Source organism: Streptomyces cirratus (assembly GCF_014650775.1).
Classification (GTDB): domain Bacteria; phylum Actinomycetota; class Actinomycetes; order Streptomycetales; family Streptomycetaceae; genus Streptomyces; species Streptomyces cirratus.
In genome coordinates this window covers 1-55086 of the sequence record NZ_BMVP01000015.1, presented here as the reverse complement: position 1 = coordinate 55086, position 55086 = coordinate 1, and the positions used below count along the sequence as shown (strand labels likewise).

Here is a 55086-nt window from a genome sequence, read left to right as displayed (position 1 = left end):
CACCGGCGGCCGCGGGCGGGCGCAGCAGCACGCGGGCCGCTCTGCGTCCGCTCGCGTCCACCACGTCCAGCCGCCAGCCGTCCAGCTCCAGGCCGTCCCCGACCTGCGGGATACGGCCCAGCTCGGTGGCTATCAGCCCGGCCAGCGTCTCGTACGGGCCGTCCGGCACCCGCAGCCCGATCCGGCGCAGCTGATCGGTGCGCGCGGCGCCGTCGGCCGAGTAGAGCGGCCGGCCGGAATCGTCCGAACCGGCGGGGGCCAGGTCCGGCGTCTCGTGCGGGTCGTGCTCGTCACGGACCTCACCGACGACCTCCTCGACGATGTCCTCGAGCGTGGCCACGCCGGCCGTACCGCCGTATTCGTCGATCACCACGGCCATCGTCTGCTTGCCGGAGAGCCGGTCCAGCAGCCGGTCCACGGTGAGCGACTCGGGTACGAGCAGGGGGGCGCGCAGCAGCTGCGACACCGGGTAGCCGTGCCGCTCCTCGGCGGGCAGGGCCAGTACGTCCTTGATGTGGACCGTGCCCACCACGGTGTCGAGGCTGCCCCGGTACACGGGGAAACGGGACAGGCCCGTCGCCAGCGTCGCGTTCGCCACGTCCTCGGCGGTGGTCTGCACGTCGAGGGCGGTGACCTGGACCCGCGGCGTCATCACGTTCTCGGCGGTCAGATCGGCCAGGTTCAGCGTCCGCACGAACAGCTCGGCGGTGTCCTTCTCCAGGGCTCCCAGCTTCGCGGAGTGCCGGGCGAGGGCGACGAGCTCCTGCGGACTGCGCGCCGAGGCGAGTTCCTCGGCCGGCTCCATGCCGAACCGGCGGACCATGTGGTTCGCCGTCCTGTTCAGCTGGCTGATCAAGGGCCGGAACGCCCGGCTGAACGCCCGTTGGGGGGTGGCGACGCGCTTCGCGACGGCCAGGGGGGAGGAGATCGCCCAGTTCTTCGGCACCAGCTCGCCCACCACCATCAGGACCACCGTGGACAGCACGGTGGCGAGCACCAGCGCTGTGGAGGAGGCGGCGCCGGCCGACATGCCCATGGCGTGGAAGGGGCCTTCGAGCAGGGCGGCGATCGAGGGCTTGGAGATCATGCCGATGACCAGGCCCGTCACGGTGATGCCGAGCTGCGCGCCCGACAGCTGGAACGTCAGGCTGCGGACGGCGGCCAGGGCGCTCTCGGCCCCCCGCTCACCGCGCTCGACGGCCTCCTCGAGCTCACCGCGCTCGATGGTCGTCAGGGAGAACTCGGCCGCGACGAAGACCCCGCAGGCGAGGCAGAGCAGCAGCGCCAGGAGGAGCAGGAGCACTTCGGTCATCGGTCGGTCACCTCCGTTCCATGATCGGTCAGGAGGCGGGGCATCGCGCGACGTCGTGCCACCGGAGGTCTGCTGCGGGTACTGGGAGGCTCGCCCATGGGCGGACGTTCACACCTTTCGCTCGTGAGGACTGGTTCTGACATGGTAAAGGACGGGCAAAGGGAAGGCCCCCTGCTTCAGGCGGGTCCCACCGGATGGTGGGATCACCGCATGAATGATCTTCATATCTCCGCTGCGACGGCCGCCGACCTCACCGCCGTGCTGGACTTCTGGAAGACCGCCGCCGAGGGCACGAGCATCAGTGACGACCTCGCGGGCGTCGAACGGCTCCACGCCCGCGATCCGCACGCCGTGCTCCTCGCCCGCCGCGACGGGGAGCTGGTCGGCAGCGTGATCGCCGGGTTCGACGGCTGGCGCTGCCACCTCTACCGGCTGGCCGTACACCCCGAGCACCGCAGGCAGGGCATCGGCGCAGCGCTCCTGGCCGCCGCGGAGGAGCGTTTCCGCGCCCTCGGCGGCCGGCGGGCCGACGCGATGGTGCTCGACCGCAACGAGAGGGCGCAGGCGGCGTGGAAGGCGGGCGGGTACCACCCGGAGGAGCACTGGACCCGCTGGGTCAAGCCGCTGAACGGCTGACACCGGCGCCCGGCCGCCGGGACCGCTCAGTCCACGCCCCGCCGGGCCGTACCCAGCACGCAGTACGAGGTCGGCAGCGCGGGTCCGCGTTCGGGCAGCCGGAACACCCGCTGCGAGACGATCCGGAACCCGGCTGCCTCGATCGAGGCCAGCGGGTCGCGCGCGGTGTGGCAGTTGCCGAACAGGCGGGGCCACCCGGTCCGGTCCAGCGTGCGCTGGACAGCGGCCATGCCCGGTCCCGGCGCCAGGCCGTGCTCGAAGAAGCGCAGCTCGCCGTCGGGGCGCAGGACCCGGTACAGCTCGGAGAGGGCCCGCGGCAGGCTCCGTACGGTGCACAGCACGAGGGAGGCGACCGCGGCGTCGAAGGCCTCGCTCTTGACCGGGAGGGCCTCGGCGACGCCGGGCACCAGATCCACCGGTACCTCGGCGCGCAGCGCGGCGGCAGCGGCCCGCCGGCGCAGGACGCGCTCCGGTTCGACGGCGACGACTTCGGAGACGGCGCGGGGGTAGTGGGCGAAGTTCAGCCCGTTGCCGGCCCCGATCTCGATGACGCGGCCGGACACCCCGTGCAGGAGCTCGTTGCGGATGGCGGCGATGCCGCCCCGCACGTCGGCGGTGGGACTGACGCGGGCGTAGAACCGGGCGAAGAGGGGGTGGTGGACGGGATCCGAACTGAGACGTGAAGTGGGCATGACGAGCCTCCGGGCGGGTGCGACGGGTGCGGTTGCCCTGCCGGGCTGTTCCCCGTCCAGGCGGCCCGCGAAACCGGTGGAGCGTGCCAGCCGACCACCACGCTGGGGGAGTTGAGGCCGCGTGAGGTGAGTACGCGTACTCATGAACCCCGGCCGGACCGCACGGATAATCGGATCATCCGGCCCTTGTCGCGGGGCCGCCTCAGGACGTGGAGACGCCGTGAAGTTCCGTACCGGACCGGCCCGCACCGTGCTGCTCGCGGCGGGACTGCTCGCGTTGACCGCCTGTGGGACCACAGTAGCCCCGGGCGCCGGGCCGGCGGCCGGATCCGCCACCCCTTCCGCGGCGCCGAGCGTCGACTACGCGGCGCAGGCCGCCGCCGCGGTGCAGCGCCACGACAAGCTCTTCCCCGAGGTGGCCGCGCGGTGCGCGGGCCGGCCCGAGACGATGCCTTCCGAGACCGGGACGCCGGCCGGCCTGCCGACGGACCCTGAGGCGCGCAAGTACGCCGAGAACCACGGGTACAAGACCCAGGCCCGGCTCACCCCGGCGGCCCGGTGCCGGGGCGACGCGCACGCCGCGCGGATCAAGGCGGCGCTGGACGGCCCCGACGGCAAGGGCGTGCCGCGCACCACGGAGGAACTCCGCGTACTGCTGACGGGGCTGGGCTACCGGGTCGAGAGCCAGGACGTGTACGGCTCGGCGCCGGACAACCTGATGTTCGTACTGTCGGTCCCGGAGAGCGGGCCGTGCGTGACGGGATACCTGGGCAGCCCGGTGAAGATCGAGGCGCACGGGATGTACATGGAGGGCGGCTGCCACGAGCCCCGCGGCGGCCACTGAGGCCTGGAGGCAGGAGGCGGCGGGGCGGGGAGCGCCGTCGCGCGAACGCCCCCCGCCCCGGCCGGGCCGGTCCTCAGGCCGGCCAGGCGGCCGTGAACGAGTGCGCCGACCAGCCGCCGTGCAGGGACGGGGCGAGCCAGGTGGGGGCCCCGGCCCGGAACGCGGCGGGCGCCAGCGCGCCGGCGCCCTGCGGAACGGCGCCGAGCAGCGGCAGGCCCGACACCATCGGGAGGTCCGCCAGGTTGCAGCGCGAGGCCAGGTCCGGCATGGCCGGCCAGCTGCCGATCACCACGCCCGGCGCGGTGAGCCCGCGCGCCTCCAGCGCTTCCACCGTCAGCGTCACGGAGTTGAGCGTGCCGAGAGCCGCCGGCGCGACGATCAGGACCGGCGCGTCGAGCAGCCGCGCCGCGTCGGCCAGCGTGTGCCCCGCCTCGTCGAAGCGCACCAGGAGACCGCCCGCGCCCTCCACCAGGACCAGGTCGTGCGAGGCCGCCAGCTTCTCCGCCGCATCCGCGACCACGGCGGGGGACAGCGTCGGCAATCCCGAGCGGCGGGCCGCCGTGTCCGGTGCCAACGGCTCCGGATAGCGGGCCAGTTCCCGGGCCGTGACGGACGACCCGGCCAGCCGGGCGACCTCCGCCGCGTCACCCGGCTCGTCCGGGCCCACGCCCGTCTGCGCGGGTTTGAGCACCGCCACCGACCGGCCGGCGGCCACCGCGGCGGCGGCGACCGCCGAGGTCACCACCGTCTTGCCGATCTCGGTGCCGGTGCCGGATACGAAGAGGATCGTCATGTCAGCCCTCCTGTGCGGCCGCGCGGACGGCACGGCAGATGCGGGCCACATCCGCGTCGCCCGTCACGAACGGCGGCATCGTGTAGATCAGGTCGCGGAACGGGCGCAGCCAGACGCCCTCGCGCACGGCCGCCCGCGTGGCCGCCGCCATGTCGACCTCGTGGTCGAGCTGGACCACGCCGATCGCGCCCAGCACCCGTACGTCCCGCACTCCGGGCAGGGCGGCGGCCGGGGCCAGGCCCTCCAGCAGACCGGCCTCGATCCGCTTGACCTCCACCGCCCAGTCCTGGCTCAGCAGCAGCTCGACCGAGGCCAGCGCGACCGCCGTGGCGAGCGGATTGCCCATGAAGGTCGGCCCGTGCGCCAGGACCGGTACCTCGCCGCGCGAGATCCCCTCGGCCACCCTTGCCGTGCACAGCGTCGCCGACAGGGTGAGGTAGCCGCCGGTCAGGGCCTTGCCCAGGCACATGACGTCCGGGGTGATGCCCGCGTGGCCGGCGGCGAACAGGGCGCCGGTGCGGCCGAAACCCGTCGCGATCTCGTCCAGGACCAGGAGGACGTCGTACTCGTCGCACAGCTCCCGCAGCACCCGCAGGTAGCCGGGGTTGTGGAAGCGCATCCCGCCCGCGCCCTGCACCACCGGTTCCACGATCACGGCCGCCAGCTCGTGCGCGTGCGCGGCGATCAGGGAGCGCAGGTGCGCGGTGTACGCCGGATCCACCGGGCTGTCGAACCCGCCGGGCGGGGCGTCGGCGAACACCTGCCGGGGAAGCTGCCCCGACCACAGCTCGTGCATCCCGCCTTCGGGGTCGCAGACCGCCATCGGCTGCCAGGTGTCCCCGTGGTAGCCGCCGCGCCAGGTCAGCAGCCGGGTCTTGCCGGACCGTCCGGCGGAGCGCCAGTACTGCAGGCACATCTTCACCGCGACCTCGACCGAGACCGAGCCCGAGTCGGCGAGGAAGACGTGCTCCAGACCGTCCGGGGTGATCTCGACCAGCTTCGCGGCCAGCCGGACGGCGGGCTCGTGGGTGAGCCCGCCGAACATCACGTGCGACATCCGGCCCAGCTGGGCGGTGACGGCGTCGTTCAGCACCGGATGGTTGTAGCCGTGGATGGCCGACCACCAGGAGGACATGCCGTCGACCAGTTCCTCCCGCCCGTGCGCCGGGGCGCCGAGCCGCAGCCGGACACCCGCGGCGGAGGCGACGACCAGCGGTTCCTGCCGCCCGGGCATCGGACCGTACGGGTGCCAGACGTGCTGCCGGTCCAGCGCGAGCAGTCCGGCGGTGGAAAGGGAGTGCTGGTCAGGCATTCGGGGCGAGATCCGTTCCCGCGCCACGGCGGCGTACCGCCACCAGGTCCGAGCGCACCTCGCCGGCTTCCGCCTGGACGGGGGCCGGGGCCTCGTGTTCCGAGTGCCCCGAGCAGCCGCCGCACGCCGAACCGCACCCCGGCGCGTCCGTGGAGGCCGCCGAGCCGCAGAGCGAGCCGCCCGCGGCGCCCGAGCCGCAGCCGCGGGCCGCCTCCTGCTCCGAGCGGTGCGCCGGGAGGGTCGTCGTACCGGCGCCCTCCACCTCGAAACCGGCGTCCGCGATCATGTCGAGGTCGGCCTGACCGGCCTGGCCCTCACTCGTCAGGTAGTCGCCGAGGAAGATGGAGTTCACCAGGTGCAGGGCCAGCGGCTGCATGCTGCGCAGGTGCACCTCGCGTCCGCCCGCGAGGCGGACCTCGACGTCGGGGCAGACGAACCGCACCATCGCCAGGATCCGCAGGCAGCGCTGCGGGGTGAGGTTCCACTCCTTGGCCAGCGGGGTGCCCTCGAAGGGGATCAGGAAGTTGACGGGCACCGAGTCCGGGTCGAGTTCGCGCAGCGAGTACACGACGTCGACCAGGTCCTCGTCGCTCTCGCCCATGCCCGCGATCAGGCCGGAGCAGGCGGACAGGCCCGCCGCGTGCGCCTTTTGTACGGTGTCGACCCGGTCCGCGTAGGTGTGCGTCTTGGTGATCTGACCGTACGTCGCCTCGGAGGTGTTGAGGTTGTGGTTGTAGGCGTCGGCGCCCGCGTCCTTGAGGCGTTCCGCCTGGCCGTCGGAGAGCAGGCCGAGGCAGGCGCAGACCTCGACGCCCTCGTTCTGCTCCTTGATCGCCTCGATCGTCTTGCCGACCCGCTCGACGTCCCGGTCCGTCGGGCCGCGCCCGCTGGCCACGAGGCACACGCGCTTCGCGCCGCCCGCGACACCGGCCGCGGCGGCCTGGGAGGCCTCTTCGGGCTTGAGCCAGGTGTACTTGAGGATCTCCGCCTTCGATCCCAGGCGCTGGGAACAGTACGAACAGTCCTCCGGGCACAGGCCCGACTTCAGGTTGACCAGGTAGTTCAGCTTCACCCGCCGTCCGAACCACTGGCGGCGTACCTTGCCGGCCGCGGCCACCACGTCGAGCAGTTGGTCGTCGGAAGTCGCCAGTACGGCGAGTGCCTCTTCGCGGGTCGGCAGCTCGCGCCGCAGCCCCTTTTCCACCAGGGTGTTCAGCAGGTCCATGACGCCGATCCTGGACCACACGACCGCTCACGGCCAAGGAGAGATCGCACAACATCGCCCGGAGCGAGTGTGTGTATCGCCACACCGGGTGCTCACGCCCCGGCGGGCTAAGGTCTAGCAGCCCTGTGGACAGCCGACAAAACGCGAGGACCCCGCCGATGCTCCAGCACCTCCCCGAGCCCGTGGACGTCTTCGCCTGGATCGACGAAGCGGAAGGGGCCCGCGAGCGGGCCGGGCTCGTGCGGACGCTGCGTCCGCGACCGGCGTCCTCGCCGCTGCTGGACCTCGCGAGCAACGACTACCTGGGCCTGTCCCGGCACCCCGAGGTCGTCGCCGGTGCCGTGCGGGCCGCCGAGCGCTGGGGCGGCGGGGCCACCGGCTCCCGCCTGGTCACCGGCACCACCGAGCTCCACGCCACGCTGGAGCGCGAACTCGCGGCGTTCTGCGGCTTCGAGGCGGCTCTGGTGCTTTCGTCCGGTTACGCGGCCAATCTCGCCGCCGTCACCGCGCTGAGCGGCCGCGGCACGCTCGTGGTCTCCGACGCGGGGAACCACGCCTCGATCGTCGACGGCTGCCGGCTGTCGCGCGCCGACGTGGGCGTCATCGCGCACGGCGACGTGGACGCCGCACGCAAGACGCTGGCCGGGCACGAGGGCCGTGCCCTGCTGGTCAGCGACTCGGTGTTCTCCGTCGACGGGGACGCCGCCCCGCTCGCCGGCTACGCCGCGGCCTGCCGCGACGAGGGGGCCGCTCTGGTCGTGGACGATGCCCACGGGCTCGGCGTCCTGGGCGAGGGCGGCCGGGGCGCGCTGCACGCGACCGGTCTCGCGGGCGCGCCCGGCGTGGTTGCGACGATGACCCTCTCGAAGTCACTCGGCAGCCAGGGCGGCGCCGTGCTCGGGCCGGCGAAGGTCATCCGGCACCTCGTCAACACGGCCCGGACCTTCATCTTCGACACCGGCCTCGCTCCGGCCGCCACGGGCGCCGCGCTCGCCGGTCTGCGCCTGCTCGCACGGGAACCGGAACGCGCCGCGCGGGCACGGGAGGTGGCCGCCCTGCTGTACGGACGACTCACCGCGTCCGGCCTGACCGCGGCCCGGCCGGACGCGGCCGTGGTGTCGGTACGGGCCCCGTCGGCTTCGGCGGCACTGCGCTGGGCCGCCGACTGCCGCGAGGCAGGACTGTCCGTGGGGTGCTTCCGGCCGCCCTCGGTTCCGGACGGCATCTCCCGGCTGCGGCTGACCGCCCGGGCCGATCTCACGGGGGACGAGATCAGTCGGGCCGTCGCGGTGATCCTGCGTACCGCACCCGCGGGAGCCACGGACCACTGAGCATCACGCCGGGGCGTCCGCCCGAACCGAGGCGAGGAAGCCGGCCCAGGCGGGCCCGGTGAAGAGTACGGCCGGGCCCTCCGTCCGCTTGGAGTCGCGGACGGCCAGTAGACCGCCACTGAGGGCGGCCGCTTCCACGCAGTTGTTCATTCCGGTGCTGCGGCTGCTCCGCCGCCACCGAGCGTCGATCAGAAGTCCGCCGGTGGATAAGGGGGTTGCGGACACGAGGGTGCCTCCTTACGCGTCGTCAGCAATGGAGCTGATCAGATCCGACGAGTCCTGGGGCGGGAGGGCGTGCGCCTGGATTGTGCGGAACGCGGCGCTGTACGCCTCTAGGTCTTCCTTCCGCTCCAGGTAGAGGCTACTCGTCAAATGGTCGAGTACCACCACATCCAGATCGGCGATGTTCGGAAATGAGAAAATTACGAACGGTCCGGTCAGGCCGAGATGGCCCCCTACGCTGAACGGCAGTACCTGTAGGCGCACTTGGGGCAGCCGCGCTACCTCCGCCAGGTGCCGCAACTGCTCCCGCATCACTCCTGCCCCGCCGATCTGCCGGCGCAGCACCGCCTCGTCCAGTACCGCGCTCAGTTCGAGCGGAGGGTCGGCCCGCAGCACCGACTGGCGTGCCAGGCGTACGTCGACCAGCGCGTCCACCTTCGGCTCCGGCAGCCCGCCCAGCGCGGCCCGGGTCACGGCGCGCGCGTATTCCGGCGTCTGCAACAGGCCCGGAACCACCGAGAGTTCGACGGTGCGGGCGGAGCGGGCCCCCGCCTCCAGGCTGATGAAGTCCCGGTACTCCTGGGGCAGCAGCCCCCGGTAGTCGTGCCACCACTGGCGTCCCGGGGTGCGGTCGCCGCCGGTCCCGGGGCCCGCCGCCGAGGCCCCCAGTGCCTCCAGCAGGGCCCTCTGCTGGGTGCTCACCACATCCCCGTAGGCGTCGAGGAGGAGGCGGATGTCTTCCGCTTTCACGCCACTTCGACCCGTTTCGATACGGCTGACTTTCGACTGGTGCCACCCCACCAACCGGGCGGCCTCACCACTGGTGAGACCGCTGCGGTCACGGAGCGCACGCAATTCCTCGCCCAGCTTGCGGCGGCGTACCGCGGGACCGTGCTGCATGGCCGCTCTCCTTCCCACCGGCACACCTCGCACCAGTCTGCCGTCCAAATACGCTCTTCCGTAGCAGAGTTCACCGCATCGAGCGACAGATATATGCATATCTTGGGAGAACGGAGGAAACGACGGCACGATGGGTGCACTCTGACGCTCAGCGTAGATCCGGGGCGGCTGCGCCCCGGTGGGAAAGGGACGTCGCCATGGCAGACCACCAGGAAGCATCCGTCACTCTGCCGAGCGACCCGGCCGCGGTCGCCGCTGCCCGCCGGTACGTCGCGGAGGTGCTGGGTGAATGGGGACTGCCCGAGGAATCGGAGATGGCCGACACCGTCCGGCTGATCGTCTCGGAGCTCGCGACCAACGCGGTGCAGCACACCTTCGGCCAGTCGCCCACCTTCACCGTGGACGTCCGGCTGGAGCGCGGCGAGTGGCTGCGGGTCGGGGTGACGGACAGTCACCCGCGGCGCCCCCGGCGGCTGCCGGCCGCCGTCCAGCAGGACAACGGCCGGGGGATGGTCATCATCCGCTGGCTCGCCGCGGAGGCGGGCGGCCGGCTCTCGGTCACGCCGACCGAGGACGGCGGCAAGACGGTGTGGATCGCCCTGCCTTGGGCGGTGGGGGCCCCGGCGAGGACCGCGACCGGCTGTTGAGGGCGACGGTGCCGGGCCCGGCGCGGACGCTGCCGAACCCCGCGCAGACGATGCCGGGTCCCGCTCAGGCGATTCCGCGTTCCGCGGCGCTGCGTTCGATGCACAGCTCGTTGCCCTCGGGGTCGGCCAGTACGACCCAGCCCGCGACTCCGTCCTCGTCCCGCCGGTCGTCCACGACCCGCGCCCCGAGACCGACGAGCCGCTCGACCGTCTCGTCGCGGGTGCCCGTGGGCGGCTGGATGTCCAGGTGCACCCGGTTCTTCACCTTCTTGCCGTCGGGTACCCGGATGAACAGCAAGCCCGGCGCACCGGGTTGCCCCGGCTCCAGCTGGATCTCCTCGTCGCCCTCCACGCCGTCCTCGGCGATCGCGTAGCCGGTCACCTCGGACCAGAACCGCGCGACCTTCCAGGGGTCGAGGGCGTCGAAGGTGATGTTGCGGACGGGGTTCAGCATGTTGACCTCCATGCGGTACCGGTGTGCGCAAACCCGCGGAACTCGGTGCCCGGGCCGAACCGGGAGCCTCCCGGAAACGTGGGTTAACTCGGCGGAAAAATGCGGGTCCTACTCTGGCGCCCGCGTGCTTCCGCCAATGATCACCCATGAGCCGGTAAAGCAGTGGTGATCGGGACGGAAAGTCTCTTCCCGTGTTGGGCAAGACATGCTTGGCACGGATATGCACAGGTCAACAAAGTGTTGAAGAGGATTAGGGTCTTCTTGGCGCGAAGTTGATCTTGTCCTGGAAACTTGGTGATACGTGTGCAACTGACACCGCACGAGCAGGAAAGACTGCTCATCCACGTCGCGGCAGATGTGGCCGAAAAGCGCAGGGCGCGCGGGGTGCGCCTCAACCACCCCGAGGCGGTCGCCCTGATCACCTCGCACATCCTCGAAGGCGCCCGCGACGGACGGACCGTGGCCGAGCTCATGGCCTCGGGCCGCACCGTGCTGCGCCGCGACGAGGTCATGGAGGGGATCCCCGAGATGATCCACGACGTCCAGGTCGAGGCGACCTTCCCGGACGGCACCAAGCTCGTCACTGTCCACGACCCCATCGTCTGAACGGGAGCACCCGCATGATCCCCGGCGAAATCGTCTTCGGGGACGGTCCGGTGCGCCTGAACGAAGGCCGCGCCGTCACCCGTCTCACCGTGCTCAACGCCGCCGACCGCCCCGTGCAGGTCGGCTCCCACTACCACTTCGCCGAAGTCAACCCCGGCCTCGACTTCGACCGCGCCGCCGCCCACGGGCAGCGGCTCAACATCGCCGCCGGTACCGCGGTCCGCTTCGAGCCGGGCATCCCCGTCTCCGTCGAACTCGTGCCGCTGGGGGGCCTGCGCACCGTGCCGGGCCTGCGCGGGGAAACCGGAGGGCCGCTCGATGGCTGAGATCTCGCGCCAGACGTACGCGGACCTCTTCGGACCGACCACGGGCGACCGCATCCGGCTGGCCGACACCGACCTCTTCGTGGAGATCGAACAGGACCTCAGCGGCGGCCCCGGACGCTCGGGTGACGAAGCCGTCTTCGGTGGCGGCAAGGTCATCCGCGAATCCATGGGACAGGCCCGGACCACCCGCGCCGAAGGCGCCCCCGACACGGTGATCACCGGCGTCGTGATCCTCGACCACTGGGGCATCGTCAAGGCGGACCTCGGCATACGCGACGGCCGGATCTGCGGCATCGGCAAGGCCGGCAACCCCGACACCATGGACGGGGTCGACCCCGCCCTGGTCATCGGCCCCGAAACCGAGATCATCGCCGGCAACGGGAAGATCGTCACCGCCGGCGCCATCGACGCCCACGTGCACTTCATCGCCCCCACCGTGATCGACGAGGCCCTCGCCTCCGGCATCACCACCCTCGTCGGCGGCGGCACCGGACCCGCGGAGGGCTCCAAGGCCACCACCGTCACGCCCGGACCCTGGCACCTGGCCAGGATGTTCGCGGCGCTGGAGGCCTACCCCGTCAACATCGGCCTGCTCGGCAAGGGCAACACCATGTCCCGCGAGGGCATGTACTCCCAGCTGCGCGGCGGCGCCCTCGGCTTCAAGATCCACGAGGACTGGGGGGCCACCCCGGCCGCCATCGACGCCTGCCTGACCGTCGCGGAGGAGACCGGCGCCCAAGTCGCCATCCACACCGACACCCTCAACGAGGCCGGGTTCGTCGCGGACACCCTCGCGGCCATCGCCGGGCGGACCATCCACTCGTACCACACCGAAGGCGCGGGCGGCGGCCACGCACCCGACATCATCACCGTGGTCTCCGAGCCGAACATCCTGCCCAGTTCCACCAACCCCACCCGGCCGCACACCGTCAACACCATCGAGGAACACCTCGACATGCTGATGGTCTGCCACCACCTCAACCCGGCCGTCCCCGAGGACCTCGCCTTCGCCGAGTCCCGGATCCGGCCGTCCACCATCGCCGCCGAGGACGTCCTGCACGACCTCGGGGCCATTTCCATCATCTCCTCCGACTCCCAGGCCATGGGCCGGGTCGGTGAGGTCGTGCTGCGCACCTGGCAGACCGCCCACGTGATGAAGAAGCGGCGCGGCTTCCTGCCCGGCGACGGCCCGGCCGACAACCACCGGGCCCGGCGATACGTCGCCAAGTACACGATCAACCCCGCGGTCGCCCAGGGCCTCGCCCGCGAGATCGGCTCCGTCGAGGTCGGCAAGCTCGCCGACCTGGTCCTGTGGTCCCCCGCCTTCTTCGGGGTCAAGCCCGAGGTCGTCGTCAAGGGCGGCCAGATCGCCTATGCGCAGATGGGCGACGCCAACGCCTCCATCCCCACCCCGCAGCCCATCCTGCCCCGGCCCATGTACGGGGCCCACGGGCGCGCTCCGGCCCTGAACTCGATCAACTTCACCGCGCAGGCGGCCCTCGACGACGGGCTGCCCGAACGGCTCGGTCTCGACAAGCAGTTCGTGGCCATCGAAAGCACCCGCAAGGTGAGCAAGACGGACATGCGCAACAACGAGGCCATGCCCAGGGTCGAGGTGGACGCCGACACCTTCACCGTCACCATCGACGGCGAGGTCGTGGAGCCGGCCCCGGCGGCGGAACTGCCCATGGCACAGAGATACTTCCTGTTCTGATGGGCGTCTCCCGATGAGCCTCGCCGCGCTGCTCGTCCTCGCGGACGGCCGCTTCCCCGCCGGAGGGCACGCCCACTCCGGCGGGGCGGAGGCCGCCTGCAAGGCGGGCCGGATCCACGACGCAGCCACCCTCGCCGAGTTCTGCCGGGGCCGGCTGCACACCTCCGGCCTGGTCGCCGCCGGACTCGCGGCCGCCGCAGCCCACGGCCTCGACCCGGCGGAACTCGACACCGCCGCCGACGCCCGCACCCCCCCGCCCGCGCTGCGGCTGGCCGCGCGACGGCTCGGCCGGCAGTTGCTGCGCGCCGCCCGGGCCACCTGGCCGGCCGCCGAACTCGACGCCCTCGCCGCAGCCTTCCCGCGCGGGGCCCACCAGCCCGTGGTGCTCGGCGTCACCGCCCGGGCCGCCGGGCTCGGGCCGCTGGACGCCGCGCACGTGGCCGCCTACGAGAGCGTCAGCGGCCCCGCCACCGCGACCGTGCGGCTGCTGGGCCTGGACCCCTTCGAGGCGAGCGCCGTGCTGGCCGGCCTGGCCCCCGAACTCGACGCCGTGTCCGGACGGGCCGCGAGCGCCGCCCTGCTGGCCCGGCACGAGGGACTGGAGGCGCTGCCCGCCTCCTCCTCCCCGCTGCTGGACATCGCGGCGCAGGCCCACGCCGAGTGGCCGGTCCGGCTGTTCGCCTCCTGACCGCCGCCCCACCCAAGGAGAAACCATGCACCTCGACCACGGGGACAGCTACCCCCACCGCCACACCCACAGCGCCGAGCCCGTACGGGCCGACGGCACGCGCCGGGCCCTGCGCGTAGGCCTCGGCGGACCGGTCGGCTCCGGCAAGACCGCCACCGTCGCCGCACTGTGCCGGGCCCTGCGCGCCGAACTGTCCATGGCCGTCGTCACCAACGACATCTACACCCGCGAGGACGCCGAGTTCCTGCTCCGCGAGGCGGTCCTGCCGCCCGAACGGATCGCCGCCGTCGAAACCGGGGCCTGCCCCCACACCGCCATCCGTGACGACATCTCCGCCAACTTGGAGGCGGTCGAGGAACTGGAGGAAAACGTCGGTCCCCTGGACCTGATCCTCGTCGAGTCCGGCGGGGACAACCTGACCGCGACCTTCTCCCGGGGTCTGGTCGACGCCCAGATCTTCGTCATCGACGTGGCCGGCGGCGACGACATCCCGCGCAAGGGCGGCCCCGGCGTCACCACCGCCGACCTGCTCATCGTCAACAAGACCGACCTCGCCCCCCACGTCGGCTCCGACCTGGACCGGATGGCCCGCGACGCCGCCGAGCAGCGCGGCGACCTGCCCGTGGCGTTCCAGTCCCTGCGCGGGCCCGAGGGAGTGGCCCCGGTGGCCGACTGGGTGCGCGCGCGGATCGCAGCCTGGGCCGTACGGTGACCAGCGCACCCCCCGTCGCCCCGGAAGCCCCCGCAGCACCCGCTGCCCGCGCTGCGGCCGGGCTGCGGGCCACCGCCCGGATCGCCGCCGCAGCCGACGGCCGGGGCGGCACCGCCCTGCCGCTGCTCGCCGGGGAAGGCCCGCTCGCCCTGCGCCGCACCCGCGGCGAGGGCGCCGAGGCCGGTGTGATGCTGGTCGGCGCGATGTCCGCACCGCTCGGCGGAGACCATCTGAGCGTCGAGGCCGACGCCGGACCCGGGGCCCGGCTCGGGCTCCGCTCGGCGGCGGCCACCCTGGCGCTGCCCGGCCGGGACGGCGCGCCCGCGCGGTACGACGTACGGCTGACGCTGGCCGAGGAGGCGGCGGTGCGGTGGCTGCCGGAGCCGCTGGTCTCCGTACAGGGCAGTGACCTGCGGGTGCGCACCCGAGTCGAACTCGCCCCCACCGCCCGGCTGCTGCTGCGCGAGGAGCAGGTGCTCGGCCGCACGGGGGAGTCCCCGGGCCTGCTCCGCAGCCGTCTGACCGTCCTGCGCGGCGGCCGCCCGCTGCTGGACCAGGAACTGGCCTGCGGGCCGGGGGCCCCCGGCGGCTGGGACGGCCCGGCGGGGCTCGCGGGCCACCGGGCGCTCGGCCAGCTCCTGGTGGTGGACCCGCAGTTCGCCGAGGCCCCGCCGGAGCCCGCGGTGCTGGGCGAGTTCGCGGCGGTGACCCCGCTGGCCGGGCCGGCCGTCCTGGTGACGGCCCTCGCTCCGGACGCGCTACGGCTGAGGGAACTGCTCGACGCGGCCTGCTCGACGTACGGCTGGTAACGGCAGGGCGGACCCGGGGCGAACCGGACACCGCTCAGCGGTACACCCCCGTCCGGATATCGGCTTGGCAAAGAACCGGACCGTGCACTGTCGCCCACTCCCGGTCAGGCGCAAGGATCCCCCTGCACGTCAACGACCGAAACCGACCAACACGGCTGCCCGTGACGGCACATGACGCAGGGGGAACAACCACGTGATACGCACCGCGGCGCTGGGGAGCGCCGCCACTCTGATCACCGGCGCACTGGCGGCGAGCCTGCTGCTCGCCCCTACCGCCGAGGCCGCCCCGGCCTCCGGCGACAACGGATACAACGAGGCGATCGGCGTTCAGGTCGCCGCCGCCCGCGCCGCCCGCACCGGGATCGACTGGAAGGACTGCCCCGCCGACTGGGGCTTCGAGAAGCCGATCCAGTGCGGCTGGGTGAAGGTCCCGCTCGACTACGCCAAGCCGTACGGCAAGACCATAGACCTGGCCGTCGACCGCGCGCTGAGCACCGGCACCAAGGAGGAGCGCCAGGGCGCGCTCGTCTACAACCCCGGCGGCCCGGGCGGCTCCGGCATGCGCTTCCCGCGCCGGACCACGACCAAGTCCCCGCTGTGGGTCAACACCGCCAAGGCGTACGACTTCGTGGGCTTCGATCCCCGCGGCGTCGGCCACTCGGCGCCCATCTCCTGCGTCGACCCGCAGGAGTTCGTCAAGGTCCCCAAGGCGGACCCGGTCCCGTCCGGCGAGGCCGACAAGCGCGCCCAGCGCAAGCTCGCCGCGGAGTACGCGGACGGCTGCAAGGAGCGCAGCGGCGAGATGCTGCCGTTCATGACCACGCCGAACACCGCGCGTGACCTGGACGTCATCCGGGCCGCGCTCGGCGAGAAGAAGCTGAACTACCTCGGCGTCTCCTACGGCACCTACCTCGGCGGGGTCTACGCGACCCTGTTCCCGGGCCACGTGCGCCGCATGATCGTCGACAGCGTGGTCAACCCGGAGCAGGACAACATCTGGTACCAGGCCAACCTGGAACAGGACGTCGCCTTCCAGATGCGCTGGAACGACTGGGAGGACTGGGTCGCCAAGAACGACGGCGTCTTCCACATCGGCGACACCCGCGCCAAGGTCGAGGCCAAGTGGCTCGAACTGCGCGCCAAGGCCAAGGCCAACCCGCTCGGCGGCGTGGCCGGCCCGGCGGAGCTCATCGGCTTCTTCCAGAGCGCCCCGTACTACGACTCCTCCTGGGTGCCCACCGCCCAGGCCCTGAGCGCGTACGTCGCGGGTAACGAGCAGCCGCTGATCGACGCGGTCACCCCGGACCTCTCCGACATCAAGGGCAACATCAGCACGGAGAACGGCAACGCCGTCTACACCGCGGTCGAGTGCGCCGACGCCAAGTGGCCCACCAGCTGGGCCAAGTGGGACAGGGACAACACCGCGCTGAACAAGAAGTACCCCTTCCTGACCTGGTCCAACGCGTGGATGAACCTGCCCTGCGCGACCTGGAAGTCCAAGCAGAGCACCCCGATCGAGGTCGGCGCGAGCGCCAAGCGCGGTCTGCCGCCGGTCCTCGTCGTCCAGAGCGAGCGCGACGCGGCCACCCCGTACGCGGGCGGCGTCGAGATGCACCGCCGCCTCGGCGGTTCGCGTCTGATCACCGAGAAGAACGCGGGCTCGCACGGTGTCACCAGCCTGGTGAACCCCTGCATCAACACCCGCGTGGAGGGCTACCTGCTCACCGGCAAGGTGGACGCGCAGGACGTGACGTGCGAGCCGCACGCCACGCCGGTCGCCCCGGCCCCGGCCGCCGCCAAGTCGGCGGCCCCGTCCCAGAGCGCCGAGCTGGCGCCGCGTGAGGAGCTCCCGGCCGTCCGCTAGGCCGCCGGCAGCACCCGGGCACGAACACGGAGAGGGCTCAGCGCGTCCTGCGCCGGGCCTTCTTCCGTGCCTGCTCCTCCTCCGCCTTCACCTCGGCGGCGTACCGGTCGACGTATTCCTGCCCGGACAGCTCCAGGACCGCGTACATGATCTCGTCGGTGACGGCCCGCAGGATCGCCCGCTCGCCCTCCAGGCCCTCGTACCGGGAGAAGTCCAGCGGCCGGCCGAAACGGATCGTGACCCGCCGGATGTTCGGGATCTTCTGCCCGGGCGGCTGGATCTCGAAGGTGCCGACCATCGCGCACGGCACGACCGGCACGCCCGCGCCGAGCGCCATCGCCGCGACCCCGACCTTGCCCTTGTACAGCCGCCCGTCGTGCGATCGGGTGCCCTCCGGGTAGATGCCGAGCAGTTCGCCCTTGGCCAGGACCCCGAGCCCTTCGCGCAGCGCCGCCTGTCCGGCGTCCTTGCCGGAGCGGTCCACCGGGATCTGGCCGGCGCTGCGGAAGAAGGCGGCCGTCAGCCGCCCCTTGAGGCCCGGGCCGGTGAAGTACTCGGCCTTCGCGAGGAAGGTGATCCGGCGTTTGAGGATCGCCGGCATCAGGAAGTGGTCGGAGAACGACAGGTGGTTTCCGGCGATGATCGCCGCTCCCTGCGGCGGGATGTTCTCCAGGCCCTCGATACGCGGTCGGAACAGCAGCCGCAGCAGTGGGCCGAGCAGCACGTGCTTGAGCAAGTGGTAGAACACCGGCCGTTTCCCTTCACCTGGCGGACACGTCAGTGTGGCGCACCCGGTGCCGGATGGGCAGATCACCTGCTGCCGGAGGCGGCCAGCCCGGCGGTCAGCATGCCCAGCAGCACCCACACGAACCACAGCCAGCCGTTGCTGCCGAGCACCACGGAATACGCCGCGACGGCCACCAGAGAGCCGAAGGTCAGCACGGCCATCGCCTTAACGGATCCGCTCATGCCCCATGGTGGCGCGGGGAGGGGCCGCCGCGCTACCGGCCACGCCCCTGGAGCGAGGCGAGATACGAGTTGTACGCCTCCAGCTCCTGGTCCCCGTTGCGCTCCGCCGCCCGGTCCGAGCGCTTCGCGGCCCGCTGCTCCGAGCGGTACCACTGGTAGACCAGCGCGATCAGCACCAGCACCGAGGGGATCTCGCTGAACGCCCAGGCGATGCCGCCGCCCCACTGCTGGTCGAGCAGCGCGTCGACGTGCAGGGAGGCCGGCGGGTTCTCGTACGACTTGATCATCGGCTGGCTCGCCATCATCAGCGCGATGCCGAAGAACGCGTGGAACGGCATGCCGGCGAACAGCTCCAGCATCCGCATCACGTAGCCGGGACGGTGCGGACCCGGGTCCACGCCCATGATCGGCCAGAAGAAGATCAGGCCGACGGCCAGGAAGTGCACCATCATCCCGATGTGTCCGGCCCTGCTCTGCATCAGGGAGTCGAACAACGGGGTGAAGTAGAGGCCGTAGAGGCTGGCGATGAAAAGGGGGATCGTGAAGGCCGGGTGGGTGATCACCTTGAGGTAGCGGCTGTGCAGCAGCATCAGCAACAGCTCGCGCGGTCCCTTGACGCCCCGGGCGGCCGGCGGGAGCGCGCGCAGCGTCAGCGTCACCGGAGCGCCGAGCAGCAGCAGGATCGGGGAGACCATGCTGATCACCATGTGCTGCACCATGTGCACGCTGAACATGACCATTCCGTAGTCGTTCAGCTTGGTGCACATCATCAGGGCCACGGTCAGCACACCGGCGGCGAAGGAGACGGTCCGGCCCACCGGCCACGCGTCCCCGCGCCGGCGCAGCCGCGCCACGCCCCACAGGTACAGGCCGAGCCCCAGCAGCGAGCCGATCAGGAAGAAGGCGTCGAAGGAGAACTCCAGCCCGCGCCCGAGAGTGAACGGCGGCAGGTCCATGTCCATGTCCATATTCATGTCCATGCCGTGACCGCTGTGATCCATCTCTTCACTCCCTTGACTGTGGCGCTCCACCACAGTAGTGCCGCCCCCGGACGACGAAGCGTCCGGGGGCGGTGTCAGAAGGGGGGAAACATCACAGAACGGTCTCCGCCTCGGCGTAGCGCTCGACGGGGACCGTCTTGAGGCTGCGCACGGCGTCGGCCAGCGGCACCATCACGATGTCGGTACCGCGCAGCGCGGTCAGCATGCCGAACTGGCCCCGGTGCGCGGCCTCCACCGCGTGCCAGCCGAAGCGGGTGGCCAGGACGCGGTCGTACGCGGTCGGCGTGCCGCCGCGCTGCACGTGACCGAGGATCACCGGACGGGCCTCCTTGCCGAGGCGGTCCTCCAGCTCGACGGCGAGCCGGTTGCCGATTCCGGCGAACCGCTCGTGGCCGTACATGTCGGTGCCGCCCGACTCCAGCGCCATCGAGCTGCCCTCGGCGGGCTTGGCCCCCTCGGCGACCACGACGATCGCGAACCGCTTGCCGGCCGAGAACCGCTCGCCGACGATCGCGGTCAGCTCCTCGATGTCGAAGGGACGCTCCGGCACGACGATGGCGTGCGCGCCCGCAGCCATGCCCGAGTGGAGCGCGATCCAGCCGGTGTGGCGGCCCATGACCTCGACGACCATCACCCGCTGGTGCGACTCGGCGGTGGTCTTGAGCCGGTCCAGGGCCTCGGTGGCCACCCCGACGGCGGTGTCGAAGCCGAAGGTCACATCGGTGGACGCGATGTCGTTGTCGATGGTCTTGGGGACGCCGACGATGGGCAGGCCGCCCTCGGACAGCAGGTTCGCCGCCTTGAGCGTGCCCTCTCCGCCGATCGGGATGATCGCGTCCAGACCGAGGTCCTCGAGGTGGCCGCGGGCCCGCTCCACGCCGTCGCGCAGGTGCGCGGGCTGGACGCGGGAGGAGCCGAGGATGGTGCCGCCACGGGCCAGGATGCCGCTGACGGCGTCCAGGTCGAGCTTGCGGTAGTCGCACTCCAGCAGGCCCCGCCAGCCGTCGTGGAAGCCGATCACCTCGTCGCCGTGGTCGACGACGGCGCGGTGCACGACGGAGCGGATGACGGCATTGAGGCCGGGGCAGTCGCCTCCGGAAGTGAGCACACCAATGCGCATGGCAGGAAGAACCTTTGCAACGTGGGCCGACGACCGGACCACGTCGTCCGGTTGGTACTGACCGCCAGCCTACAAGCGGATTCCCACCGGGCTGAACCATCCTCCACATGCTGGTCACATCCGTCGTACGAACGCACGCCGGCCCGGACCCCCCAAGGGAATCCGGGCCGAACGGCGCGTGACGGACGCGTTACGCGGGCTGGGTGGCCGCCGCGATGCGCTCGTCGCGCAGCGCCTCGTACCAGCGGTCGTCGAGACCCGGCAGCGCGTTCACATCGAGGGCCAGCTTCAGCAGCAGGTCCGCGATCTGCGGGTTGCGGGCCATCACGGGACCGTGCATGTAGGTGCCGAACACGGTGTCGTTGTACGCGCCCTCGGTGCCGTCGCCGGTGCCGTTGCCCCGGCCCAGGCGGGTGCGGGCGAAGGGCTTGGCCGTCGGACCGAGGTGGGTCACGCCCTGGTGGTTCTCGAAGCCCGTCAGCGGGGGCAGGTTCAGGCGCGGGTCGATGTCGGCGAGGACGTCGCCGACGCACCGCTCGCCCTCGCCGCGCACGGTGACCACGTCCAGCAGGCCCAGGCCCTGCTGGCGCTCGCCCACGTCGTTGACGAACTCGTTGCCGAGGATCTGGTACCCGGCGCACACCGAGAAGACGATCGCCCCGTTCGAGACGGCCCGCTCCAGGCCGCCGTCGCGCAGCAGGCGCTCCGCCGCCAGGCGCTGCGGCCGGTCCTCGCCACCGCCGATCAGGTAGATGTCACCCGAGGTGGGGATGGGCTGGTCGCTGCGCACGTCCACGCGCTGCACGTCCAGGCCGCGCTGGCGCGCCCGGCGCTCCACCACGAGGGCGTTGCCCTGGTCTCCGTACGTGCTGAGCAGGTCGGGGTAGACCCACACCAGACGCAGGCTGTTGTCGCTCATGCTCTTGTGTCCTCTGGAGGTATGAGTACTAGTTGCCGACGCGGCGGCGCACGTCCTGGAATGCGGTGTAGTTGGCGATCAGCTCGATCTGTCCGGGCGGGGCGAGCTGCACGGCCTCGTCGAGGGTCTCGCAGACCCGGAAGTCCAGGCCCGCGACCTCCAGGCGGACCGCGAGGTCCAGCTTGCGGTCGCCGATCACGAAGATGGGGTGACCGGCCAGGCGCGGGTAGTCCACGTCCCAGAGCCAGGAGGTGTCCGTGCCGTCGGCGCCGCGCGCGTTGACGGAAAGGATCACCGGCGTCGGCGGCGGGTCGATCAGTGAGAACGTCTCGAGCCAGCCCGCCGGGTTCTTGGCGAGCAGCAGACGCAGTTCACGTCCCAGGAAGGAGACCACGTCGTAGCGGCCGGCGACGGCCTGGACCTGGTACATCCGCTCCAGCGCGACCTGCGGCGGTACACCGAACACGGCCGCGACGGCGGCCGAGGTGGCGGCGTTGGCCTTGTTGGCGCGGCCGGGCAGCTGGAGGTGGATCGGCCAGGCGCTGCCGTGCGGGTCCAGTACGTGGTCGCCGGAGAGCACCCAGCTGGGGGTGGGGCGGCGGAAGCCGCACTCGCCGCAGAACCAGTCGTCGCCCGGGCGCTGCATGACGCCACCGCAGGAGGGGCACGACCAGGCGTCGTCCTTCCACTCCTGGCCGGCCGCGACCCACACCACGTTCTGCGAGGAGGACGCGGACCACACGATCAGCGGGTCGTCGCAGTTGGCCACGATGACGGCCTTGGAGCCCTGGAGCCCCTCGCGCCACTTCTCGGCCAGCATGCGGGTCTCCGCGGCACGGTCCAACTGGTCGCGGGAGAGGTTGAGCAGGGCGATCACCTTGGGGGTGACGTCCCGGGCCACTCCGGCGAGGTACTTCTCGTCGACCTCGATGACGCCGTACTTGGCGTCCGAGCCGCCCGCCAGCGCGGAGGTGATGCCGGCCGGCATGTTCGCGCCCAGCGCGTTGGAGACCACCGGACCGCTGGCCCGCAGCGCCTCGGCGATCAGGCGGGTCGTCGTGGTCTTGCCGTTCGTCGCGGAGACGAGGACGACGTCGAGATGCTGCGCCAGCGCGCCGAGGAGATCGGGGTCCAGCCTGAGTGCGACCTTGCCACCGATCACCGATCCGCTTCCGCGTCCCGCGGCCCGCGACACCGCCGCCGCGGCCTTGCCCGCCGTCACGGCCAGCTTGGCCCGCGGCGAAAGCGGCTCCGTGTTGCCTGCCATCGTCCCTTGTCCTCCTTGCGTCGGTCGGCCCCAGCCTATCCAGTACCTGCCGGGGCCTTGACCGCGGCGCCCCAGGGGCGGCGCGGATCTGCTCATATCTTCGCCCGTCGTAGGCTTACGGCCATGCGACAGCGCCTCATCCCCGGCACCACGGGACTCGTCCGCACCATGAGCCTGCTGGGCGATCCGGTGCTCCACTCGCCGTGCGCCGAGGTCACCGAGTTCGGGCCCTCCCTCGACCGGCTCGTCGAGGACATGTTCGCGACGATGTACGCGGCCAACGGCGTCGGTCTCGCCGCCAACCAGATCGGTGTCGCCAAGCGGGTGTTCGTATACGACTGCCCCGACGACGAGGACGTCCGCCACGTGGGACACGTCGTCAACCCCCGGCTGGTGAGCGCCGACGGTGACGAGTTCCGCGGCCCCGAGGGCTGCCTGTCGCTGCCCGGCCTGGAGGCCGGAACGGTCCGCTTCGACCACGCCGTCGTCGAGGGGGTCACCTCCGACGGCGCGCCGGTACGGATCCCGGGCACCGGGTTCTTCGCCCGCTGCCTCCAGCACGAGTGCGACCACCTGGAGGGCACGGTCTACGCGGACCGGGTCACCGGACTGCGGGCGCGCCGGCTGCGGCGGGCGATCGGCAAGACGGCGTGGGGCGCGCGAGGACTCGCGGACCTGCGCCGCGAGGCCTGACGGGAAGCCGGCCGCCCCCGGCGGCCGGGCCGCACTCAGAAGCCGGGTCCGCCCTGGCGGTTGCCGGCCGTGGCCAGGCGGCCCCACAGCAGGTCGGTCAGCGCCGCCACCAACTCGGCGCGCTCACAGGGGCGTTCGCCGAGCCACCAGTCACCCGCCGCGTGCATCATGCCGACGATGCCGTGCCCCCACACCCGGGCCAGGCGTTCGCTGCCCGGACCGAGGTCGACGCGTTCGCCGATGACCTCGGCCAGTTCCTCGCCGAGCCGGCGCAGCAGCGGGGCCGAGTGCAGGCCCACGTCGAAGCCGCGTTCGGCGGAGTGCGAGTCCTCCGCCGGGTGCATCAGGAACCGGTACACCTGCGGCCGCGCCTCGATGGCCGCGAGGTAGGTGTCGAGCGTGGACTCCACCCGGCTGCGGCGCTCGGCCGGTGCGTCCAGTGCGGCCCGCAGCGAGTCCAGCAGGGCGTCGGTGTGCCGGACGGCGAGCGCCTGGTAGAGGCCCGCCTTGTCGCCGAAGTGGCGGTAGAGGATGGGCTTGGTGATCCCCGCCTCCGCCGCGATGGCGTTCATCGAGGCCTTGGGCCCGTCCCTGAGTACGACGCGGTCGGCCGCTTCGAGCAGTTCCCGCCGCCGGCGCTCGGCAGCTCCCGGTTCCCCGGCCTGATGCGTGGTCTCCATGACGTGTTTCTCTCCCCGCCCTTGCGATGTGCGTGACGCCCACGCAACGTAACACCCCGCACACCCTGCCGATCGAACCGGCGGCGCTCCCGTGGCCGGTCGGTGCCCCGCTTGACAGTGCTTACTCGTCGGTAACAGACTGGGCCGCCGTGGCTGGTTACCGCAGGTAACGGCCTGCCGGTGACGGCTACGCGTACGCATGTGAGACAGCTGGAGGGGACATGGCGGAGTTCACCATGGAGCTCAACGACGACCAGAAGCAGGTGCGCGACTGGATCCACGGGTTCGCCGCCGACGTGATCCGGCCCGCGGCCGCCGAATGGGACGAACGCGAAGAGACTCCGTGGCCCGTCATCCAGGAGGCGGCCAAGGTCGGCATCTACTCCCTCGACTTCTACGCCCAGCAGTTCTTCGACCCGACCGGTCTCGGCATCCCGATGGCGATGGAGGAACTCTTCTGGGGTGACGCCGGCATCGCCCTGTCGATCGTCGGCACCGGCCTCGCCGCCATCGGCGTCCTCGCCAACGGCACCGAGGAGCAGATCGGCACCTGGATCCCGCAGATGTACGGCGACGCGACCGACGTCAAGGTCGCCGCCTTCTGCTCCTCCGAGCCCGACGCCGGCTCCGACGTGGGGGCCATGCGCACGCGCGCCGTCTACGACGAAGCCAAGGACGAGTGGGTGCTGAACGGCACCAAGACCTGGGCGACCAACGGCGGCATCGCAGGCGTCCACATCGTCGTCGCCGTGGTCGACCCCGAACTCGGGACGAAGGGCCACGCCTCCTTCATCGTGCCGCCGAACACCCCCGGCCTGTCCCAGGGGCAGAAGTTCAAGAAGCACGGCATCCGCGCCTCGCACACCGCCGAGGTGGTGCTGGAGGACTGCCGGGTCCCGGGCTCCTGCCTGCTCGGCGGCAAGGAGAAGCTGGACGAGCGCCTCGCGCGCGCCCGGGAGCGGGCCCGGGCGGGCGGCGGCGAGCGGCTCAAGAACGCGGCCATGGCCACCTTCGAGGCGTCCCGCCCGGCGGTGGGCGCGATGGCCATCGGTACGGCGCGCGCCGCCTACGAGGTAGCCCTGGACTACGCCAAGACCCGTACCCAGTTCGGCCGTCCGATCATCGACAACCAGGGCGTCGCCTTCCAGCTCGCGGACATGCGGACGCAGATCGACGCGGCCCGGCTGCTGGTGTGGCGGGCTTCCTGGATGGCCGTCGCGGGCAAACCGTTCACCTCGGCGGAAGGCTCGATGTCCAAGCTCTTCGCGAGCGAGGTGGCCAAGAAGGTGACGGCCCAGGCGGTCCAGATCCTCGGTGGCAACGGTTTCACCCGGGAGTACCCGGTGGAGCGCATGCACCGCGACAGCGCGATCTACACGATCTTCGAGGGCACGAGCGAGATCCAGCGCCTGGTGATCGCCCGCACGATCTCGCAGATGCCGATCCGCTAGGTCCCGGAGCCCGGGCGCCCGCCCCCGTCCCCCGCTGACGTGCGGGGGACGGGGGCGGCCGTCGTTCAGCTGGTCGCGGCGCCGATCACGACCAGCGCGACGATCGCCAGGGCGATCAGGGCCATCGGCGTCGCGATGATCAGCGCGGGAGGCCGCTGCCAGAGCGGCTTGCCCGGGTCGAGCGGGGGCCGGAAGCCGCCCACGGGAGGACCGAGCTTGCGGAAGGCCGAGCGCGGCACCAGGTTGACCAGCACCGTGAGCGGCGTGATGAACAAGGACGCCGGGCCCCACCACCCCTGCCACAGGGTCTTCGCTGACATGTCGCGCACGACGGCGGTACCGCAGTCACGGCAGAACGGGCCGTGCGTGCTCAGGAACCGCATCATCAGCACCAGCCCCTGGTGCCCGCGCACGGTGCCGGGCGCGGCCGGCTGGGCGCCGCACACGCGGCAGGCGTACCCGGGCTGCTGCGGGTGCTGGGGCTGCTGCTGGTAGGCCGCGTAGGGGTTGCCGTACGGGGCCCCCTGCTGATGCTGCGGCTGCTGCGCCGCGTACGGGTTGCCCTGCTGGGCCGCGCCCTGTTGGGGCGGCACGGCGTACGGGTTCTGCGGGACGGCGCCCTGTTGCTGCGGAGGTGGCGGAGTGGCCATGGTGGTTCCTCTGGAGACGTGGTGGCATCACCGGGCGCGGTGATCACGGAACCCTAGCCCGACTTGTCAGGAACGCAGCAACCGGGCGAGAGCGCGGCCGAACAGGAGTCGGGCCGCCGCCGCCACGACCGGGTCGAAGAAGCGCCCGAGCCCCCGTACCCGCAGGTCCTCGCGCCACTCGACCTCCGTGCCGGACGGCTCCAGGGGCCTCACCTCGATCTCCGCCCAGCCCAGGACGACGCGGCCGCGTTTGTCGAGACGCACCAGCCCCGCCGAACCCTCCGTCGGCGGCCGCCAGACGGTGACTTCCATCGGGTCGTCGAAGGTGACCCTCCCCACGCCCGTACGCGCCGTGAAGCGCGTTCCCACCCGCGTGGGCGGCGCCGTTTCGACGGTCGTCCGGGTGAAGGGGACCTGCGCCCCGTGGCGCGCCCAGTCCGTCAGCCTCGACCAGGCTTCGGCGACCGGGAGGCGGGTGCGGTGAACGATCCGGATCGGGGGCATGAGCGCATGGTAATCGGGCATACACACCGTGAACTCGACCGCGAATATGGGTTCCGTCAGGGGGCGGCGATCAGTAATACTCACCGCCACCGTGGATCGCGGATTCGACCGGGTGACCACCGGCCCTCCCGCCCCACACTGCGAGGAGGTGCGCCATGTGCTCCCACCAGCCCCCCTGCCCGTCCGCCGACAGCGCCGATCACGACGCTGCCCGCACCGTGGCCTCCCACCCCGAACAGGGATGGAGCCTGCTCTGCAACGGTCTGGTGGTGTTCGACGACACCGGGGAGCTGCTCCCCGACGGCCGCACGGTGGAGCCCCGCCGACCGGCCCTGGTCTGAGCCAGGAGGCAGCATGCGCCAGCAGCTGATCCGCAAGCCCGTCCCCAAGCCCGCCCCCCGAGACCTGGACCTGCGCACCCCGTCGGGCAGGCCCCTCCCGTACTGACGGCAGCACGCCCGCCGCCGCTACGGGAGAGGGGAACCGCGCGGGACCGCGCTCAGGCGGTCGCCGCCGCCGCGCCGCCCCGGAAGGCGTTCTCGTACGCGGCGTCGCCGATCGCCGCGCGGGCCTGCCGCTCGCCCTCGTCCCGCAGGGCCGTCAGGGACGGGGAGCCCATCTGCGGGCGCCCCACCGTGCGCCACCACGCGTGCCCGGTCCCCAGCAGGCGCGCCGCCAGTTCGCCGTCGCCCAGGCCCGCCACGGCCGCCGCGAGCACGTCCAGGCCGAGCGCGATGCCGAAGCGGTCGCCCAGCAGCCGCTTGCCGGACAGCATGGCCCGTACGTGGCGGGCCGCCTCCCCGTGGTTGCCGACGCCCAGCGCCGCGACGGCCAGGATGTAGTCGGCGTACGCCCGAAGCCAGCGTTCTCCCAGCTGCGCACACGCCTCGCGCAGCCCCCGGGCCTCCTCGGCCGCCTCCTCGAACCGCCGCTCGTCGCACAGCGCGTAGCCGGAAGCCAGCCGGCACAGCAGCCAGCCCGTCCCGTCCGGCCGGCCGCCGTGGGCCGCCCGCGCCCGGGGGCCCGCCAGCGCGAGCGCCCCCACCGGGTCGCCCGGCATCATCACCGCGACGGCGCGCAGGTGGGCGGCCCGCAGCGCGGGTTCCGGGTCGTCGAGCCGGGCCGCCTCGCGGGCGCACAGCCGTCCCAGCTCCGCGGCCGCGTCCATGTCGCCCTGGAGCAGGGCCGTCAGCCCGAGCGCCCACACCGCCTGGGTGTACGCCGGCCCGGTGCGCGGCCCGGACGCGAGCGCCCGTTCCAGGAAGCCGCGGCCCTCCTGGGCGTGGCCGCAGGCGAACCAGAAGAACCAGAGCGCCCCGGCCATCTCCTGGGCCGCCGTCGGATCGGTCCGCAGCAGGTGCTCCAGGGCCGTGCGCACCTGCGCGTGCTCGGCGCTCATCCTGCGGTACCAGTCGATCTGCCCGGGGCCCAGCCAGCCCCGCTCCGCCGAGTGGCACAGCGCCGCGTACCAGTGGGCGTGCCGGTCCGCGGCCGTGCGTTCCTCCCCGAGCTCGGCCAGCCAGTCGCGCCCGTACTCGCGGATCGTGTCCAGCATCCGGTAACGGGTCCCCGCGCCGCGCTCCTCGGTCCGCCGGACGACGGACTTCGCCACCAGCTGGGCCAGTACCCGCTCCACCCGGGCGGCGGGCAGCGGCCCGCCCGCACAGACCGTCCGGGCGGCGGCCACGTCGAAGTCCCCGGTGAACACCGACAGCCGGGCCCACAGCAACCGCTCCACCGGCTCGCACAGCTCGTGGCTCCAGCCGATGGCGGTCCGCAGGGTCTGGTGGCGGGGCAGCAGCGCGCGCGTGTCGGCCAGGACCTCGAACCGGGCGTCCAGCCGCCGCACCATCTGCTCCAGCGTCCACAACCGCATCCGTGCGCCCGCGAGTTCCAGGGCGAGCGGGATCCCGTCGAGCCTGCGGCACACCTCTGCGGCCAGCAACGCCCGTTCGGGATCGCGGAACGCTTCGGCGGCGTCGGGCATCGCGGCCACGGCCCGGGAGCGGAACAGGGCGAGGGCGTCGCTGTCCGGTGCCTCGTACGGCAGGGGGCGGACCTCGAAGACCACCTCGCGAGGGCTGCCGAGCGGTTCGCGCGAGGTGACGAGCACCGTCAGTCCGGGCGCGGACTGCAGGAGTTCACCGACGAGGTGGCGGCACGCGGGAATCAGGTGCTCGCAGGTGTCGAGGACCAGGAGCAGTTCCTTGTCGGCCATCCACGCGCACAGTTCCTCGTCCAGGGGGCGTGCGCAGTGGTCCGCGAGCCCGACGGCGTGCGCCACGGTGGTGGTCAGCAGGCCGGGGTCGCGCAGCGGCGACAGCTCGACCCACCAGAGCCCGTTGCGCCGGGGCCGGCCGCTCGCTGCGGCCCGGAGGGCGAGCCGGGACTTGCCGACGCCGCCGACCCCCGTCAGGGTGACCAGTCGGCGCAGGTCCAACAGTGCCCGTAAATCGTCCAGTTCGCTCTCCCGGCCGATGAAGCCGGCCGGTTCCGGCGGCAGGTTTCCCGGCACGGCGCGAGGGGCTGGCCCAGGGGCTCTACCTGCGGAGTGTGCCTGATTGTTGTTGACCGAGTACTCACCGAACACGGATGTATTGTGCGTGATCTTCTTCCGCGGCCATGCCGTCCGCGTCGGAATCCCCACCGGATTTCAAGTGCGCCGCTCAGCCGGCGAGGACCGTGCGCCGTTCGGGAGTGAAGGCGCCCCAGTTGCCGTCGGGCAGTCTGGCCCGCAGTTTCAGCGACCAGACCGTGCCCGCCGGCTCGGTCACCGTCAGCCGGTGCACCACCGTTCCACGGGGAACCGCGCCGGACCCGAACTGGATGACGGTGACGGGCTGTCCGTTGACGTAGAGCTGGTACTCGGCGGTCTCGTGCCCGGTGGCGGGAGCGGTCCAGGACAGGGTGACGGCGCCCGGGGAGGCGACCGCCGTGAAGCCGGAGGGCGCGGTGTCCGGGCCCTGCGCCGGGTCGGCGGGCGTGGTCACCTCGGCGAGGGGGCCGTCGGGGGAGGCGTTGTCGGAGCCGTCCCGCGCGCGGACGGTGAAGCCGTAGCGGGTGCCCGGCTGGAGGCCGGTCAGGGTGGTGGAGGTCTCGCCGGGGCCGGCCGTGTGGATCCGGACACCGCCCTGGTAGACGTCGTAGGCCGTCACGCCCGTGTCGTCGCTCGCCGGCGCCCAGGTCAGGCGGGCGGCCCGGGGGCCGTCGGCGCGGCCGGTGGTGGTGGCCGGGGCGGTGGGTGCCCGGTGGTCCTCCGCCCGGGCGGCCGGGGTGGTGACCCGGGCGGCCGCACTGTGGGGCGAGCGGCGGCCGTCCGCGCCCTTGGCCCGGACGGTGAACGCGTAGGCGGTCAGTGGGCTCAGCCCGGTGACGTCCACCATCGTCTTCTCGGCCGGCACGTCCCGGATCAGCCGGTCGGCCTGGAACAGCTGGTAGCCCGTCACCGCGGTCCCGCCGGAGGGCGCTTCCCACATCACGTGGACGGAAGTGGCGCTGCCGGCCTGGGCGGTGATGCCCGCCGGGGCGGGCGGCGACTGCGGCCCGCTCCCCGAGCAGGCCGCCAGGGCAAGGCAGAGGGAGAGCGCGGCGGCGGTCCGCCCCGGACGTCTGGCCGGATTTCGCACGGGAAGCGCCTTCCGCCGCAAGCCTCGTAAAGGTCTAGACATATATGGCACGGCCCGACGCGCCCCGGCAAGTCCCGGGCGCCGTACACCTCCGGTGGGTCACGCAGGGTCAACACCCGTACGGCGGACACGTGTTTCGCCCGAAGGCCCCCTCCACTGCGCCACCATGGCGGCGCCCGAAGGAGGCTTCGATGGTGATTTCCCTCTCCGTGATCGTCCTGCTCCTCGTCCTCGCGTGGATCTTCCTGCGGGGCGGAGGCCTCAAGTTCTCCCACGCCCTCGTCTGTGTCCTGCTCGGCTTCTACCTCGCGAGCAGCAGCGTCGCCGCGACCATCCACAGCGGGCTCGCCGCGACGGCGAGCGTGGTCTCCGGCCTCAACCCCTGAACCCCTCGGATCCCCTCATTCCCGACTCCCTTGATTCCGCCCGGTGATCGACTGTTGCGCGTTCGTGAATCATCCGGCTCCTCCATGGACTCATCCGACGGTTCGACCTAGCGTCTGGCGGCGGCGCGATGTCAGACGTGGTGTCAACAGAACCGATCGGACGATAGGAATGGAGGGAGTCCGGATGTTCCGAAGAGCGCTGAACTGCGCCGTGGTCCCCGCCGTCGCCGTCTTCGTGGCGATGTACGGGATCAGCCCGGCGCAGGCCGAGGAGATACCCAAGGCGCCCGGCCACCGCCTGGTCAGCCAGTACGACGGCGGCCCGGCAGCCGCCGCACCGCTGCCCGGCGAAGCCCCGCCGCAGCACCCCTACCTCGCGCCCAACGGCCGCAGCGGCATGCACTCCGACGCCGCGGGCAGCGCCACGTCACCCTGGTCCGGCCCGCTCGGCAAGAACCCCAAGGTGACCAGCGAGAAGATCGCCGCTCTCGGCGGCGAATGCGCCACCGCCACCTTTGACACGGCCGGCCGGCTGGTCACCGTCTGCGGCACGTTCTCCGGCTTCAAGGTCAAGCTCCTGGATCCGCAGACGCTGGCCACGCTCGCCGAACACCAGCTCCCGCAGCGCTCCTCCACCGTCGAGGCGATCACGTCCCTCGACTTCTCCAAGATCTTCAAGGACACCTCGGGCGGCGCCTACTTCTACCTGGACGACCAGGACCGCGCCGTGCTGGCCGACTCGCGCCAGCACATCCTGCGCCTCGCCCACTCCCAGAACCCGGACGGCGGCTGGAAGTTCACCGTCGACGCCGACTGGGACCTCACCGCTCACGTGCCGCACGACTGCGTCGGCTGGACCAACCTGTGGCCCAGCGGCACCTGCGATCCCGTCACCTCCGTGATGCCCGACTGGGACGGCCGCATCTGGTGGGTCACCCGCCAGGGACGCGTGGGCACCGTGGACCCGACGACCTCCCGGATCCGTTCCGTCCGCCTCGACGGGGAGGAGATCCAGAACTCCTTCTCCGTCGCGCAGGACGGAGTCTCCATCGTCACCGACCACGCGCTGTACAGCTTCCGCGCCACCGCCGACGGCACCCCCGAGGCCCAGTGGCGCCAGACCTACGACCGGGGGACCGGAACCAAACCCGGTTCCGTCAACCAGGGTTCCGGCACCACCCCGGACCTCTTCGGGGACGGCTACGTCGCCATCACCGACAACGCCGACGACCGGATGAACGTGCTGGTCTACAGACGGGGCGTGGACGTGCCGGCGGACCGGCGGCTGGTCTGCAAGGTCCCGGTGTTCGCCTCCGGCGCCTCCACCACCGACAACTCCCTGATCACCTGGGGCAACAGCATCGTCGTCGAGAACAACTACGGCTACGAGAACCCCACCAGCCTGCTGCTCGGCAAGTCGGTGGTCGGGGGAGTCAGCCGCATCGACGTCCGGCCCGACGGAAGCGGCTGCGACACGGTGTGGCACAGCGCCGTCCGCTCGCCCTCCGTCGTGCCCAAACTGTCCACCGGCAACGGGCTGCTGTACTTCTACGAAAAGGAGCCCAACGCCTGGGGGATCGACGCGTGGTACCTCACGGCGGTGGACTTCCGCACCGGCGAGCGCCGCTGGCGCCGGCTGACGGGCACCGGGCCCCTGTACGACAACAACTGGGCGCCGATCACACTCGGTCCCGACGGCACGGCCTACGTCGGCGTCTTCAACGGCATCGTCGCGGTACGCGACGGGGGCTGACGGGCCGGGCGGCGGGCGGCGGACGGTGCCCCGGGGCTCCTTGAGGAGCGCCCGGGGCGAGCCGGTCGTCAGCCGCCGTGCCGCCAGAGCGGATGCTCGCGCTCCGCCCAGTGCCGGTCGACGGAGCCCGTGCGCAGGCCGCGCCGGGCCTCCGGATCGCGCAGGGCCATGCCGATGTGTCCGGCGACGACGACGCCGAGGGTCAGGGCGAGCCAGTCGTGGACGAAGGTGGCGCCGGTCCGCAGGACCAGCGGGGCGAGCCCGGTCAGCCACATCAGCAGCCCGGTGCCCAGCATCACCAGCACCGCCCCGGCCAGCCAGCCCGCGTACACCTTCTGCCCGGCGTTGAACTTCCCGGCCGGACGGTCCCCGCCCCGTCGCAGGGCGCTGCGCAGCCACACCCCGTCGTGCGGCCCGAACCGCCCCAGGCGGCCGAGGTCGGCGCGCAGGGCGCGGGACGCCAGGCCGAACAGGACGGGGACCACCAGCAGCAGCCCCGACCACTCGTGGACGGTGACCACCAGACGGCGGCGCCCCACCAGCTCCGCGAGCGGGGGAAGGTACAGGCACCCCGCGGACACCACGCACACGCCCATCAGGGCGGCCGTGCTGCGGTGGACCCACCGCTGGGTCCTGCCGAACCGGTGTACCCGCCCGGGTGTTTCAGACGGTAGGGGCATCGTCGCGTCCGTTCGATCTGCCGACCCACGCGTCGACGTCGTAGCCGAGCCGTTCCCAGTAGCCCGGTGCCACCTCGTCGGTGACGGTGATGCCCGAGAGCCACTTCGCGGACTTGTAGAAGTACATGGGGGCGACGTAGAGCCGCGCCGGTCCGCCGTGGACGTGGCCCAGCGGTTCGTCCTGCATACGCAAGGCCACCATGACGTCGTCCCTGCGGGCCTGCGGGAGGGTGAGGCTCTCGGTGTAGGCGCCGTCGAAGCAGGTGAACCGGATGGCGCGGCCCTGCGGCCGCACCCCGGCGGCGTCGAGCAGCCGCGACACCGGGACCCCCTCGAAGGCGGTACCCGGCACGCGCCAGCCCGTGACGCACTGGACGTCCCGGACCACGCGGGTCTGCGGGAGCCGCCGCAGCGCGTCGAGGTCGTACGTGGCCGGCCGCTCGACCAGTCCGTCGACGGTCAGCCGGTAGTCCGCGGGGCCGCGTTCGGGCACCGAGGAGGCGACCGAGTAGTAGCGGAAGCCGCCGCCGTTCGGGAGCAGACCCGTGAGCCCCGTCGGATCCTTGTCGGCGGCCGCGCCGAGCGCGGTTTCGAGCCCGCGCTGCAGAACGGGCGCGGCCAGCAGCCCGGCGGCGCCGAGGCCGACCATGCCGAGGACCAGCCGTCGTCCGACCGGCGTGCCGGTCTCGTCGGGGTCGGGTTCCGGATGTGGTGGTCCCGGGGCGGGCTGCTCTGTACTCACGCGCTGATTCGACCACTTGCGGGCGCCCGCCACCAGGGGCGACGCGGTGCCGTCAGACTTCCGTCACATCCTGCTCCAGTCCACTTCGGCGAGTCGCACATGCTATCCGGACGTAGCGGTTTGTGCGGTAGGTGCGGCGTGGCAAGCCCGTTCGAGTCCGCAGGGCAATGCGGGTGAGGGCGGCGAACCGGCCGTTCCCTGGCCGGCCCCACCATCCCGGGACCCCTCCCCGCGGGCCGTCTTCACCGGTTCGCCCAGCCTCACCACCAGAGTCCGGTACTTCCCCCGGGCGCGGCGCTCGCGCACACGCCGCCGTGCCGCGTTCGCCGCAGCGCATCCCGCAAGGGAGACTCCATGTCCAAGGGGCTGCTGCTCCGCCGCGTCACCGGGAAGGTCGCTCGCCATCGGCGCCGCACGGGCCCTGGCCGTACCCGCGACCGCATCCGCCGGCACCGTGAGCGTGACCGTCAGGACTCCCGGCGCCACCTCCGGCCCCGCCGTCTTCGCCGAGATGTCGGCCCACGCGGACTGCTCCGGCGGGCACCGATCCGACGCAGCGTCAGGTCAACCGTCCCGGACCCTTGACTCTTCTTGCGGCAGTCGCGATTCTCGGTGGACCTTGGGCGGGACATGACAATCCAGCCCGCCGTCCGCCGACCGGAGACATGGTGATGGCCGTGACCCGACAGCCGCACAGCGGAGGCAGGCCGATCGCGGTCCTGTCCTTACTCCTGGCCATGCTCGCCATGGTCCTCGGCCCCACCCAAGGGGCCGCCGCGGACGGCCCGGGCTGGTGGGACCCCGTCGCCCGGCCGGCGCCGGACTCGGCCGTCAACGTCACGGGCGAGCCCTTCAAGGGCACCGACGCGCAAGGCAACGTACGCGGCTTCGTCGACGCCCACGACCACATCATGGCGAACGAGGGCTTCGGCGGCCGCCTCATCTGCGGCAAACCCTTCTCCGACCTGGGTGTCGCCGACGCCCTCAAGGACTGCCCCGAGCACTACCCCGACGGTTCCCTCGCCATCTTCGACTTCATCACCAAGGGCGGCGACGGCAAGCACGACCCCACCGGCTGGCCCACCTTCAAGGACTGGCCCGCCCACGACTCCCTGACCCACCAGCAGAACTACTACGCCTGGATCGAACGCGCCTGGCGCGGCGGCCAGCGGGTACTCGTCAACGACCTCGTCACCAACGGGGTCATCTGCTCGGTCTACTTCTTCAAGGACCGCGGTTGCAACGAGATGGACGCCATCCGCCTCGAAGCGCAGAAGACCTACGACATGCAGGCGTTCATCGACAAGATGTACGGCGGCCCCGGAAAGGGCTGGTTCCGTATCGTCACCGACTCCGCCCAGGCCCGTGACGTCGTCAAACAGGGGAAACTCGCCGTCGTCCTCGGCGTCGAGACCTCCGAGCCCTTCGGCTGCAAGCAGATCCTCGACATCGCCCAGTGCAGCAAGGAAGACGTCGACCGGGGCCTGGACGAGCTCTACCGCCTCGGCGTCCGCAGCATGTTCCTCTGCCACAAGTTCGACAACGCCCTCTGCGGCGTCCGCTTCGACGAAGGCGCGCTCGGTACGGCCATCAACGTCGGGCAGTTCCTGTCGACCGGCACCTTCTGGCAGACCGAGAAGTGCGCCGGCCCGCAGCACGACAACCCGATCGGGCTCGCCCCGGCGCCGCAGGCGCAGAAGGAACTGCCGCCGGGTGTCACGGTTCCGGCGTACGCGGCCGACGCCCAGTGCAACACCAGGGGCCTCACGGCGCTCGGTGAGTACGCGGTGCGCGGCATGATGAAACGCAAGATGATGCTCGAAGTCGACCACATGAGCGTCAAGGCCGCCGGGCAGGCCTTCGACATCCTGGAGACCGAGTCCTACCCGGGCGTGATCTCCTCGCACAGCTGGATGGACCTCGGCTGGACCGAGCGGCTCTACAAGCTAGGCGGTTTCGCCGCCCAGTACATGAACGGCTCCGAGGGTTTCAGCGCGGAGGCGAAGCGTACGCAGGCACTGCGCGAGAAGTACGGCGTCGGCTACGGCTACGGCACCGACATGAACGGCGTCGGCGGCTGGCCCGGCCCGCGCGGCGCGAACACCCCGAACCCCGTCAGGTACCCGTTCCGCAGCACCGACGGGGGTTCCGTGATCGACCGGCAGAGCGCCGGACAGCGCACCTGGGACCTCAACACCGACGGGGCCGCGCACTACGGCCTGGTCCCGGACTGGATCGAGGACATCCGGATCGTCGGCGGCCAGGGCATCGTGGACGACCTCTTCCGCGGCGCCGAATCGTATCTGCGCACGTGGGGCGCGTCCGAGCACCACCAGGCCGGGGTCAACCTCGTGGCGGGAGCGGCGGCGACGGCGAGTACCTCGGAGTGGAACCCGTTCACCAGCTACGCGCCCGGCCGCGCCGTCGACGGCGACCGGGGAACCCGCTGGGCAAGCGACTGGAACGACGACCAGTGGTTCAGCGTGGACCTCGGCTCCTCGAAGCTGGTCAAGCGCGTCACCCTGGACTGGGAGCGCGCCTACGGCAGGGCGTATCGCATCGAGACCTCCGCCGACGGCACCAACTGGCAGACGGTCTGGTCCACCACCACCGGTGACGGCGGCCTGGACACCGCCCAGTTCGCCGGAGTCCCGGCCCGCTACGTCCGCGTCCACGGGCAGGGCCGCGGCACGCAGTGGGGCTACTCCCTCAACGAGGTCGGCGTCTACAGCAGCTGACCACGCACGGCGGCAGCTGACCACGTGGGGCATGCGTCCCGGCGGTGAACGCGTACGACGCGTACGACGTGTACGACGTGTACGAAAGGAACACGCATGGGACGCATGCCCCTGGCCGACCGGCGGCGCCAGCTGACCGAGGCGGCGATCCGGGCGATGACCCGCGACGGCGTCGCCCGGACGACCACCCGGTCCATCGCCGCCGAGGCCGGGCTGTCGCTGAGCGTCTTCCACTACTGCTTCGACTCGAAGCAGGCCCTGCTGGAATCCGTCATCGAGACGATCACCGAACACTGCATCCGGGTGGTCCGGGAGGCGCTCCGCCCTCGGGCCACCCTCCACGAGACGATCCGGGCCGGCTTCCAGGCCTACTGGGACCACGTGGTGGCCAACCCGGGCGAGCACATGCTCACCTACGAGCTCACCCAGTACGCCGTGCGCCAGAGCGACTTCGCCCACCTCGCGCGACGGCAGTACCGGCTGTACTCCGACACCTACGGCGCACTCATCGATCAGCTCCGCACCGTGATGGACTTCGAACCGGCCGTGCCGACCGAGGTCCTCGCCCGCTACCTCGCCGCCATGACGGACGGCCTGACCCTGCGCTTCCTCGTCCTCGGAGACGAGGAAGCGGCCTCCGAGGTCCTCGACATGATCACCGACCACGTCACCGGCCTGGTACGCGTTCCCGTCCCACGGGGTGCGGGAACCCATGGCGGGGGTGACGCGTTGAAGGGACAGTGGCCGACGTAGAAGGAGGTGTCCGCAGATGTCCACAGGCGGAAAGGTCGCGGTTGCCGGCGTGGTGGCAGCCATCGTGCTGTTCGCGACGGTCGGATTCTGGGCCGGGCTCCTGGTCCTGATCGGGGTGCCCACCGTGGCGTACTTCATGCTGGACTCCTCCCAGCGACGTCGGCTGCGGGGTATATCCAGGAAGCAGATCGGCCGCTGACGGCGGCCAGGGGGACGCACATGGGCAGCGCACAGGTTACGGCGGTCAGCAGCAACGGCGTCTACTCGTTCACCAAGCCGAGGCGGGAGAGCATCACGCTGCTCGCCGGGCTGGGCGTGGAGGGAGACGTACACGCCGGGGTCACCGTCAAACACCGTTCACGAGTGGCACAGGACCCGACCCAGCCGAACCTGCGGCAGGTCCACCTGATCCACCGGGAGCTCTTCGACGAGGTCGCCGGCGCCGGCTTCACCGTCCGGCCCGGCGAGCTGGGGGAGAACGTCACCACGGAGGGCGTAGACCTCCTCGCCCTGCCCGTCGGGACACTGCTGCGCCTCGGCGAGGAGGCCTTGGTGGAGGTGACCGGCCTGCGCAATCCCTGCCTGCAGATCGACAAATTCCGCAAGGGGCTGCTCAAGCAGGTCGTCGGCAGGGACGAGGAAGGCCGTCCGGTGCTCAAGGCCGGCGTCATGGGCGTGGTCCGGCACGGCGGCACCATCCGCCCGGGCGACCCCATAACGGTCACCCTGCCGCCGGGCCCGCACATACCGCTCGAACGCGTCTGACGCGGGGGAGCGCGGCGGCCCGAGCAGGGTGCGTCCTCAGACGGGCCGCACGGCGATGCGCTGCAGCTGCTCCAGCAGGTCGCGCAGTTTCGGCAGCTCCGGGTGGTCCGGGTGGCCGTCTTCAGGGACCGGCAGGACCTCGCCCGGCTCCTCGTCGAGCAGGACGAACGCCGTCTCGCCGGTGCGCGCCACCAGCGACCAGCCGGGCCCGTCCGCCCGGAGCGTCCGTGCGCCCTCCTCTGCGAAGGAGGACCGCACCCGGCCCGGCGGCGGGGCCTGCTCCGCGTACCCCGCTGCCTGGGTCAGCGCCCGTGCCAGCCCCGGGTGCGCGACGGCCGCCGCCCCGCCGTCCGTCGCGACCCGCCGGCGCCAGTCCGTCCAGTCCCGGGCGATCTGGTCCGCGCCCAGCCGACGCTGTACCGGCCCCCACACCTGCGCCGAGGGCGGGGCCAGCGGCACCCGGCCGGTGCCGTCCGCGCCCTGCTCGGGATCGTGAGGGTCGGGCAGGCCGGACGCGGAGACCGTCAGCTCCAGCGGCCAGCCCGCCAGCGAGACCACGATGGTCCGCTCGTCCGGGGACAGGTCGTACTCCATGCCGCAGTCCCAGGAGGCGATCGCGGTGGCCACCAGCGCGACGTCGTCCACGACGACCGTCCAGCGCGCGCCTTCCTCGTCCTGCCCGAGCACCAGCCCGTACCCGTCCGGGACCGGCTTCACGCCCAGGAGCGCGCACGCCTCGGGGTAGTCGTCACCGAGGACGGCCGGGAACTGGGTGGGGGTCACCAGCACCGCGGTCAGCACGTACAGCGAACCCCCGTCGTCCTCCGCCTGTGACACGTGGCCTCCTCCCGATCCGGTCGCTCGCTCGTCGGCGCACCTTAACCAGTGGGTAACTCACCCGTCGAGAGCCCGCGGGCGTCGATTTTCAAGCCGGGCACGCGGACGACGAGTTGAGGTCCCGGCCGACGGCCGGCCCCGCTGTCGGTGCCGGGTGGGAGACTGCCCGGCATGATCGAGCCGACCGCGAAAGCGGATCTTCTGCGTTACCTCCAGGACGCCCGCGACGCCTTGCTGTGGAAGATGGAAGGGCTCAGCGAATACGACGTCCGCCGCCCTCTCACGCCGACCGGCACCAACCTGTTGGGGCTGGTCAAACACCTCACCGGGGTGGAGCTGGGGTACTTCGGGGACACCTTCGGACGGCCGTTCTTCGACCAGGGGCCGCCACCCGCCTGGTACACCGAGGCCGCTGAGCCCAATGCGGACATGTGGGCCACTGCGGAGGAGTCCCGTGAGGACATCGTGGGGCTGTACCGGCGCGCCTGGAAGCACTCCGGCGAAACGATCGGGGCGCTGGCGCTGGACGCGGTCGGGCAGGTCCCGTGGTGGCCGCGGGAGCGACGGGCGGCGACCCTGCACCAGGTGCTCGTGCGCGTGATCGCCGACACCCACCGGCACGCCGGCCACGCCGATGTCGTGCGCGAGCTCATCGACGGGTCCGTCGGGTGGTCGAAGGGCAATGACAGCATGCCACCTGGTGACCAGGCGGCACGGGAGCGCTACCACGACCGGCTGGAGCGGGTGGCGCGGGAAGCGCAGGGGGCGCCGGAGGACGGCAGGGGCTGATCCTGTCGGCGCAGGGTGTCCGCGCCCCGTCCGCGCCGGGCGCGGGAGGTCAGGGGCGGCGGGAGGCCAGGGCCAGGAAACGGTCGTCCTCGTCCGCGTACGAGGTCATCTCCCAGCCCGCCGCCGACAGCAGTGGGCCCAGGTTGGCGGCGGCCCGCAGATCCTCCGGGGTGAGTTCCCGGCCTTGGCGGGCGGCGAGCGCCGCCCGCCCGATGGGGTGGAACAGCGCGAGCCGCCCGCCCGGGCGGACCACACGGGCGAGTTCGAGCAGTCCCGACTCCGGATCGGGGAGGTGCGCGATCAGACCGGCCGCGAACACCGCGTCCAGCACCCCCTCACGCAGCGGCAGCCGGGTGACGTCCGTGAGCAGCAGCGCCGCCGCGTCCGCCCGCCCGGCGTCCCGTGCGGCGGTCAGCATCTCCGGGGTGAGATCCGCGCCGATCACGGTTCCCGAGGGTCCGACGGCCGCGCGCAGTGCGGGCAGTGCGCGCCCGGTGCCACAGCCCGCGTCGAGCACCCGGTCTCCCGGCCGCAGACCGGATTCGGCCACGGCGCGTGCGAAGGCGGGGCCGTCGTCGGGGAACTTGCGGTCCCAGTCCGGGGCGCGCGCCCCGAAGAACTCCCGGACATGCGTGTGGTCTTCGCTCATGGGCCCATGATCTCCCACATGGATGCCCCGCACGGGCCCCGCCCCGCACGGGGCCGTGCACAAGGTGACATCCAGCCTGATCGAAGACGAACGTAGCTCTGTCATATTCCAGCAGTTACAGCGGGTTTCGAAATGCGCCCCTTGTTCGCGCCCTCACCCGCACTAGCGTCCGTTGGCCATGGGACACCTGCACCACGCCGCCTATGGCTGGCTGACCCCCGCGCTGTCGTACGTGATGGCCTGCATCGGCGCCGCCCTCGGGCTGCGCTGCACCGTCCGCGCCCTCGCCGCGACCGGATCCACCCGCCGCAACTGGCTCCTCACCGCCGCCTCCGCCATCGGAACCGGCATCTGGACGATGCACTTCGTCGCCATGCTCGGATTCGAGGTCACGGGGACCGACATCCACTACAACGTGCCGCTGACCATCCTCAGCCTCCTCGTCGCCGTACTGGTCGTCGGCGCGGGCGTCTTCGCCGTCGGCTACGGCCAAGGCCGCGGCCGGGCCCTGGTCCTCGGCGGCCTGACCACCGGCCTCGGCGTCGCCAGCATGCACTACCTCGGCATGGCCGCCCTGCGCCTGCACGGTACGGTCTCCTACCGGCCGCTCACGGTCGCGCTCTCGGTCGCCATCGCCGTCCTCGCCGCGACCGCCGCCCTGTGGGCCGCGCTCCACACCACGTCGCCGCCGGCCGCCGCCGGCGCCTCGCTCGTCATGGGCGCCGCCGTCAGCAGCATGCACTACACCGGGATGCTGGCCGTCGCCGTCCGCGTCACCCCCTCCGACGCTGCCCTGCCCGGTGCGACCGCCATGCAGTTCATCTTCCCCCTCGCGGTGGGGCTCGGCTCCTACCTCTTCCTCACCTGCGCGTTCGTGGCCCTGTCCCCGACCGCCGACGAACGGGCCGCCTCGGCGTCGGCACGCAGCCTCGGGGAGAACGCCGTGGGGGCCCGCTGAGCGCCCCCGCCCCGACCTCCGGGGCGCCCACGTCGAACGCCCGCACCGACCGCACCCTACGTACAGCCCCGGAACGAGGAGCCCCATGCGCACACCCCGCAGGAGACCGGAAGCAGCGCCCCCCGCGCGCGGCCGCCGGGCGCACGCCGGGCCACCCGCCGAGGAGCCGCCGGACGGTGCGCAGGCCCACGCCCCGCGGCTCCCGGCCCCGCGCCCCGGGCCGGGGATCCGCCTCCGCCCGGGCACCGTGCGCGCCAAGGTCGTCTCCCTGCTGATGGTCCCGGTCGTCTCGCTGCTCGGGCTGTGGGCCTTCGCGACGGTGAGCACCGCCCAGGACATCGCCCGCCTCAGCCGCGTCCAGCGGATCGACGCACAGATGCGCACCCCGCTGTCGGCCGCCCTCGCCGAACTCCAGGCCGAGCGGCGAGCAGCAGTCCGCTTCCTGGCCGATCCCGCGGCCGAGCAGGGCGCCGCCCTGGAGCAGCAGGCCCGGCGCACCGACGCGGCGATACGCCGCTTGCGGCTCGGCGACCGGAACACCGTGGCCGACTCGGGTGACCACCCGAGGGAGGTCGTCGCCCGGCTCGGTGCCTTCGTGGCCGCCGCCGAGGAGCTCGGCCCGTTCCGCAAGCAGGTCACCGGCCGGGGCGCGAGCGCCGAAACCGCCTACGAGGCCTACACCCGGGTGGCCGACTCCGCCCTCGCCGCCGCCGGTGCCTTGTCCGGTGGAAAGGACCCCGAACTCGGGGCCGGGGACCGGGTGCTGCTGGAGTTCGGCCGGGCCGGGGAGCTGCTCTCCCGGGAGGACGCGCTGCTCGCCCTGCCGGGGGCGCCGGGCGCGCAGGCGCAGCGCCGTCTGACCGGCGTCATAGAGACCCGGCGCGCCCTGACCGACTCCGCCGCGCGGGACCTGCCGGGCGCCGGGCAGCACGCCTGGGAGGCGGTGACCAAGAGCGCCTCGTACGCCGAGCTCACCGGAGCCGAGGAACGGGCGCTGGGCGCGGCCGTCCCGGGGAACGGGACCGCGCCGAAGGAGGCCCGTGGGGTGCCCGCCGGCTGGGACCCCGCCTACACCGAGGTCAGCGCGTCCCTGCGGGAGATCGCGGAAGCCGCCCACGCCGGAGCCGCCCACCGCGCCGCGCCCTTCGCCGAAGGCGCGTTCGGCGCGTCGGGTGCCGCCGTGCTGCTGGGTCTGGCCGCCGTCGCCGCTTCCCTCGTCATCTCCGTGCGCATCGGGCGCGCCCTGGTCGTGGAGCTGGTCTCGCTGCGCAACACCGCCCTGGAGATCGCGCACCGCAAGCTCCCGTCCGCCATGGAGCGGCTGCGTTCCGGTCAGGAGATCGACATCGACGCCGAGACCGCGTCCGGACCGGTCGCGGACGACGAGATCACCCAGGTCGGCGAGGCGTTGTCCACCGTCCACCGGGCCGCCCTGAGCGCCGCCGTCGAGCGCGCCGAACTCGCCGACGGGGTCAGCGGCGTCTTCGTCAACCTCGCCCGGCGCAGCCAGGTCCTGGTGCACAAGCAGCTCACTTTGCTCGACTCGATGGAACGGCGCGCCGAGGACCCCGGCGAGCTCGGGGACCTGTTCCGGCTCGACCACCTCACCACCCGGATGCGGCGGCACGCCGAGAGCCTGATCATCCTTTCCGGCGCCGCCCCCGGCCGGGCGTGGCGGATGCCGGTGCCGCTGACCAACGTCGTCCGCGCCGCCGTATCCGAGATCGAGGACTACAAGCGCGTGGAGGTCCGCCGGCTCGCCGAGGCGGCCATCGTGGGCGGCGCCGTCGCCGACCTCACCCACCTGCTCGCCGAACTCATCGAAAACGCGGCGCAGTTCTCGCCGCCGCACACCAAGGTCCGGGTCAGCGGCGAGCCGGTGGGAGCCGGCTACGTCGTCGAGGTCGAGGACCGCGGACTGGGCATGGGCAGCGCGTCTCTCGACGAGGCGAACCGCCGCATCGAGCAGTCCGAGGCCCTCGACCTCTTCGACAGCGACCGGCTCGGGCTGTTCGTCGTCAGCCGGCTCGCTGCCAGGCACGGCATCCGGGTACACCTGCGCCCGTCACCCTACGGGGGGACCACCGCGGTGGTGCTGCTGCCCAACTCCGTGATCCAGGGCGCCATAACCGTCGGCACCCCGCCCCCACGCCCGACCTCCTCAGCGCCCCCGCCCTCTTCACCGCTCCCCTCCTCTTCACCGCTCCCGGCCGAAGAGCCGGAGCCTCGGCGGCCTGCCCCGGTGGCGCCGCTGCGGCCGCGCGGCGCCGGTGGCGGTGCCTCCCGTGGACAGGCCCCGGCGGCGCCGGTCGCGCCGGCACCCGAACCCGCGCCGGCACCCGATCCCGCGGCGGTGGTGACTGAACCCGCGGCGGTGACCGAACTGCCGCGCAGGGTCCGCCAGGCCAGCCTCGTCCCGCAACTGCGCGAGGTTCCCGCTCCGGTGGAGCCGGCCGAGGCGCACCTCTGCGCGGAGCTGCCCGGCCGCAGCCCCGAGCAGGTCCGGGACCGGATGGCGGCGTACCAGGCCGGCTGGGCGCGCGGCGCCCGGGAGAAGTCCCCCCACCACGGCAGCGAAGGAGATTCCTGATGGTCGAACAGCGGAGAACCGACCTGGGCACAGCCCACGGATCCGGCGAACTGAACTGGCTGCTCGACGACCTCGTGGTACGGGTCAGGGAGGTCCGCCACGCGGTGGTCCTGTCCAACGACGGCCTCGCGGTCGGTTCCTCCAGCCGGCTGAGCCGTGAGGACGGCGAGCACCTGGCCGCCGTCGCGTCGGGCTTCCAGAGCCTCGCCAAGGGCGTGGGTCGGCACTTCCGCGCCGGGGGCGTGCGCCAGACGATGGTGGAGATGGACGACGGGTTCCTCTTCGTCGCGGCCGCCGGGGAAGGCTCCTGCATGGCGGTGCTCAGTGCCGCGGGCGCCGACATCGGGCTGATCGCCTACGAGATGGCCCGGCTGGTGAAGCGCGTCGGTGAACACCTCTACACCCCGCCGCGGTTCACGGCGCGGCCGCCGGCCGCCGGTTGAGAACGGCGGCCGCGCGTATGGAAGGCCATTGGTACGACGCGGAGGCGGGCCCGCTCGTGCGTCCGTACGCCATGACGGGAGGGCGCACCAGACCGGGCCCGCACGGGGCCAGGTTCGACCTGATCGCCCTGGTCGTGGTGGACCGGTCGGGCACGGACACGGCGGACGAGGCGCTGCTCGGCCCCGAACACCGGGCACTGCTCGGGCTCTGCCGGGCCCAGACGCAGTCGGTGGCGGAACTCGCCGCCGACGCCGACCTGCCGGTGGGCGTCGTGCGGGTCCTGCTGGGCGACCTGTTGGAGGGTGGCCATGTGAAGGTCAGCCGTCCGGTACCGCCCGCCCGGCTGCCCGACGAGCGGATTCTGCGGGAAGTCATCGAAGGATTGCGAGCACTGTGATGGGACTGCAGGACGACGGACCGGGCCCGGACGCCGGAGCGGACGCGGAGTCCGCTCCGCTCGCACTGAAGATCTTGGTGGCGGGCGGTTTCGGGGCGGGCAAGACCACCCTGGTCGGATCGGTCAGCGAGATCAGGCCGCTGCGGACCGAGGAACTGCTCAGCCAGGCGGGGGAGCTCGTCGACGACACGGGAGGCGTCGGCCGGAAAACGACCACGACGGTGGCCATGGACTTCGGACGGATCACCATCCGGGCCGGGCTGTCGCTGTACCTGTTCGGGACACCGGGGCAGGACCGGTTCTGGTTCCTCTGGGACGAGTTGTCGCAGGGCGCGCTGGGCGCGGTGGTGCTCGCGGACACCCGGCGCCTGGAGGACTGCTTTCCGGCCGTTGACTACTTCGAGCACCGGCGGATCCCGTTCGTGGTGGCCGTCAACTGCTTCACGGGGGCCCGGCGGTACGGGGCGGACGAGGTGGCGCGGGCCCTGGACCTGGAGCAGGGGACGCCAGTGGTGCTGTGCGACGCGCGGGACAAGGACTCGGGGAAGGAAGTGCTGGTCAGGCTGGTCGAGTACGCCGGGCGGGTGCACACCGCCCGGCTGCTCGAATCCGTGGGTCCGCCGACGGGGCCGCACTGACGGGCGCCCCCGCCGACCGGATCGGGAGCGGTGCACGGGCTTCCACCGGCGCGGGAGACGGCGGGTGTACCCCGCGACGACGGCGGCCGGGTGAACGCCCGCCATTCCTCTTGAGTCATCTTCTGCGCCGGGGGTCCGTCCTCCTTGCCGGAAAGCAGCTGGTGGGGAAGGCTTGCGGACGACCGAGCAGAGTGGGGCGCGGCCCGTGGGCCGCGCCGACGGGGAGGGGCTCTACATGGCACTGGACAAGCAGCTCGACTGGCTGCTCGACGATCTGACGCGCAGGGTCCCGCAAGTGCGGCACGCGGTGGTGCTGTCCAACGACGGGCTGGTCACGGGGGCGAGCGCCGGGCTGGCGCGGGAGGACGCCGAGCACCTGGCGGCGGTCGCGGCCGGACTGCAGAGCCTGGCGAAGGGATCGGGGCGCCACTTCCGGGCGGGTGACGTCCGGCAGACGATGGTCGAGTACGACGAAGGCTTCCTGTTCGTCGTGGCGGCGGGCGCGGGCAGCTGCCTGTGCGCGCTCAGCGCCGCCGAGGCGGACATCGTGCAGGTCGCCTACGAGATGACGCTGATGGTGAACCGGGTGGGCGAGCACTTGGGCGTCACGGAGCGGCGGATCACCGGGGGGTGAGCGCCCGGGAGAGCCCGTGAGGGGCACGACCGGCTGCCGGATCCGGAGTTATCCACAGGCGCCGCGCTGCTCCGTCGCACTCGGTTACGGTCTTCACACAGAGTGATCGCCACTCGGTGGGGGAGGACCGTGATGAAGAGTGATGTGCAGGACTGTGCCGTACGGGAAGCGCCCGGGCGGATGGTGGCGACGGAATGCGCGGAGGCATTGGCGCCGGTGTCGGCGGACGCGCCGCCGCAGGAGCAGTTGTTCGGCGCCGTCCGGGCGTCCCGGGAACTGGGTCTCAAACGGGGTGAGTTCGCCCGGGCCGTCCAATTGGGGCTCGTGCGTGCCGGACCGCGGGCGTCGAGCGGGGCCGTCCGCTTCACCCGGGCCGAGCTGGACCGGGTCCGCGCGACCGGTGGGTTCCCGGAGACGCTGCGGGCGCGCGTCGAGACCGTGGCCGGCGCGGATGCCGCGGCCGAGGTGCTGGGGGTGGGGCCGAGCCGGTTGACCCGGCTCGCGCGCTGCGGGCACCTCACCCCGGTCGGCTACCGGATCAACCGGTACCGGGCCGTGGTGTGGCTCTACCTGGCTGCGGAACTGAGGGAGTTCGCGGTCCGGGAGGCCGGGATGCTGAGGGGGATCGCGCCCCCGGCCGACCGGGAGCTGATCGCGGCCAAGACCGACCTGCGGCCGCGGGCATGGCGCGGGCGGCATGTGGGACTGCTGCTGAGACGGACCACCGATCCCTGGGAGCGGGCCGCCGTACTGGCCTCCGTCCTCCCCGAGGAGGAGCTGCGGGCCGTGGTGCCCGATCCGGCGGAGCGGATCGTGCTGGCGGCCCTGGCACCGCCGCCGCCCTACGGGCATCCGCAGCTGCCGGCGGCCGCGGCCGTGGCGCTGCCGCTCCTGCGGGCGCAGGACCCGGACGAGATCCACTGGTACCGCACCAGTCTGGACTTCGCCCTGACGGGGGCGCGCGGTCAGTCGAAGTCGACGCCGGAGAGGGGGCCGACGTAGACCCAGGCCCCGTCCTCCCGGGAGAAGCCGCTGAGTTCGTGCATGGATCCGGTGTGCCGGCCCTCGCGGTAGTGCGCCCTGAACTCCACCGACCCCTGCGTCTCGAACATCCCGCCGCGCTCGGTGGCGAGGACCTCCAGCCGCTCCCAGCGCTGGCCGGGGTCCAGTTCGAGCCCGGCCGGGCGGGTCGAGGAGTGCCAGGACCGCAGCAGATAGGCGGTGTCACCGACGGCGAACGCGCTGAACCGGGAGCGCATCAGCAGTTCGGCGGTGGGGGCCTGCCGCTCACCGGAGTGGAAACGGCCGCAGCACTGGGGATAGGCGGCGGGCAGCCCGCAGGGACAAGGGAGGACCGGCGTGGGCATGGTGGGGCTCAGCTCTTCGGGGTTGACGGCGCGGACGGGTACGGGCGGAAGAGGCCTTCCTGGACCACCGAGACCAGCAGCCTGCCCTCCAGGTCGTAGATACGGCCGCGGGCCAGGCCCCGGCCGCCGTGCGCGATGGGCGATTCCTGGTCGTACAGGAACCACTCGTCCGCTCGGAACGGCCGGTGGAACCACATGGCGTGGTCCAGGGAGGCCATGTCGAAACCGCGCATGCCCCACAGGGGTTCGACGGGGATGCGCACGGCGTCGAGGAGGGTCATGTCACTGGCGTAGGTGAGGGCGCAGGTATGGACGAGGGGGTCGTCGCCCAGCGGGCCGACGGCGCGCATCCACACCGCGCTGCGCGGATCGGCGTCCTTGAGCTCCTCGGGGGTCCAGCGGAGCCGGTCCACGTACCGGATGTCGAAGGGCTGACGGCGGGCCATCCGCTCCAGCGCCTCGGGCAGCGCGCCCAGGTGCTCGCGGATCTCGTCGACCACCTTCGGGAGCGCGTCCGGGTGCGGGAAGTCGAGGCGAGGAGGCAGCTGGTGCTCGATGCTGCCCTCCTCCGGGTGATGGAAGGAGGCGGTCAGATTGAAGATCGTTTTGCCCTGCTGGATCGCGGCGACGCGGCGCGTGGTGAAGGAACGCCCGTCGCGCACCCGCTCCACCTGGTACACGATCGGCACCCCGGGGATGCCGGGGCGCAGGAAGTACGCGTGCAGCGAGTGGACCGGACGGTCGCTCTCGGTGGTGCGGCCGGCGGCCACCAGCGCCTGGCCGGCGACCTGCCCGCCGAACACGCGCTGGAGGGATTCCTGGGGGCTGGCGCCCCGGAAGATGTTGACCTCGATCTGCTCCAGGTCGAGCAGATCGACCAGTCTCTCGGCGGGGTTCGTCATCAGGGGTTCTCCACTGTCGGGTCCTGCGGGTCCGGTGGCGCTGGCTTACGGGGGGCGGGTCAGAGCTCGCCGAGCTCGCCGACCGAGGTGACGCGGATGACCGCCCGGCCCTCCTCGTCGGAGGCCGCGAGGTCGACCTCGGCACTGATGCCCCAGCCATGGTCCCCGTTGGGGTCGGCGAAGGTCTGCCGGACGCGCCACAAGCCGTGCGCCGCGTCCTCCTCGATCTGCAGGAGCTTGGGTCCGCGGGCGTCGGGGCCGGTGCCCAGGTCGTCGTACTCGTCCCAGTAACGGTCCAGGGCCTCGCCCCAGGCGTCGGCGTCCCAGCCGGACTCGCCGTCCAGCTCTCCCAGCACGTTGACGTGGTCCAGGGCGGCCAGCTCCACCCGGCGGAACATGGCGTTGCGGACGAGGACCCGGAAGGCCCGCGAGTTCGCGGTGACGGGCTTGACCTGGTCGGCCTTCTCCTGAGCCTCCTCCGCCGTCTCCACCTCCGGGTTCGCCAGCTGCTCCCACTCGTCCAGCAGGCTGGAGTCCACCTGGCGCACCAGCTCGCCGAGCCAGGCGATGAGGTCCTGGAGGTCCTCGGACTTGAGGTCGTCGGGGATGGTGTGGTCCAGCGCCTTGTACGCGCCGGCCAAGTAGCGCAGCACGATGCCCTCGGTGCGCGCCAGCTCGTAGTACGCGGTGAACTCGGTGAAGGTCATCGCCCGCTCGTACATGTCGCGGATGATCGACTTCGGGGACACCGGGTGGTCACGGACCCAGGGGTGGCTCTTGCTGTACACGTCATAGGCGTGCAGGAGCAGCTCTTCGAGCGGCTTGGGGTACGTCACGTCCTGGAGCCGCTCCATCCGCTCCTCGTACTCGATCCCGTCGGCCTTCATCGCGCCCACGGCCGTGCCGCGTTCCTTGTTCTGCTGCGCGGCCAGGATCTGGCGCGGGTCGTCCAGCGTCGATTCGACGACCGAGACCATGTCCAGGGCGTAGGAGGGGGACTCCGGGTCCAGCAGGTCGAAGGCGGCGAGCGCGAAGGTGGACAGCGGCTGGTTCAGCGCGAAGTCCTGCTGGAGGTCGACGGTGAGCCGGATGCTGCGGCCCTCCGCGTCCGGGGTGTCGAGCTGTTCGACGACACCGCCGTCCAGCAGCGAGCGGTAGATGGCGATCGCCCGGCGGATGTGGCGCAGCTGGGCCTTGCGGGGCTCGTGATTGTCCTCCAGGAGGTGGCGCATGGCCTGGAAGGCGTCGCCCGGCCGGGCGATCACCGAGAGCAGCATGATGTTGGTGACCTTGAAGCGCGAGGTGAGCGGCTCGGGGTCGGCGGCGATCAGCTTCTCGAAGGTGGTGTCCGACCATGCCACGAAGCCCTCGGGCGCCTTCTTGCGGACCACCTTGCGGCGCTTCTTCGGGTCGTCACCCGCCTTGGCCAGGGCCTTCTCGTTCTCGATGACGTGCTCGGGCGCCTGCGCGACGACATAACCCGCCGTGTCGAAGCCGGCCCGTCCGGCCCGGCCCGCGATCTGGTGGAACTCTCGGGCGCGCAGCGTCCGCACCCGGTTGCCGTCGTACTTGGTGAGCGCGGTGAACAGCACCGTGCGGATCGGGACGTTGACACCCACTCCGAGGGTGTCGGTACCGCAGATCACCTTCAGCAAACCGGCCTGCGCCAGCTTCTCCACCAGGCGGCGGTACTTGGGCAGCATGCCCGCGTGGTGTACGCCGATGCCGTGGCGTACGTAGCGGGAGAGGTTCTGGCCGAACTTCGTGGTGAAGCGGAAGTTGCCGATCAGCTCCGCGATCTTGTCCTTCTCCTCGCGGGTGCACATGTTGATGCTCATCAGCGACTGCGCCCGCTCGACCGCCTGGGCCTGGGTGAAGTGCACGATGTACACCGGGGCCTGCCGGGTTTCCAGCAGCTCGGTGATGGTGTCGGTGATCGGCGTGGTGACGTACTCGTACGACAGGGGTACGGGCCGGGTCGCGGAGCGGACCACCGAGGTCGGCCGCCCGGTGCGCCGGGTCAGGTCCTCCTCGAACCGCTTCATGTCACCGAGGGTCGCCGACATCAGGATGAACTGTGCCTGCGGCAGCTCCAGCAGCGGGATCTGCCAGGCCCAGCCCCGGTCCGGCTCGGCATAGAAGTGGAACTCGTCCATGACGACCTGGCCGATGTCGGCGTACTTCCCGTCGCGCAGGGCGATCGAAGCCAGTACCTCCGCGGTGCAGCAGATCACCGGCGCGTCCGCGTTCACGGAGGCGTCACCGGTCAGCATGCCGACGTTCTCGGTACCGAAGAGCTTGCACAGGTCGAAGAACTTCTCCGACACCAGCGCCTTGATCGGAGCGGTGTAGAAGGTGACCTTGTCCTGGGCCAGGGCCGTGAAGTGCGCACCCGCCGCGACGAGGCTCTTGCCGGAGCCGGTCGGGGTGGACAGGACCACGTTCGCCCCGGAGACGACCTCGATCAGTGCCTCCTCCTGCGCCGGGTACAGGGTGATGCCCTGGTCCTCCGCCCACGAGGAGAAAGCCTCGAAGAGGGCGTCGGGCTCGGCGTTCGGCGGGAGCTGATCAATGAGGGTCACACCCCCCATCTTGCCTGGCTTCCCGCCGGATCAGGCAACCGGCGACCGAAGCGAAGATCATCGACTGTACGCTGTGCCGTCGGCGCGGCCCGAACGAATCAGTCACCGGGGCCCGAGACGAACGAACCGGGGCGGGAAAACGAACATGATGGGTCCGGCGCACTCACTGTCCGGCGCGGCGGCCTGGCTGGGGGTGGGTGCGGCGGCCGCGGCCGCCGGGCACCCGATGCCGTGGCCCGTCCTCGTCGTCGGCGCGCTCATCTGCGCCGGAGCGGCCCTCGCCCCCGACCTCGACCACAAGTCGGCGACGATCTCGCGCGCCTTCGGGCCCCTGTCCCGGGGGCTGTGCGAGGTGGTCGACAAGATCTCCTACGCCGTCTACAAGGCGACGCGCGCCCCGCGCGACGCCCGCCGCAGCGGCGGGCACCGCACCCTGACCCACACCTGGCTGTGGGCCGTCCTCATCGGCGCCGGGTCCTCCCTCCTGGCGGTCACGACCGACCGCTGGGGCGTGCTCCTCCTCCTCTTCGTCCACTTGGTGCTCGCCGTCGAAGGCCTGCTGTGGCGGGCCGCCAGGATGTCCAGCGACATCCTGGTGTGGCTGCTCGGGGCCACCAGCGCCTGGATCCTGGCCGGTGTGCTCGACCAGCCCGGCAACGGCGCGGGCTGGCTGTTCACCGAGCCCGGGCAGGAGTACCTGTGGCTCGGCCTGCCGATCCTGCTCGGCGCCCTGGTGCACGACATCGGCGACGCGCTGACCGTCTCCGGCTGCCCGATCCTGTGGCCGATCCCCATCGCCGGCAAGCGCTGGTACCCGATGGGGCCGCCCAAGATGATGCGCTTCCGGGCCGGCAGCTGGGTGGAGCTCAAGGTCCTCATGCCGGTGTTCATGCTGCTCGGCGCGGTCGGCGGTGCCGGCGCACTGAACTTCATCTAAGTCCTGCCCGGGCCCGGGGAGACCGCCCCGACAGGGCCCTGGCCACCGCCGGCCCCCCGGTACGCCGGACCGCGGCCCACAGAGGCCGCCGGGGGGTGCGGTTCGCGCCGTTTCGCCGCGGGCGGCCCGGGGCGGCCCGCGGCCCCGGTGCTCCGAGGGAACAGCGCGGGTGCGGGTTCGCCCGGCGCCCGAGAAGGCCGGACGCCCCCGCTCCGGTCCGACTGCGGCACAGCCCGTACCGGCTCATTACGGCCAAAGACCGCGCAGCGCCGCACTCCCCGGGATGTATAACGTTCGGCGGGCGTGACGACCGCCCGCACGGGGGCGAGGAGCAAGCTGTGAGCGGGATAGTGATCTACCTGCCGCCGGGGAGCGGCGGCACGGCGGCCGCGGAGCCGGACGGCGACGGCGCGGTGACGTTACGGCTCGGCCCGGGGGAAGTGGCCCGCTTCGGACGGGGGTCGGCCACGACGCCGGTCGAACTCCGCCTCGTCGACGACGCGATCTCCCGCCTGGCCGGCGAGATCCGCGTGACCGACGACCACTGGCAGCTCAGCAACCTCAGCGCCACCCACAGCTACCTCGTGGAGAACCCCGAAGGGGCCGGTGAGTACCTGAGGGTCCCGCCACGCCGGGCGGGGGCCCCCATCCCCTTCGAGTTCTCCCGCGTCGTGCTGCCCACCCGCCGCGACACCACCGTCTCCTTCCAGGTCTTCGCCCCCGACCACGTCTACCTCGACCCGGACGGCCTCGGCGGCGCGGGCGGCCAGTGGGGCGGACGCACGGTCACCGCGTACTCCCTGGACGAGACGGCCACCTACTTCCTCGTCCTCGTGGCGCTCTGCGAACCCCGGTTGCGCGACGAGTCACCGGTCGCGGTGCCGACCACGCCCCAGATCGTCGAACGGCTCAGGGACCACGCGGCCTGCGGCAGGCTGACGGCCCGCGCCGTCAGCTCGCACATCGACTACCTCGCCGAGGAGAAGATGCGCGTCGTCCCGCCCCCCGAGCAGGACCCCGGCCGCGGCGCCCGCCGCAACGGCAAGCGGGAGTCGATCGTCGGCCTCGCCCTGCGGTTCGGGCTCGTCCGGGAAGAGCACCTGGCGCTGCTGCCACCCCGGAGCGGAACCAGCCCCCGCAACGAGCCGACCGGAGGAGGGGAAGGTGCACGGCCCGGCCGACACATCGGGAAGTGACTGCGCGGAGCTGCTCGCGCCCGGCTACCGGGTCGGGAACTGGGAAGTCACCGAACCCATCGCCGCCGGCGGCTGGGGGACCGTCTACGCGGGCCGCGCGGCCGGCGAGGACCGGCCCGCGACGCGGGACACGGTCGCGCTCAAGTTCCTGCCGACCTCCGGGCTCGCCCCGCGCCAGGCCCGCAACGTCGTGGACACCGCCCGGCGCGAGGTCGAACTCGGCCGCCGCGCGGGCCACCCCCGGCTGATCCGCCTCCTGGATTCCGTCGTGCTCAGCGAACCGGACCACCCGTTCCTGGACGGTGCGCTCGTCCTCGTGATGGAACGGGCCCGGCGCAGTCTGAGGGACCTCCTCCACGCGGGCCCGGTGAGCGAGGCCGAAGGCGCCCGACTGATCACCGAGATCTGCGAGGGCCTGGCCCACCTGCACCGCACCGGCTGGGTGCACGGCGACCTCAAACCGGACAACATCCTTCTCATGGCGGACGGCTCCGTCAGACTCTCGGACTTCGGTCTCGCCGCGGAGCTGACCGGAACGCACGGCACCCACGGCTACGCGCCCCCGATGGGAACCTTCGACTACCTCCCGCCCGAGCGCTGGAAGGCCCCCCTCGGCGAGCACGGCGTCCAAGTCCGGCCGAGCGCCGACATATGGGCCCTCGGGATCGTGATCCACGAGGTGTTCACGGCCGGTGCCCCACCGTTCCCCGGCGCCACGCCCATGGCACGCGGCGCGGCGGTCCAGGAGTACGCCGACGGGCGCGCCCCCCTGCGCCTGGACCCCGCCGTACCCCCCTTCTGGCGCGAGCTGGCCGCCGACTGCCTGGCCCCCTCGCACGCCGCCCGCGCCGCCCACACGGCGGAGAGCCTCCTGGCCCGCGTCACCGCCCGCCCGCAGACGCGCGAAGGGCTCCCCGCGGGCCGCAGGCGCAGGGCCGTCCGTGCCGCCCTCGTCTGCGCGCTGCTGTGCGGGACGGCCACGGCGAGCGCACCGCACGGCGCGCGTGACGACGTTCCCCCCCTCGGCGGCGCCGGCCGGATCCGGGTGTTCAACGCCGAACCGACCTGCACCACCCGCACCGACCGGGACCCGGACTGCAGCCTCGGGCTCGCCATCGACCCCCAGCGGCCCTACACCGCGGACAACGTCGTCCCGACCCGGGTGTGGCAGGGCGACGAGCTGGCCGTCGACTGCCTGCTCGCCCACGGCATCCCCATCATCGACGAGCGGGACGCCTGGTCGCCCCAGTGGTTCCGCGTCCGGCTGCCCGCCGGCTCGCCGCGGCCCACCGCCTGGCTGCCCGCCGTACGCACGAAAGACCGCCCCCGCGTCCCCGCCTGCCCCGTCCCCGCCTCCGGACGCTGATCCGCGAGCGCCCCCTGCGCCCCGTCCTGTCGCCGTCTCCGGACGCTGACCCGAAGCCGCCCCCTCCGCCCGTCCCATGCCTATCGGGCACCCTCCGGCGCTGTCACTCCGGATCGTTCCGGATGCCCTGCCCGCCCCGCCCCCGGCTAGCTTGCGGGCTGTCGGTGGGCCGACCGCGCACGCACCTCGCCCCGGCACGCCGAACGTCCCCGCACCGCAAGGTGATTGACGAAGCGAAGGAGCTGGAACGTGCGTGGCACAACAGCTGGGCGCGCGAGATCCGTGACGGCGGTCCTCCTGGTCGCGGCGGCCGTGTCCGCCCTCGGCGGCGGCCCCGCCTCCGCGCGGAACGCGGCCGGGGTACCCGGTCCCCTCGGGCACGCCATGACGGCCGGGTTCTACTGCGACATCCCCCCGGAGCGGGACATCGCCGTGACCCGCAAGGTCTACGAGGTCGGACAGCGCCGGGGAGTGTCCGACAAGGTCATGCTCGCCGGCTTCGAGACCGGCTGGGTCGAGTCCCGGATGAACAACCTCGACTGCGGGGACCGGGATTCACTGGGCGTCTTCCAGCAGCGGCCCTCCCAGGGCTGGGGCTCCCCGGAGCAGGTCATGGACGTCGACTACGCGGCGAACAAGTTCTTCGAGGTGGCCCAGCAGATGGAGCCGGGCATGGAGGGCAGCAGCGCGGGTGAACTCGCCCAGGCCGTCCAGCGATCGGGCTACCCGGAACGCTACCCGCAGGCCGAGGGCGTCGCCCGGCAGATGCGGGACGAGGCCTTCCAGCCCTACGGGACGATCGGCGCCAAGTACTACGGCACGGGCGGACCCGACGGCCCCCTCGGCCGGCCGCTGCGCGCCGAGGAGCCCGCCCAGTCGGGCGGGCGGTTCCAGCTGTTCCAGCACGGGATCGTGATCTGGCATCCGGATGCGGCGTTCGCCGTGTACGGGGACATCCTGGACAAGTTCTGGGCGACGGACGCGGAGCGTCGTTGGGGGTTCCCGACGATGGACGA

General features: G+C 72.2%; 58 protein-coding genes (1 of these 58 only partly in view). 32 read left to right on the top strand and 26 right to left on the bottom strand.

The annotated features are described in order from the left end of the window. A protein-coding gene (locus tag IE207_RS27285; RefSeq protein ID WP_190186971.1) for a hemolysin family protein crosses the window boundary here: on the bottom strand, positions 1 to 1312 show its 5' portion. Its footprint begins 26 nt before the window's first position; 1312 of the gene's 1338 nt are visible here — the first part of the coding sequence; it begins with the start codon at positions 1310 to 1312; the stop codon falls past the left edge of the window. Between the two features lie 210 nt (positions 1313 to 1522). On the opposite strand from IE207_RS27285, the gene IE207_RS27280 reads away from it, so the two are divergent. Then, the gene (locus IE207_RS27280; protein WP_190186970.1) at positions 1523 to 1948 is read left to right on the top strand and encodes a GNAT family N-acetyltransferase; all 426 of its coding nucleotides are present in this window, start codon (positions 1523 to 1525) and stop codon (positions 1946 to 1948) included. 26 nt (positions 1949 to 1974) lie between these two features. On the opposite strand, the gene IE207_RS27275 is transcribed toward IE207_RS27280, so the two are convergent. Then, positions 1975 to 2640: a class I SAM-dependent methyltransferase gene (locus tag IE207_RS27275; RefSeq protein WP_190186969.1), complete on the bottom strand. Its 666-nt coding sequence runs from the start codon at positions 2638 to 2640 to the stop codon at positions 1975 to 1977. Positions 2641 to 2860: 220 nt separating this feature from the next. Between IE207_RS27275 and IE207_RS27270 the strand changes: the two genes are divergently transcribed. Further along, complete coding sequence (locus IE207_RS27270) at positions 2861 to 3484, top strand: hypothetical protein (protein ID WP_190186968.1); 624 nt, start codon at positions 2861 to 2863, stop codon at positions 3482 to 3484. Between the two features lie 73 nt (positions 3485 to 3557). On the opposite strand, the gene bioD is transcribed toward IE207_RS27270, so the two are convergent. The 3 genes from bioD to bioB are packed head-to-tail and all read right to left on the bottom strand — an operon-like array spanning position 3558 to position 6814. Then, complete coding sequence (gene bioD / locus IE207_RS27265) at positions 3558 to 4277, bottom strand: dethiobiotin synthase (protein WP_190186967.1); 720 nt, start codon at positions 4275 to 4277, stop codon at positions 3558 to 3560. 1 nt (position 4278) lies between these two features. Further along, a complete protein-coding gene (locus IE207_RS27260) occupies positions 4279 to 5589 on the bottom strand; it encodes an adenosylmethionine--8-amino-7-oxononanoate transaminase (protein WP_190186966.1) in 1311 nt (436 codons plus the stop codon). Further along, entirely contained in the window at positions 5582 to 6814 is a 1233-nt protein-coding gene (gene bioB / locus IE207_RS27255; protein WP_190186965.1) for a biotin synthase BioB, read from the bottom strand. Before bioB ends, IE207_RS27260 begins: the two co-directional genes overlap by 8 nt. Before the next feature lie 158 nt (positions 6815 to 6972). On the opposite strand from bioB, the gene IE207_RS27250 reads away from it, so the two are divergent. Further along, complete coding sequence (locus IE207_RS27250) at positions 6973 to 8145, top strand: 8-amino-7-oxononanoate synthase (protein WP_190186964.1); 1173 nt, start codon at positions 6973 to 6975, stop codon at positions 8143 to 8145. 3 nt (positions 8146 to 8148) lie between these two features. Here the strand turns inward: IE207_RS27250 and IE207_RS27245 are convergent, their stop codons facing one another. Together IE207_RS27245 and IE207_RS27240 are read right to left on the bottom strand one after the other, a co-directional pair. Beyond that, positions 8149 to 8370 (bottom strand): DUF397 domain-containing protein, encoded by a 222-nt coding sequence (locus tag IE207_RS27245; protein WP_190186963.1) that lies wholly within the window; start codon positions 8368 to 8370, stop codon positions 8149 to 8151. A 12-nt stretch (positions 8371 to 8382) separates the two neighbouring features. After that, positions 8383 to 9267, bottom strand: coding sequence for a helix-turn-helix domain-containing protein (locus tag IE207_RS27240; RefSeq protein ID WP_190186962.1), 885 nt, complete (start codon positions 9265 to 9267; stop codon positions 8383 to 8385). A 197-nt stretch (positions 9268 to 9464) separates the two neighbouring features. Between IE207_RS27240 and IE207_RS27235 the strand changes: the two genes are divergently transcribed. After that, positions 9465 to 9914 carry an ATP-binding protein gene (locus IE207_RS27235; protein ID WP_190186961.1) on the top strand — a complete coding sequence of 150 codons (450 nt, stop codon included), beginning with the start codon at positions 9465 to 9467 and terminating at the stop codon, positions 9912 to 9914. Positions 9915 to 9978: 64 nt separating this feature from the next. Here IE207_RS27235 and IE207_RS27230 read toward each other — a convergent pair whose 3' ends face one another. Next, positions 9979 to 10368: a VOC family protein gene (locus IE207_RS27230; RefSeq protein WP_190186960.1), complete on the bottom strand. Its 390-nt coding sequence runs from the start codon at positions 10366 to 10368 to the stop codon at positions 9979 to 9981. A gap of 303 nt (positions 10369 to 10671) precedes the next feature. Here IE207_RS27230 and IE207_RS27225 point away from each other — a divergent pair, with 303 nt between their 5' ends. The 7 genes from IE207_RS27225 to IE207_RS27195 all read left to right on the top strand — a co-directional run bounded on the left by IE207_RS27225 (position 10672) and on the right by IE207_RS27195 (position 17087). Next, positions 10672 to 10974, top strand: coding sequence for an urease subunit gamma (locus tag IE207_RS27225; protein WP_190186959.1), 303 nt, complete (start codon positions 10672 to 10674; stop codon positions 10972 to 10974). A gap of 14 nt (positions 10975 to 10988) precedes the next feature. Then, complete coding sequence (locus IE207_RS27220) at positions 10989 to 11300, top strand: urease subunit beta (protein WP_190186958.1); 312 nt, start codon at positions 10989 to 10991, stop codon at positions 11298 to 11300. Continuing rightward, positions 11293 to 13014 (top strand): urease subunit alpha, encoded by a 1722-nt coding sequence (locus IE207_RS27215; protein WP_190186957.1) that lies wholly within the window; start codon positions 11293 to 11295, stop codon positions 13012 to 13014. The genes IE207_RS27220 and IE207_RS27215 overlap by 8 nt, the downstream gene beginning before the upstream one ends. Before the next feature lie 13 nt (positions 13015 to 13027). Continuing rightward, positions 13028 to 13702: an urease accessory protein UreF gene (locus IE207_RS27210; RefSeq protein WP_190186956.1), complete on the top strand. Its 675-nt coding sequence runs from the start codon at positions 13028 to 13030 to the stop codon at positions 13700 to 13702. Between the two features lie 25 nt (positions 13703 to 13727). Beyond that, positions 13728 to 14414, top strand: a complete 687-nt coding sequence (ureG, locus tag IE207_RS27205) for an urease accessory protein UreG (protein ID WP_190186955.1) — start codon at positions 13728 to 13730, stop codon at positions 14412 to 14414. Further along, complete coding sequence (locus IE207_RS27200; protein ID WP_229874040.1) at positions 14411 to 15223, top strand: urease accessory protein UreD; 813 nt, start codon at positions 14411 to 14413, stop codon at positions 15221 to 15223. The genes ureG and IE207_RS27200 overlap by 4 nt, the downstream gene beginning before the upstream one ends. Before the next feature lie 193 nt (positions 15224 to 15416). Continuing rightward, positions 15417 to 17087, top strand: a complete 1671-nt coding sequence (locus tag IE207_RS27195) for an alpha/beta hydrolase (protein ID WP_190186954.1) — start codon at positions 15417 to 15419, stop codon at positions 17085 to 17087. 37 nt (positions 17088 to 17124) lie between these two features. Here IE207_RS27195 and IE207_RS27190 read toward each other — a convergent pair whose 3' ends face one another. From IE207_RS27190 to IE207_RS27165, 6 genes are all read right to left on the bottom strand, one after another. After that, a complete protein-coding gene (locus IE207_RS27190; RefSeq protein WP_190186953.1) occupies positions 17125 to 17835 on the bottom strand; it encodes a lysophospholipid acyltransferase family protein in 711 nt (236 codons plus the stop codon). A gap of 62 nt (positions 17836 to 17897) precedes the next feature. Next, positions 17898 to 18056: a hypothetical protein gene (locus IE207_RS27185; protein WP_190186952.1), complete on the bottom strand. Its 159-nt coding sequence runs from the start codon at positions 18054 to 18056 to the stop codon at positions 17898 to 17900. A 32-nt stretch (positions 18057 to 18088) separates the two neighbouring features. Next, on the bottom strand, positions 18089 to 19057 hold the full coding sequence (locus IE207_RS27180) for a cytochrome c oxidase assembly protein (protein ID WP_190186951.1): 969 nt from the start codon (positions 19055 to 19057) through the stop codon (positions 18089 to 18091). 91 nt (positions 19058 to 19148) lie between these two features. Further along, positions 19149 to 20177 carry a 6-phosphofructokinase gene (locus IE207_RS27175; RefSeq protein ID WP_190186950.1) on the bottom strand — a complete coding sequence of 343 codons (1029 nt, stop codon included), beginning with the start codon at positions 20175 to 20177 and terminating at the stop codon, positions 19149 to 19151. Positions 20178 to 20367: 190 nt separating this feature from the next. Continuing rightward, entirely contained in the window at positions 20368 to 21096 is a 729-nt protein-coding gene (locus IE207_RS27170; RefSeq protein ID WP_136211518.1) for a type 1 glutamine amidotransferase, read from the bottom strand. Between the two features lie 28 nt (positions 21097 to 21124). Then, positions 21125 to 22363: a MurT ligase domain-containing protein gene (locus IE207_RS27165; RefSeq protein ID WP_190186949.1), complete on the bottom strand. Its 1239-nt coding sequence runs from the start codon at positions 22361 to 22363 to the stop codon at positions 21125 to 21127. A 123-nt stretch (positions 22364 to 22486) separates the two neighbouring features. On the opposite strand from IE207_RS27165, the gene def reads away from it, so the two are divergent. Next, positions 22487 to 23056, top strand: a complete 570-nt coding sequence (def, locus tag IE207_RS27160; RefSeq protein ID WP_190186948.1) for a peptide deformylase — start codon at positions 22487 to 22489, stop codon at positions 23054 to 23056. Positions 23057 to 23091: 35 nt separating this feature from the next. On the opposite strand, the gene IE207_RS27155 is transcribed toward def, so the two are convergent. After that, positions 23092 to 23736, bottom strand: coding sequence for a TetR/AcrR family transcriptional regulator (locus tag IE207_RS27155; protein WP_190186947.1), 645 nt, complete (start codon positions 23734 to 23736; stop codon positions 23092 to 23094). A gap of 221 nt (positions 23737 to 23957) precedes the next feature. Here IE207_RS27155 and IE207_RS27150 point away from each other — a divergent pair, with 221 nt between their 5' ends. Then, the gene (locus IE207_RS27150; protein WP_190186946.1) at positions 23958 to 25187 is read left to right on the top strand and encodes an acyl-CoA dehydrogenase family protein; all 1230 of its coding nucleotides are present in this window, start codon (positions 23958 to 23960) and stop codon (positions 25185 to 25187) included. 65 nt (positions 25188 to 25252) lie between these two features. Here IE207_RS27150 and IE207_RS27145 read toward each other — a convergent pair whose 3' ends face one another. Further along, positions 25253 to 25837 carry a hypothetical protein gene (locus IE207_RS27145; RefSeq protein WP_190186945.1) on the bottom strand — a complete coding sequence of 195 codons (585 nt, stop codon included), beginning with the start codon at positions 25835 to 25837 and terminating at the stop codon, positions 25253 to 25255. A 66-nt stretch (positions 25838 to 25903) separates the two neighbouring features. Beyond that, entirely contained in the window at positions 25904 to 26341 is a 438-nt protein-coding gene (locus IE207_RS27140; RefSeq protein ID WP_190186944.1) for an SRPBCC family protein, read from the bottom strand. Between the two features lie 155 nt (positions 26342 to 26496). Between IE207_RS27140 and IE207_RS27135 the strand changes: the two genes are divergently transcribed. Further along, on the top strand, positions 26497 to 26682 hold the full coding sequence (locus IE207_RS27135) for a DUF5999 family protein (protein ID WP_190186943.1): 186 nt from the start codon (positions 26497 to 26499) through the stop codon (positions 26680 to 26682). A gap of 158 nt (positions 26683 to 26840) precedes the next feature. Here IE207_RS27135 and IE207_RS27130 read toward each other — a convergent pair whose 3' ends face one another. Together IE207_RS27130 and IE207_RS27125 are read right to left on the bottom strand one after the other, a co-directional pair. After that, positions 26841 to 28856 carry an ATP-binding protein gene (locus IE207_RS27130; protein WP_190186942.1) on the bottom strand — a complete coding sequence of 672 codons (2016 nt, stop codon included), beginning with the start codon at positions 28854 to 28856 and terminating at the stop codon, positions 26841 to 26843. Between the two features lie 151 nt (positions 28857 to 29007). Then, the gene (locus IE207_RS27125) at positions 29008 to 29967 is read right to left on the bottom strand and encodes a fibronectin type III domain-containing protein (RefSeq protein ID WP_229874039.1); all 960 of its coding nucleotides are present in this window, start codon (positions 29965 to 29967) and stop codon (positions 29008 to 29010) included. A gap of 191 nt (positions 29968 to 30158) precedes the next feature. Between IE207_RS27125 and IE207_RS27120 the strand changes: the two genes are divergently transcribed. Both IE207_RS27120 and IE207_RS27115 read left to right on the top strand, forming a co-directional pair. Further along, positions 30159 to 30353: a hypothetical protein gene (locus IE207_RS27120; RefSeq protein WP_190186940.1), complete on the top strand. Its 195-nt coding sequence runs from the start codon at positions 30159 to 30161 to the stop codon at positions 30351 to 30353. A 184-nt stretch (positions 30354 to 30537) separates the two neighbouring features. Then, positions 30538 to 32106: a hypothetical protein gene (locus IE207_RS27115; protein WP_190186939.1), complete on the top strand. Its 1569-nt coding sequence runs from the start codon at positions 30538 to 30540 to the stop codon at positions 32104 to 32106. Positions 32107 to 32174: 68 nt separating this feature from the next. On the opposite strand, the gene IE207_RS27110 is transcribed toward IE207_RS27115, so the two are convergent. Together IE207_RS27110 and IE207_RS27105 are read right to left on the bottom strand one after the other, a co-directional pair. Beyond that, positions 32175 to 32786: a cytochrome b/b6 domain-containing protein gene (locus tag IE207_RS27110; protein ID WP_190186938.1), complete on the bottom strand. Its 612-nt coding sequence runs from the start codon at positions 32784 to 32786 to the stop codon at positions 32175 to 32177. Next, the gene (locus IE207_RS27105) at positions 32770 to 33528 is read right to left on the bottom strand and encodes a molybdopterin-dependent oxidoreductase (protein WP_229874038.1); all 759 of its coding nucleotides are present in this window, start codon (positions 33526 to 33528) and stop codon (positions 32770 to 32772) included. Before IE207_RS27105 ends, IE207_RS27110 begins: the two co-directional genes overlap by 17 nt. A gap of 746 nt (positions 33529 to 34274) precedes the next feature. Between IE207_RS27105 and IE207_RS27100 the strand changes: the two genes are divergently transcribed. The 4 genes from IE207_RS27100 (at position 34275) to IE207_RS27085 (ending at position 37784) form a co-directional block, all read left to right on the top strand. Continuing rightward, entirely contained in the window at positions 34275 to 36266 is a 1992-nt protein-coding gene (locus IE207_RS27100; protein ID WP_373304778.1) for a galactose-binding domain-containing protein, read from the top strand. Positions 36267 to 36362: 96 nt separating this feature from the next. Further along, entirely contained in the window at positions 36363 to 37019 is a 657-nt protein-coding gene (locus tag IE207_RS27095) for a TetR/AcrR family transcriptional regulator (RefSeq protein ID WP_190186936.1), read from the top strand. Between the two features lie 16 nt (positions 37020 to 37035). Next, positions 37036 to 37218, top strand: a complete 183-nt coding sequence (locus IE207_RS27090) for a tail-anchor membrane protein (RefSeq protein WP_190186935.1) — start codon at positions 37036 to 37038, stop codon at positions 37216 to 37218. Between the two features lie 20 nt (positions 37219 to 37238). Beyond that, positions 37239 to 37784, top strand: a complete 546-nt coding sequence (locus IE207_RS27085) for an MOSC domain-containing protein (RefSeq protein ID WP_190186934.1) — start codon at positions 37239 to 37241, stop codon at positions 37782 to 37784. Between the two features lie 36 nt (positions 37785 to 37820). On the opposite strand, the gene IE207_RS27080 is transcribed toward IE207_RS27085, so the two are convergent. After that, positions 37821 to 38621 carry a hypothetical protein gene (locus IE207_RS27080; protein WP_190186933.1) on the bottom strand — a complete coding sequence of 267 codons (801 nt, stop codon included), beginning with the start codon at positions 38619 to 38621 and terminating at the stop codon, positions 37821 to 37823. 171 nt (positions 38622 to 38792) lie between these two features. On the opposite strand from IE207_RS27080, the gene IE207_RS27075 reads away from it, so the two are divergent. Continuing rightward, the gene (locus tag IE207_RS27075) at positions 38793 to 39410 is read left to right on the top strand and encodes a DinB family protein (RefSeq protein ID WP_190186932.1); all 618 of its coding nucleotides are present in this window, start codon (positions 38793 to 38795) and stop codon (positions 39408 to 39410) included. A gap of 49 nt (positions 39411 to 39459) precedes the next feature. Here the strand turns inward: IE207_RS27075 and IE207_RS27070 are convergent, their stop codons facing one another. Next, positions 39460 to 40059, bottom strand: coding sequence for a class I SAM-dependent methyltransferase (locus IE207_RS27070; protein WP_190186931.1), 600 nt, complete (start codon positions 40057 to 40059; stop codon positions 39460 to 39462). 178 nt (positions 40060 to 40237) lie between these two features. Here IE207_RS27070 and IE207_RS27065 point away from each other — a divergent pair, with 178 nt between their 5' ends. The 7 genes from IE207_RS27065 (at position 40238) to IE207_RS27035 (ending at position 46722) form a co-directional block, all read left to right on the top strand. Beyond that, positions 40238 to 41017 (top strand): MHYT domain-containing protein, encoded by a 780-nt coding sequence (locus IE207_RS27065; RefSeq protein ID WP_190186930.1) that lies wholly within the window; start codon positions 40238 to 40240, stop codon positions 41015 to 41017. A gap of 85 nt (positions 41018 to 41102) precedes the next feature. Beyond that, positions 41103 to 43607 (top strand): sensor histidine kinase, encoded by a 2505-nt coding sequence (locus IE207_RS27060; protein WP_190186929.1) that lies wholly within the window; start codon positions 41103 to 41105, stop codon positions 43605 to 43607. Beyond that, entirely contained in the window at positions 43607 to 44050 is a 444-nt protein-coding gene (locus IE207_RS27055; RefSeq protein WP_190186928.1) for a roadblock/LC7 domain-containing protein, read from the top strand. Before IE207_RS27060 ends, IE207_RS27055 begins: the two co-directional genes overlap by 1 nt. Before the next feature lie 17 nt (positions 44051 to 44067). Beyond that, positions 44068 to 44448 (top strand): DUF742 domain-containing protein, encoded by a 381-nt coding sequence (locus IE207_RS27050; RefSeq protein WP_190186927.1) that lies wholly within the window; start codon positions 44068 to 44070, stop codon positions 44446 to 44448. Next, positions 44448 to 45086, top strand: a complete 639-nt coding sequence (locus tag IE207_RS27045; protein WP_190186926.1) for a GTP-binding protein — start codon at positions 44448 to 44450, stop codon at positions 45084 to 45086. The genes IE207_RS27050 and IE207_RS27045 overlap by 1 nt, the downstream gene beginning before the upstream one ends. A gap of 235 nt (positions 45087 to 45321) precedes the next feature. Continuing rightward, positions 45322 to 45720, top strand: coding sequence for a roadblock/LC7 domain-containing protein (locus tag IE207_RS27040; RefSeq protein WP_190186925.1), 399 nt, complete (start codon positions 45322 to 45324; stop codon positions 45718 to 45720). Positions 45721 to 45852: 132 nt separating this feature from the next. Beyond that, positions 45853 to 46722, top strand: coding sequence for a DUF6397 family protein (locus IE207_RS27035; protein ID WP_190186924.1), 870 nt, complete (start codon positions 45853 to 45855; stop codon positions 46720 to 46722). Here IE207_RS27035 and IE207_RS27030 read toward each other — a convergent pair. Genes IE207_RS27030 through IE207_RS27020 form a run of 3 tightly spaced genes read right to left on the bottom strand, consistent with a single transcriptional unit; the run spans position 46686 to position 50571 of the window. Beyond that, a complete protein-coding gene (locus IE207_RS27030; RefSeq protein ID WP_190186923.1) occupies positions 46686 to 47087 on the bottom strand; it encodes a YchJ family protein in 402 nt (133 codons plus the stop codon). The genes IE207_RS27035 and IE207_RS27030 overlap by 37 nt on opposite strands. An 8-nt stretch (positions 47088 to 47095) precedes the next feature. Further along, on the bottom strand, positions 47096 to 47989 hold the full coding sequence (locus IE207_RS27025) for an acyl-CoA thioesterase (protein WP_190186922.1): 894 nt from the start codon (positions 47987 to 47989) through the stop codon (positions 47096 to 47098). Between the two features lie 59 nt (positions 47990 to 48048). After that, the gene (locus tag IE207_RS27020) at positions 48049 to 50571 is read right to left on the bottom strand and encodes a DEAD/DEAH box helicase (protein ID WP_190186921.1); all 2523 of its coding nucleotides are present in this window, start codon (positions 50569 to 50571) and stop codon (positions 48049 to 48051) included. Between the two features lie 145 nt (positions 50572 to 50716). Between IE207_RS27020 and IE207_RS27015 the strand changes: the two genes are divergently transcribed. The 4 genes from IE207_RS27015 to IE207_RS27000 all read left to right on the top strand — a co-directional run. Then, the gene (locus IE207_RS27015) at positions 50717 to 51508 is read left to right on the top strand and encodes a metal-dependent hydrolase (RefSeq protein ID WP_190186920.1); all 792 of its coding nucleotides are present in this window, start codon (positions 50717 to 50719) and stop codon (positions 51506 to 51508) included. Positions 51509 to 51846: 338 nt separating this feature from the next. Next, entirely contained in the window at positions 51847 to 52704 is an 858-nt protein-coding gene (locus IE207_RS27010) for a serine/threonine protein kinase (RefSeq protein ID WP_190186919.1), read from the top strand. Beyond that, positions 52673 to 54070, top strand: a complete 1398-nt coding sequence (locus IE207_RS27005) for a serine/threonine-protein kinase (RefSeq protein ID WP_190186918.1) — start codon at positions 52673 to 52675, stop codon at positions 54068 to 54070. Before IE207_RS27010 ends, IE207_RS27005 begins: the two co-directional genes overlap by 32 nt. A 249-nt stretch (positions 54071 to 54319) precedes the next feature. Further along, the coding region (locus IE207_RS27000) for an LGFP repeat-containing protein (RefSeq protein WP_229874037.1) at positions 54320 to 55086 on the top strand (767 nt) is incomplete at its 3' end.

Coding starts and splice junctions, on each gene's coding strand:
- IE207_RS27280 (WP_190186970.1), top strand. CDS start 1,523: ATGAATGATCTTCATATCTCCGCTGCGACGGCCGCCGACCTCACCGCC.
- IE207_RS27275 (WP_190186969.1), bottom strand. CDS start 2,640: ATGCCCACTTCACGTCTCAGTTCGGATCCCGTCCACCACCCCCTCTTC.
- bioD (WP_190186967.1), bottom strand. CDS start 4,277: ATGACGATCCTCTTCGTATCCGGCACCGGCACCGAGATCGGCAAGACG.
- IE207_RS27260 (WP_190186966.1), bottom strand. CDS start 5,589: ATGCCTGACCAGCACTCCCTTTCCACCGCCGGACTGCTCGCGCTGGAC.
- bioB (WP_190186965.1), bottom strand. CDS start 6,814: ATGGACCTGCTGAACACCCTGGTGGAAAAGGGGCTGCGGCGCGAGCTG.
- IE207_RS27250 (WP_190186964.1), top strand. CDS start 6,973: ATGCTCCAGCACCTCCCCGAGCCCGTGGACGTCTTCGCCTGGATCGAC.
- IE207_RS27240 (WP_190186962.1), bottom strand. CDS start 9,267: ATGCAGCACGGTCCCGCGGTACGCCGCCGCAAGCTGGGCGAGGAATTG.
- IE207_RS27235 (WP_190186961.1), top strand. CDS start 9,465: ATGGCAGACCACCAGGAAGCATCCGTCACTCTGCCGAGCGACCCGGCC.
- IE207_RS27230 (WP_190186960.1), bottom strand. CDS start 10,368: ATGCTGAACCCCGTCCGCAACATCACCTTCGACGCCCTCGACCCCTGG.
- IE207_RS27220 (WP_190186958.1), top strand. CDS start 10,989: ATGATCCCCGGCGAAATCGTCTTCGGGGACGGTCCGGTGCGCCTGAAC.
- IE207_RS27215 (WP_190186957.1), top strand. CDS start 11,293: ATGGCTGAGATCTCGCGCCAGACGTACGCGGACCTCTTCGGACCGACC.
- IE207_RS27210 (WP_190186956.1), top strand. CDS start 13,028: ATGAGCCTCGCCGCGCTGCTCGTCCTCGCGGACGGCCGCTTCCCCGCC.
- ureG (WP_190186955.1), top strand. CDS start 13,728: ATGCACCTCGACCACGGGGACAGCTACCCCCACCGCCACACCCACAGC.
- IE207_RS27185 (WP_190186952.1), bottom strand. CDS start 18,056: ATGAGCGGATCCGTTAAGGCGATGGCCGTGCTGACCTTCGGCTCTCTG.
- IE207_RS27180 (WP_190186951.1), bottom strand. CDS start 19,057: ATGGATCACAGCGGTCACGGCATGGACATGAATATGGACATGGACATG.
- IE207_RS27175 (WP_190186950.1), bottom strand. CDS start 20,177: ATGCGCATTGGTGTGCTCACTTCCGGAGGCGACTGCCCCGGCCTCAAT.
- IE207_RS27170 (WP_136211518.1), bottom strand. CDS start 21,096: ATGAGCGACAACAGCCTGCGTCTGGTGTGGGTCTACCCCGACCTGCTC.
- IE207_RS27165 (WP_190186949.1), bottom strand. CDS start 22,363: ATGGCAGGCAACACGGAGCCGCTTTCGCCGCGGGCCAAGCTGGCCGTG.
- def (WP_190186948.1), top strand. CDS start 22,487: ATGCGACAGCGCCTCATCCCCGGCACCACGGGACTCGTCCGCACCATG.
- IE207_RS27155 (WP_190186947.1), bottom strand. CDS start 23,736: ATGGAGACCACGCATCAGGCCGGGGAACCGGGAGCTGCCGAGCGCCGG.
- IE207_RS27150 (WP_190186946.1), top strand. CDS start 23,958: ATGGCGGAGTTCACCATGGAGCTCAACGACGACCAGAAGCAGGTGCGC.
- IE207_RS27145 (WP_190186945.1), bottom strand. CDS start 25,837: ATGGCCACTCCGCCACCTCCGCAGCAACAGGGCGCCGTCCCGCAGAAC.
- IE207_RS27140 (WP_190186944.1), bottom strand. CDS start 26,341: ATGCCCCCGATCCGGATCGTTCACCGCACCCGCCTCCCGGTCGCCGAA.
- IE207_RS27135 (WP_190186943.1), top strand. CDS start 26,497: ATGTGCTCCCACCAGCCCCCCTGCCCGTCCGCCGACAGCGCCGATCAC.
- IE207_RS27120 (WP_190186940.1), top strand. CDS start 30,159: ATGGTGATTTCCCTCTCCGTGATCGTCCTGCTCCTCGTCCTCGCGTGG.
- IE207_RS27115 (WP_190186939.1), top strand. CDS start 30,538: ATGTTCCGAAGAGCGCTGAACTGCGCCGTGGTCCCCGCCGTCGCCGTC.
- IE207_RS27110 (WP_190186938.1), bottom strand. CDS start 32,786: ATGCCCCTACCGTCTGAAACACCCGGGCGGGTACACCGGTTCGGCAGG.
- IE207_RS27100 (WP_373304778.1), top strand. CDS start 34,275: ATGGTCCTCGGCCCCACCCAAGGGGCCGCCGCGGACGGCCCGGGCTGG.
- IE207_RS27095 (WP_190186936.1), top strand. CDS start 36,363: ATGGGACGCATGCCCCTGGCCGACCGGCGGCGCCAGCTGACCGAGGCG.
- IE207_RS27090 (WP_190186935.1), top strand. CDS start 37,036: ATGTCCACAGGCGGAAAGGTCGCGGTTGCCGGCGTGGTGGCAGCCATC.
- IE207_RS27085 (WP_190186934.1), top strand. CDS start 37,239: ATGGGCAGCGCACAGGTTACGGCGGTCAGCAGCAACGGCGTCTACTCG.
- IE207_RS27075 (WP_190186932.1), top strand. CDS start 38,793: ATGATCGAGCCGACCGCGAAAGCGGATCTTCTGCGTTACCTCCAGGAC.
- IE207_RS27070 (WP_190186931.1), bottom strand. CDS start 40,059: ATGAGCGAAGACCACACGCATGTCCGGGAGTTCTTCGGGGCGCGCGCC.
- IE207_RS27065 (WP_190186930.1), top strand. CDS start 40,238: ATGGGACACCTGCACCACGCCGCCTATGGCTGGCTGACCCCCGCGCTG.
- IE207_RS27060 (WP_190186929.1), top strand. CDS start 41,103: ATGCGCACACCCCGCAGGAGACCGGAAGCAGCGCCCCCCGCGCGCGGC.
- IE207_RS27055 (WP_190186928.1), top strand. CDS start 43,607: ATGGTCGAACAGCGGAGAACCGACCTGGGCACAGCCCACGGATCCGGC.
- IE207_RS27050 (WP_190186927.1), top strand. CDS start 44,068: ATGGAAGGCCATTGGTACGACGCGGAGGCGGGCCCGCTCGTGCGTCCG.
- IE207_RS27045 (WP_190186926.1), top strand. CDS start 44,448: ATGGGACTGCAGGACGACGGACCGGGCCCGGACGCCGGAGCGGACGCG.
- IE207_RS27040 (WP_190186925.1), top strand. CDS start 45,322: ATGGCACTGGACAAGCAGCTCGACTGGCTGCTCGACGATCTGACGCGC.
- IE207_RS27035 (WP_190186924.1), top strand. CDS start 45,853: ATGAAGAGTGATGTGCAGGACTGTGCCGTACGGGAAGCGCCCGGGCGG.
- IE207_RS27030 (WP_190186923.1), bottom strand. CDS start 47,087: ATGCCCACGCCGGTCCTCCCTTGTCCCTGCGGGCTGCCCGCCGCCTAT.
- IE207_RS27025 (WP_190186922.1), bottom strand. CDS start 47,989: ATGACGAACCCCGCCGAGAGACTGGTCGATCTGCTCGACCTGGAGCAG.
- IE207_RS27015 (WP_190186920.1), top strand. CDS start 50,717: ATGATGGGTCCGGCGCACTCACTGTCCGGCGCGGCGGCCTGGCTGGGG.